The sequence below is a fragment of the Microcoleus sp. FACHB-831 genome (genome assembly GCF_014695585.1).
Classification (GTDB): domain Bacteria; phylum Cyanobacteriota; class Cyanobacteriia; order Cyanobacteriales; family FACHB-T130; genus FACHB-831.
In genome coordinates this window covers 57,672-115,342 of the sequence record NZ_JACJON010000061.1, presented here as the reverse complement: position 1 = coordinate 115,342, position 57,671 = coordinate 57,672, and the positions used below count along the sequence as shown (strand labels likewise).

The following is a 57,671-nucleotide window of genomic DNA, read 5'->3' as shown; positions in this document are numbered from 1 at the left end:
GGAAATGCGGACTTCCTGCCCAATTTCCGGGCGCTCCGCCCGGTCTGCGAACTATATTAAAGCGACGCGGTATCCGCTTCAAGAGCATATAGTTAATAATTGGCTGGTCTGATGTTTTTTGTGAAAAATCAAAATATTCTGGATGAGATGCACATTCTGTAAACGTTTCGTATAAAGTCTCTTCGGATATCAAGTTTTTCTTAGAAGCCCAAAATCCACCGTTAAATATATCCTTTAGCTCGTCTGGGGTGAAAATTTTGTCTTGTATAACTTTTTGGCTAAATACGTTTTTTATGCCCCCTTTGTGTTGATAGTCGCAGCAAATAAAGTCATAATCGGTTAGATAATTAAGGTTATCGGCAATTTTCTCAAATACAACGATATCTGTATCTATATAAAGAAACTCATCAAAAGGGCCAAACCAGCAGGCTTGTTTGCGAAATTGGTTTGGTCTGGCGAAAAATTTTTCTCCAAAAGTTTGTTGTAACCGTTTAGAGAGGCGATCTATAAATTCTAAGTCTTCATAAACTTGTACGCCGTAGGAGTTGCCGATAACCGAAGCGATCGCGCTATATTTATCATCATAGGGAATCATCACAATCGGCGTATCTGAATCGTACAAGCGGATGCTATTGAGGAGAGCGATCGCTTGTTCCGTTACCTTGTCGTTGGCGGTGATATAAATCCCCCGATTCATAGCTATTTCCTCAACCTTGGCTCTTGTTTTAATTGTACAATTAAACTAACTTCTGTTTCTAGACTTTTATAAAGTACACTAAGAAACAACTTTATCTGTCGAAACCGTCACGATGCAATTTTAGGGTATCTGCATAGCCCTGACACCACAAATCTTTTATCTAAACTACCTGCCAAAGCTCATGAAACTAGGCATATATACTTTAGCAAATGACACTGTTTATGACCAGTTAGTAGCTTTTCTTAATAGCGTAGAGGCTAACTACAGTAAAGATATACCTATCTGCGTTATTCCCTTTAACGATAATACTGAGCTAGTGGAAAAAGAAGTAGCTAGACGCAAGAATGTCTATTTGTTTGCAGACCTTAATGCTATTCAAAAATGGGAGACATTTATTAGCAGTTTTAATAAATTGTATGAAGAATATCCGCTGGTAGGGGGAAATAAAAAAAAGACTGAAGTCTTGCCAATGCACAGAAAGTATTGTGCCTTTGACGGAGAGTTTGATAAATTTATCTTTTTTGATGTTGATACTTTAGTCTTACAACCTCTCGATCGAATTTTTTCTAAGTTGGATGAATATGAATTTGTCGTCCACGATTATCAGAGAAAAACTTCTATGAGGTTAGGGGAGGTTAACTATTATTTTGAGGCGTTTCAGGGAATGTATGAATCTATTGAGGTTCTAGCTAATCGCTTTCACTGTGGGGGATTTTGGGCATCTAAACGAGGTGTAATAGATGAAAAAGATTTGGAGTATTTTATAGAAGAACTTGCAAAGGGTGACATAAAGATTTTTAGAACTTGGTTGAGCGAACAAACGAAGCTAAACTACATGACTGTGAAGAAAAACCTAAAGCTGTATAACTTCACATTAGATGAAAATTCTGAATATCACACAGGCGTATGCGTAACATCTACACACTTTGAAGATAAAAATCATGTTTTATACGACAGAGGTAGAAGACTCACCTATTTACACTATATGGGGATCAAAAATGAACGTTTTCGCAGGTTATGTCAATGGCGAAAAATGAATTTGCCCAACAACAATATGCTAATGCGATTAACAGATAAGTTATTAAAGTGGCAAATTGGAAATATTCCTTACAAGGAGGTATTCCTCTATTACAGATTCATGGGCGATCGCTCAATAAATTAAGATAAGTTTGCTACAAAATTGTTGAGCCATTCTAGCAAATTGAGCTTGTGAAGAATAATTTGCCTTGCTTCTGCGATCGCATCTTTTGCCGCGTACCATGCATCAGGCGTCGCCGTCACTTCTTGTATATAGGCTATTCCCTTTTCATCTAAGCTAGGCAACCTGAGAAAACTACCAGGCGGCAATAATTTATCAGCAGCCGAACCACCATAATAGATTGGCAGACACCAAGCAAGCAGGGAATCCCATAACTTTTCACTCACATACCAATCATTATCAGCATAATTTTCAATCGCCAGATTGTAGTAATAAGGTGCCATGCTGTACCATTTATTGCTCAATTCTCCACCTGAATTAGCCCAGTCGGGTAGGTTTCGTCCATACAGATCGAAATTAACCTGACTCGATTGCAGCAGCTTTATAAACTGCAAGCGACGGCGATGGTTAGCAGTGCGGCTGACTCCAGACGTAATCCAGCTACAAGTGGATATCTTCTCTGGGGGTGGCATTTCCTTTAATTCCCGAAAAGAATTGGCATGATACCAAATAGCGGGCATATAATTGGGGATTGGTGCAGCATCATCCGGGCTGGAAATGTAAGCGCAATATCCTTTTGCCCACTCGTAACAAGTGCGATTCGTTTGCGTTACTTCCTCTAAGGGTGGTTCCCGCCATAGAAAGATAATGCGTTCTTTGGGTACCCCTCGAAGTAGCGATCGCATTTCTTCTTCAGGGTAATTAACTTCTTTGGGTTGCTGTTTAAAAATACCAAACTTCTTCTGAGATATTTTCCGCACTCCGGCAAAATTATATAGCAGCAAAAAATCTGGATTTTTAGCTTTAGACAGCATTTGAATATTGCCCCACACACCAAAAGGATGTGGAGTTTGTTGCCATAGCCAATCACATTGATTAACGCCAGGGTATCCCGTCAACATCCCGAAAGTTTTTCTTTCCATAATCAACAAATTAGTTGTGGACGCAGAGACTCTTCTACAAAACTTAGAATTTTTATTACGCGATTTTCGCAAGAAAACTGTTGCACAAAAACTGTGCTTTCTGAATATCCTTCTACTTTTCTAGGATAAGTTTCTAAAACGTGTTGCAGGCATTGGGCAAATACAGTCGGATTATCAGGTTCGCACCAACCAGCCACAGCCTTTGTAGATTTAAATTCCATTAACGGGGGAATCTCTGTAGAAACGATAGGAGTTCCAGAAGCCATATAATCAAATAGCTTAAGAGGAGATGTGAAACTCGCCGCTTTTCCAGAACAGTGAGGATGAGCTAAAGCATCGGCAGCTTGCAACAAACTTGCCAATTCATCTTGGAAAATGTGTCCTAAAAAAGTTACGTTGTTAACTTGTTTGTCGCGCGTTATCTGCTGATAAGCTTGTACTTGCGATTGTTCGCCGCCCGCGATCGCAAACTCAACTTGGGGCAATTGTTTTGCCACATCGATTAGTAAATCGACTCCTTTAAAAGGGTGGAGCGCACCTGAATAAACAACTAAATGTTGCTGTCCGCCTCGAAGAAGTTTTTCGCGCCACGATTCAGCCTTTTCCGGTTGTCTAACTAAGAATAAATTATTAAATCCGTTATGCAGCTTTATTATTTTTTCAGGCGGCATACCATTTTGAATCGTTGTTTCTCGAATGGTATCCGCTACGGTGATACAAATTTGAAATAGAGGGTTATTGACTATTTCTGGCTCAAATTTTTTGTCTTCGTGGTGGTGGTGTTCGTAAATAGCTGGAATGCCATTTTTTATGGCTGCTTTGACCAAATTCCAGTCTCGCGTATGGACAATTTTAGTATAAGGAAGGATATGAACTGGCAAGTAGTATTTTGATACGATAGTGCTGGAGTTAGTTAGTTTAGAACGCCAATAATCAATGGGCCAAGGGATTGGTAAAGGGGCAACTTTTAGCTTATCCCCAATATTGTAAAATTTGGCTAAGGTTGAATCTGGTTTGCGGGGGCGAAATGGGCGAATCAACGCGGCTGGATTCAAGGCTGCTAATCCTTTTTCCAGATAAGCTAAAACTGTTGAGTAGCCCAGGTTTGCAGCTGCATTTGCTGTATGAGCTACTTGAACTAAGTGAGCCTGGGGCTGCGGTAAGACATTTCTGGTAAAAAAGATATAGTGTTTGTTCATTTCTTGCTATTTTAGCCTAGAGCTTTCTTCGAGAAACTCCAAGGTTTTAAGGAGACGCATTGCTGACTGGTAGGCTTCCACAGTTAGTTCATTCATCTCTTCGGGGCTATCTGCCATATCGTCAACTACCAACTTAAGAAAACCAATCATGGGGTTAAGGCGAGTCCGGACTTCGTAAGAGGTTCTAATCAAAGCTTCATTAACTGCTGTTTTGATCGCATCTTGGTTGTCCTCGGCAAATTGCATTGAGTAAAGACGGGTATAGTAGCCGCCTTTTTTTAAAAGTTCTTCATGCGTGCCAAGTTCTACAACATGTCCTTTTTCTAGGACAGCAATTTGATGGGCATGCTGCACGGTAGAGAGGCGGTGAGCAATAATCAGCGTAGTGCGATCGCTACTTAAATTGTCTAAAGCCGACTGTACCAATCGTTCGGAAACTGTATCTAAAGCGCTAGTTGCTTCATCAAGAATTAATATTTCCGGATCTTGCAACAAAGCGCGAGCAATGGCAAGACGCTGGCGCTGTCCCCCAGATAAAAGCACCCCGCGATCGCCAATCATTGTATCGGGCGCTTGTGGTAGTTGCACAATAAACTCATAAGCATTCGCCCGCTTCACAGCCGCAAGAAGTTCTTTTTCTGTAGCATCCGGGCGTGCATAGGTAATATTATGGCGCACAGAGTCATTAAACATAAACGTCTCTTGGCTAACAATCCCCATCGCCCTTCTCAAGCTGTGGACATCAAACGATCGCAAGTCAATTCCGTCTATAGTAATGCTGCCGCTAATGGGGTCATAAAATCGCGGTAAAAGATCGGCTAAAGTTGATTTACCAGCCCCCGAACCTCCCACCAAAGCCAACGTAGTGCCGCGAGGTAGGTACAAATCAACATCCTTTAATACCAAATTATCGTTAGTGGGATAGGCAAAAGAAACCTTATTGAAATGAATTCCTTCTTGCAATTTTTTATAGGGCAAAGAACCGTTTTTCATAAACGGCTTGTTATCGCGCCGCAAAAATTCAGATACCATATCCACGCTAGGCATAGTATTGGCATATTGGCTTCTAGTGCTGTTTAACTGAGAAATAGTTGGTAGCAGCCGGAAAAGCACCAGCAAGTAGGTGAGTAGCACGGCTTGCAGGGACTCAATTTGGTTAGCAAAAAATGTGCGTCCCAGGATAACAATTAACATCAGCGCCAAAATGCTAGAAACCTCGCTAACAGGTGCAACAGCAGCCGAGTTAACCTGCGATTGGAAATCAGCCTGTTCGCGATCGCGTATTAGCTTTTGTATTCTTTCATATTCTCTTTTTTCATTCCCCGTTGCCTTAACCAGTCGAATTCCACTCAGCGTTTCTAGCACCCTTACAGAATATGCTCTCGACATTTCTGATAGCTGCTTGCCAAAATATTTGGCACGCCCAATCGAGTATTGATTAACTAACGCTACTAAACTCAACAAACCAGTTGAAGCCACTGTCAGCTGCCAAGAAATCCCCAGTAGCAAACCTACGAATACTAAAACAGTTATAGCGATTATTATCATTCTCACGGCGGTAATAATCGCACCTGAAGCCCGACCGATTTCCCCACCCAAACTGTTGATCAAATCGCCCACATTCGTCTGAGAGTAAAAATCTATATCGACTTCTAGCAACAAATCTAGGCCCTCAAAACGCATATCAGACGTTATTTTTCGCGTTAGGGAACTCGACACTAAAGTACCCGAATAACTAGAAAGGTTCTTCAAAATAATAGTCAGCACAATAGCGCTCGCCATCACCAACAGGCGATAGTCTCCCGGAACCTTATCAAACGGAGACATTATCGCCTGAATAATCGGTGGGACTCCTTTTAAAGCTACGCTTTGGCCTAAAAAATTTAACAATATTGGGACAATTAGCGTTGTACTAACACCATTAAATAATGCTCCTGCAAATCCCAAAATTATAGTCAGCAGAACCAACCCAGGATATCGCCGAAAATATTTTAGGATTAGCTTCTTTGAAGACATACAGCAATTATTGCTAGCTAAAAGTAATCGAGTATTAACAAAAGCCAATTAACTGCACTTTACAATCATAGCTATTGGATAACAATCACTGTAAAAATGCTTTTTAAGTCTGTTTATATTTTTATAGCAATCTACCAAGTGCCCTGTTGTTATAAACGTGCGATTATTTCTGAAAGTTTAGCTGCGATCGCCTCAATGCTATAGTAGGCTACACATCTTTCTCTGGCTTTTAAGCCAAGCTCGTTCGCTTCATCTAAATTTTGGAATATCCACTGAATTTTTTCAGCAATTTGCTCCGGCGAACTAGGATCGACCAGATAACCCGTTCCACCCAAAATTTCGGGAACATCTCCCACTCTTGTAGCTAAGACAGGTTTAGCCATTGCCATACCATCTGTTAGCTTTAGTGGAAACTGCGCTCTAGTGGCAGCCGTGTCACGCTGGGGAACAACCACAACGTCAGCAGCAGCTACAACATCAGGCATCACCTCAACAGGATAGCTGGGTAGCTTAATAATCCAACGTCCCCACTGTTCAATGAGTTTATCATCATAATTATCGTAAGGGTTGCCGCCAACAATAACCAATCTTAAGTCTGGCTGATTTAACATATCCAGCGCAACTAGAACATCTTCCAAACCCTTGTAAGGTCTTGGCGCACCAGGAAACATTAAAATTCGGTATTCAGACAAACCATACCGAATTTTGCTTTCAGAAGGGTTATATAAATTGGGATCGAATAACGAAATATCCTTACCATTGGGAACCGAAATACCACCAAAACGCTGCTGTAAAAAGTTGGTATGCACGGTTACAGCATCCGCTTGACTAATTAAATTTTCGAGCCATTTTAAGTACAAAGGATGATCAGGACGCCTCAAAGCACCGTTTTTTTTAAGCATATCCCTAGCTAACTGTTTGATACTAGGACGATATTGCCAATCATCGCCACCATGCCAGCTAAGTTCCCAATCATCAATGTCTAAAATCAGGGGACGACGTGCAGAAAGTTTTTTAACCAGTCCTATCCCAAAACTGGCAACTTGAGGCTTAATTGCATAAATTATATCTCCATCGATTTTATTAAAAAGGTCTTTCGCTGCTTTGAAAAAGCTGTTAAATTCATTGATGTCCGCAGATATAATCTTAATATTAGATGGAATTGCTCCATACAAATTGCCGCCAAAACTAAAACCTAATATTTCATATTTGCAGCCAAGCCGCGAAAGCGCTTTTCCCAGTATCGAGGCTCGAATTACTCCGTCATTTGTAGATAAATTCCAAACGAGCAATGATACTTTAGATTCTTTGTTTATTTCCATATAGTGTATTTACCCAATTGACGGTTACTTGATACGCCAAGGATTTTTAACCTGATTCGGTAAAAGAAATTTAGCCAATTGGTCAAAAATTCTTGTATAAATAGAACGTGTAATATTTTTAGCGTATTGTGGTCGATAAGGATAGGTACAGTGTAGAACCTTTACGGATTCGTTAATTTCATACAATTCTTTCCACTTACTGAGATAATTATAAGTAGGCGGCAGGATTTTCATGTTAGGTCTGACAACTTCAATAGCAGAAGCGATCGCTCCTTGATCCTTCAACAACAATACATCTTGATTTTTAACGATAACATCAAAGTATTTTTGAATATTATTAAACAAAGTTTCAGCAGTATCGCTCCTTTTAAAGCCAATAAATCCCCCATTATATTGAACGCTATCTTCCTTCAGCGGTAATCCTACAGATTGCAAAGTTTGCAGAACCTCTTGCTTTCCTCTTAGCAAATTTGTCGCCTGCGAGATAGAAGGCTGGACATCTTTAGTTATTAAAATATCCGCTTCATCTAAAAAATCAAAAACTTCATCTATATTTGCTAAAAGACAAATATCGCAATCCATATAAATGGTTTTATCAAACGGCGATTCCTGATATAGTACGAGTTTAGCCATCCGCGATGCTAAAACTGGATTCACATTAGAAGGTGCTTCCTTAAGCGTTACATTTCCGAATGCTTTAAGGAGAGGATGTAAAATTGTCGGAACTCCAGCTATCAAAATTACAATTGGTTCTTGATGAAATTTCCTTACCGACGCCAAAAAATGAATGCAGTCTTGAAAAGAATACATTCCTACCAATATTGTAATAATTCCTTTGGTTCCTGCTACCATCTTTTATTTTAGTGAGTCCATTCCCAGAAACTTTTACTCCAGTCCTCGGCGGCGTGGAAAATTCCTTTCCACTCATAGAAGCACACAAAGTCTTTAATGTGTATAATTTTATTGCAGTCTCTAATCATATAAAGCGGGCGATCGCCATAAAACGATGCCCACATAGTATAACTACTGGGAGGGCCAATAATATAGTCGCATTCAGCCAAAGAATACATATCCTCAATTATGTGATTGTTACCATAGGTGTAATTAAATTTATCAAACAAATGCTTGTCCTGTTCGACATTAGAGCAAATTAAAAACGTCACCTGTTTATCGGGGAATAGCTTTTGGGCTGATTCCATCACCTGCACGTATTCTGGAATTGTATAAAAATATCTTCCACCTTGATGCTGCTGATAATCACCATGTCTGATGTGAATTCCAATAACAATATCGGCGCTTTTGCGTATTGTTGATATTAAATTATTCACCTTTAACTGATAGTCTGTTAAAGGAGTAAAGTAAGCGCGAATCGCATCGCCATGTTTTTGCAATAAATCTGTATCGCTAACAAACCACCCATCTCTAAATAACCAGCCCTGAAAAAAATTAAGAGATTTTCTGTCTAATTGCTCTAAAACATTAAATTTTTTCCATGTGAATGGCTGCTCTCTGGTAAGGCTGATAGTTTTGAAAACACCTCGTTCCGCTAAGTAGCGATTAAAAGAGTAGTATTTATTTCTAAAATATTTATTACCTTTAATCTTTATACCGAGAACAGGATAAGAACACAGTAAATCTTGGGAAGTAGACTGGAAAAAATCTGCATATTCCTCAAACGCAGGGTTTAAAATTTTCAGGTTATGCTCAATTGCAAAGGCAATAAAATTTGCAAATAGCAAGAGCCTGTTGCCTAATTGTCCAGATTTAGCGGATATTACCAACATATCTAAAAAGATAATGGTTCTAATATTGCTACCAAGCTAGTAGCTTCACGCGCCCTGTCTGCACATCGTCAAATATACGATTAATTTGACGACGTTCTTCATCGGTGACATTGTAATCAGAGAGGATAGTAGTAGTCAGTTGAAGATACTCTTGACGGTTTAATTGACCCTTGACAAGGATCTGGTCTACCATTTGCTGAATATTCGGGGTTGATTGGCGATCGCGCGTCCATGCCATAGGCTGTTATGTAGATGTTCTCTTTAAGATTATCCTCTTTTCGCCAGTTGGCAGGGCACTAAAGTTCTTGTAAGAATAGTGTGAAGAAATAATACATTCCTGCCGTTTTAAGACAGGCGACTCCCGGAGGCATTGTCCAATGCAGGTTTACCGACTTCCCGCCCTTTCTGACAACTACATATTCTTGCTGCACGATGAAAAGCAGAAGGTTGCAGCCGTAGTAGATCCAGCTGAAGCACAGCCTGTGCTGCGGCGACTCGAAGAACTTGGTGCTGAGTTGGTGGCGATTTTTAATACTCACCATCACAACGATCATGTGGGGGGGAATCGGCAGCTAATGCAGCATTTCCCCAATGTTCGCGTGTATGGGGGTGCCGAGGATAAGGGAAGAATTCCGGGACAACAGGTGTTTTTGCAAGAGGGCGATCGCGTCGAATTTGCAGGTAAAATCGGCGAAGTCTTCTTCGTTCCCGGACATACCCGCGCCCACATCGCTTACTACTTCCCCCCAGATGTAGCTGGCGAAACTGGCGATTTATTTTGTGGCGATACCCTCTTTGCTGGAGGCTGCGGCAGGCTATTTGAAGGTACGCCCACGCAGATGGTAGAGTCTTTGGGCAAGCTGCGGGCTTTACCAGATAACACGCGAGTCTGGTGTGCCCACGAATATACCCTGAAAAATCTGGAATTTGCGTTAACTGTCGATGCCAACAACACAGATTTACAAACTCGCTTTGCTGATGTTAAGGCGGCACGCAGTCGGTCAGAGGCGACAGTACCATCGACGCTGGGGGTAGAAAAGCGCACCAATCCCTTTTTGCGTTGGGACGATACTGCCCTCAAATCGGCTACCAACAGTAAAGATGAGCTACAGACATTTGCCCGCCTGCGGGGAATGAAGGATCGATATTAGAAATATAAGCATTCCCAGTAGGGGATGGGTTGCGATCGCTCCCCTATATTTCGTAAGATAAAGAGTTCTGGCCTATAATCACTCGTTGTCGGATCTGCATCAGAAAAAAGACTATGGCTAAGCGCGTGCAATTAGTTTTGAATCAAGATGTTAGCAAACTGGGAAAAAATGGCGACTTAGTTGAAGTCGCTCCCGGTTATGCTCGCAATTATCTAATACCCCAAAAATTGGGAGTTCCTGCCACCCCTGGCCTTCTCAAGCAAGTAGAACGGCGTAAAGAGATAGAAAGGCAGCGTCAGCTGGAGTTGAAAGAGCAAGCTATTAAGGTTAAAGAGGCTATTGAAGCAGCTGGTAGCTTCAGTATCCGCAAACAAGTAGGTGAAGGAGACGCGATTTTTGGTAGCATCACCGATCCGGAAGTGGCAGAAGTAATTCAATCAGTTACAGGTCAGGAAATAGATCGGCGGACTATTTCTTTACCTGAAATTCGTAAGACTGGGGTTTACAGAGCTGAAATCAAGCTGCATCCTGAAGTGACGGCGACCGTGCAAATTCAGGTTGTACCAACGGCGTAGTTTCCACTTTTAAAATTTTGATGGTTCCTTTGAAACCCGTTTTCACCCGCGAAAACGGGTTTCTGATTGGAGACGCGAGATTATCGCCGTCTCTACAAGATGCTCCTCCTCTTCCTTTCTCTTATATGGCTGAAGAACTGAATTTTAACGTTTTGGCCGATCGCCTGCCGCCACAGAACATCGACGCTGAAGAGGCGATCTTGGGGGGGATTTTGCTTGACCCGGAAGCCATTGGGAGGGTGAGCGATCGCCTCATTCCAGAAGCTTTCTATATTACTGCCCATCGCGAGATATATCGCTGCGCCTTAACCCTCAACGCTCAAGGCAAGCCGACTGACTTGATGAGCGTTGCAGCCGGACTTTCTGACCAAGGCTTGCTGGAGAAGGTTGGCGGACAAAGCAAGTTAGCGCAATTGGTCGATCGCACCGTATCAGCCATCAATATTGACGCATTAGCCGCCCTGGTAATTGACAAATACCTGCGACGCAAGTTAATCCAAGTTGGCAACGAGATTATCCAGCTAGGTTACGACACAACCACAGCTTTGGAAACAGTCCTCGACCAAGCACAACAAAAGATTTTCAGTATCGGTCAGGCTCGTCCCCAGCGGGGTCTGGTGCCGATTTCTGATACGCTCGTCCATACTTTCCAGGATATAGAAAGCCAAAACCAAGGGACAGCTCTACCCGGCCTTGCCTGTGCTTTCTACGATCTCGATGCTATGACCAGCGGTTTTCAGCGTTCTGACCTGATTATCGTGGCTGGGAGACCGTCAATGGGCAAAACCAGTTTCGCTCTGAATATTGCTCAAAATATCGCCTCTGGGCTAAAGTTACCAGTTGCTGTTTTTAGCTTAGAAATGTCTAAAGAACAGTTAGTGCAGCGAATGCTGGCTAGCGAGGCGGAGATTGAAAGTAACCGTCTGCGGGCAGGGCGAATTGCTCAAAATGATTGGGAAAAGTTAATCCGCGCTATTACTTCTTTATCTGAAGTGCCCATATTTATTGACGATACCCCTAACATGACGGTCATGCAGATGCGAACAGAGGCTCGTCGTCTGCAAGCAGAACAAGGTGGAGAGTTGGGATTAATTCTCCTCGATTACTTGCAATTGATGGAAGGTGGCGGCGATAACCGCGTACAGGAATTGTCAAAAATTACGCGAAGTTTGAAAGGTTTAGCCCGCGAACTCAACGTTCCAATTATTGCTTTATCTCAGCTAAGTCGAGGCGTCGAAGCCCGCACCAACAAGCGCCCAATGATGTCCGATTTAAGAGAGAGCGGAAGTATTGAACAAGATTCGGATTTAATTATGATGTTGTATAGAGATAGTTATTACAATCCGGATTCTCCTGATAGAGATATTACCGAAATAATAATAGCAAAACATCGTAATGGCCCAACAGGAACGATTAAACTTTTGTTTAATCCGGAATTTACGCAGTTTAGGAATTTAGCTAAATAATAAATTCGCAAAAACCCGGTTTTTGGGAAAACCGGGTTTTTAAAGAGCTACTTAGCTAATTTTCAACAGTTCCACATCGAAAATTAGCGTTGCATTTCCAGGAATTACTCCACCAGCGCCTCTGGAGCCATAACCCAAGTCTGGGGGGATAATTAGCTGGCGACGACCGCCAACTTTCATCGTGCTGAGTCCTTCGTCCCAGCCTTTGATTACTTGTCCGACACCTAGTTTGAATGAGAAGGGCTGATTGCGATCGCGCGAACTATCGAACTTCGTGCCATTCTCCAGAGTCCCGGTGTAGTGAACTACAACAGTCTGACCCTTTTTAGGAATAGCTTCGTCTCCCAACTTTAAATCGACATACTTGAGTCCTGAAGGTGTTGTCATCAACACCTCTTTTACTCTTGGTTCTCCACTTTCCTGGAGCAGTACATATGCAGCTTGCCGTACCTGCTCAGATTCGTCCTTTAAAGCTTCAATCACCAAATCTAAACCTGCTTGCCCGTACTTTAGCGCCTCTGTTAGAGCAGCGATTCTTTCGTCAACAACAGTGCTAGCCAAGCGCATCTTGGCTCCTTGCAGCCCCCCTAAGACTGCGCCGCTAGCAGGGGATGGTGCTTTACCGCCAAGAACTGCATCGTAGTCTCTTGGATGATTGGAATTGTTTGTCATCGTAAAGTTAATAACCTCTGGCATTTGGAGGTAACTCCGCATACCAGAGTTGAGTTGTTTCTAACTAATTTTCAGCAATTCCACATCGAAAATTAGCGTTGCATTCGGAGGAATTACTCCACCAGCGCCACTGCGGCCATAACCCAAATCTGGGGGGATAATTAACTGGCGGCGTCCGCCAACTTTCATCGTGCTGAGTCCTTCGTCCCAGCCTTTGATTACTTTTCCGACACCTAGTTTAAAAGAGAAGGGCTCATTGCGATCGCGCGAACTATCGAACTTCGTGCCATTCTCCAGAGTCCCGGTGTAGTGAACTACAACAGTCTGACCCTTTTTAGGAGTCGCCCCAGTCCCTTCCTGTAACTCGACGTACTTCAGACCAGAGTCGGTAGTCTGCACGTTTTGACCATCAGCTTTGTTACTTTCTGAGTTGCTATCCATTGCGATAAGTGTGGTGTTTTCAGCAACAGTAGAGTTGCTAGTAATTTGTGCAACAACTGCGGGTTGATTTTTGCTAATCTCAGATGCGATCGCCGCTTTCTGAGGGTTGCTAAATTGAGCCGCAATAAATAGCACAAAAAAAGCCAGCATCACCCCTGCGCTGATTAAAATCTCTCTCAAAATCTATCCTCCATGACTCTTTGACATAAAAGTTTTTGATTTTAAATTTCGAGCAATCCAAAATCATCGGAGGCGGATAAAATTCCACCCCCGCCAAATCCTATCACCGCCAGAGCTTATTTTCCAGATCTCGCACCTGGCGCTCCAGCCTGTCAATGCGCCCCCGCAATTCATCAACCTCAGCCTGACGAGGAACTCCCAAATCCTGCAACATATTCCGCATCTGGCGTTGCATCTGCGCTTCCACGCTACCCTGATCCGTCTTAAGCTGCTGCATTAAGTCGTCTACCAGCCCCTTAGCCTGGTCGGGATTGATCTTCCCCTCTTTCACCCATTCATCGCTAACTTCTCTGATTTTGTCTGCTACCAATGATGTTGTACCCACACCCATCATCAATAGCTGCTTGAGCCAGTTGTTATTATCCATACTGCTTTCCTGTCATTTGCCGCTCTAGTGGGCGGCTGAACCTGTACCATAAGGCGATGTTGGAATCTTATCCAGATCGGCCTACAATTCTATTCTGTGATATTCTAGCCCTACCCTGCTGCCAAGCTGACTAGCTTTGATGATGGCACAATTATATTTATATGATTGAACCCCGCTCTACTGCCTCTCAAGCTAGCAAGCAACAGCGATTGAATCATGCTTATAGAATGGCTCAAAGTGCGAGTCTCCCCCGAACTCCGGGAAAAATATATTCGTACCGATGAAGAAATCTGGACAGCATTCCTCGCCACCTGTCCTGGCTTCCTGGGTAAAGAGGTTTGGATAAACCCCTATCGACCCTCAGAAATTATTATGGTGATTCGCTGGGCAAGTAGGGAAGAGTGGAAGTCGATTCCCCAAGATCGTCTGGAAGAGGTAGAGCGGAAATTTGACCAAACCTTCGGAGACGCAGTGCCAATTATTGAGTCAGGCGAATATCAAGTCCGAAAGTTTCCATCGACGCAGGCGAACTCTTAGGTGCTTCGCATATATAGGATAGGCTACAAGATAACCGTTGATTCACTTCTACCGAGCCATGCCTTGTTGTCCCAAATGCCATCAACTTGTAGATGCTCAGGCTACTAGCTGTCCTCATTGTCGAAATGTTCTGAAAGCTTACGGTCATCCCGGCATTACGTTACATCGCTCTAGTGGAGATGAGTCTCTGTGCAACAGCTGTACCTACCACGAAGACGATAGCTGTACCTTTCCCAAACGCCCCTATGCCAAAGAGTGTACTCTCTACTACGACAAATCTAAGCCTCAATTAGAGGCTAACCCTCTAGACAATGTATCGTGGCATCAACGGGTTAGGCTCTGGTGTCAGAGGAATCAAGGGTTGCTAATGTTACTAGGTCTTGCGATCGCAAGTTTGATGATAACTCTAAAAGCCACATCAAAATAAACTAGCGATCGCGTTCTTTATTTGTAGTCCCCTAGTTCAATCAAGCGGCTATAAAAAATAACACCTGCATAATATTATTTATTGGATGCTTTTGTAGCACCAATTTCAGCGCCCACCGGGCGAATCGGGATTTTAATAACAAACTCCGCACCTTGGCCTGGTGCTGAAATACACTTGAGTTGACCGCCGTGTTTTTCTACCACAATTTGATAGCTGATGGATAAACCCAAGCCAGTGCCTTTACCCACAGCTTTTGTAGTAAAAAATGGGTCAAATAGGCGCGAACATACTTCAGGCGTCATTCCAGGGCCATTATCGGCAATGCTAATCGTTATAGTATTTGATTTTAAAACTTCGGTACGAATCCGAATCTGGGGATTTTGTATTGGCGAATCACCGTTCGTTTTCTCTTGCTCTAGGGCATCAATGGCATTAGTTAACAAATTCATAAACACTTGGTTGAGCTGTCCAGGGTAACACTCAACCAGAGGTAATTTACCGTATTCTTTGATTGTCTGAATTCCAGGATTATCAGGTTTTGCTTTCAGACGATTTTGCAGAATTAACAGCGTGCTATCAATTCCATCGTGAATATCTACAGCCTTCATTTCGGCTTCATCCAGCCGCGAAAAGTTTCGCAAGCTAAGGACAATAGAGCGTATGCGGTCTGCTCCTATTTTCATCGAAGCCAAGATCTTGGGTAGATCTTCGATGAGGAAATCTAGTTCAATTGCTTCTGCCTCGTCCTGAATTTCCAAAGCTGGATTGGGATAGTATTGCTGGTAGAGTTTAATTAGGCGTAGCAGATCTTGAGTGTATTCATCGGCGTGGATGAGATTGCCGTAGATGAAATTAACGGGGTTGTTAATTTCGTGGGCGACACCTGCAACCAGTTGACCGAGACTAGACATTTTCTCGGTCTGAACCAGTTGTGCTTGAGTCTTTTGTAATTCGTGCAGAGTTTGTTTTAGCTGCTGCGCTTGCTGTCGCAACTGGGCTTCTGATTGGCGCAAGTCTTCTTCCGCCTGCTTGCGTTGCGTAGCCGCCGCCACGGCATCGCTAATGTCGTTGTTGATTTCTAACATTGCGACTATCTTACCCTCTTCATCCCTTTGCAAAGTCCAGCGACTCTCAACTACGATTTGAGTACCATCACGCTTGGTATGGATCAATTCACCCTCCCATCGCCCTTCACGCAGGAATTCTGCTAAAACTTCTTCCAGGGGCTTGGGAAAGATTGTTTCCAAAAAGGTATGGACGTATTTGCCCAAAACATCTGGTTTTTTCCAACCATATAGCCGTTCTGCACCTTGATTCCAATAGGCGATCGCGTCATTGAGATCGCGAATTATAATGGCGTCCGTCGCTAACTCAAGCATTTCTATGTTCTGCCGCAAGGCTTTTTCTGCTTGCTTGCGACTGGTGATATCTTCAATCGTGCCCAGTATGCCGATTACTTTTCCCTCGCGATCGTGGATTGGCACTCGGTTGATATCTAGCCATATTTCCTTACCGCTGGGCTGAATGCTGCGTTCTATATCATGCAGTTCCGGCGTATCTGTATCCATAACTCGCAGATCGTCACAGCGATATTGATCTGCCTTTGAAGCGTGCCACAAGTCGTAGTCTGTTTTTCCCAGAATCTTCTCTGGACGGCTCAAACCAATAATTTTGCACCAATTCTTGTTACAGCCCAGATAGACACCGTTTCTATCTTTCCAAAAGATGGCTTGGGGGATGTTGTCTAGTACCAGTTGCAGTAGTTCAGCACCTTGGCGAATTTCTTCAGCCCGAACGCGATCGCTCACATTGTTGCCAAAGCCAATCACTTCTACCAAGCTGCCGTTTTGATCGTATCGGTTCTGGTGGTTCCAGGCGATTGTCAGTTTTTCTCCATTTTGTGCCGTCAAAACCATCTCGCAGTCGCGGCATTTGCCCTCTTGAATATCGCGCCATAACTGCTCAAATTGCTTGTATTCGTCCCCAGGATAAAATATTTGCCACCAGTTTTTCCCGATCAATTCTTCTGCGCGATAGCCAGTCGCTTCCTCGACAGCAGGATTGATGAAATTAGTAATGCCGTCAGGCGTTATCCCCACAATCATTGCTGGTGTCTTCTGAATAACGAACGCTGTATAATCGCGTTCTTTGCCTAGTTCCTCCTGGGCGCGGTTGCGCTCCGCGAGATGCCCAGCTATCAGCGTGTATACCCAGAATAAAATACCAAAATTTAAGGAAATTCCGCCTGAAAAAGCGATAAAAGCATTTTGTGCTTCTTTTTTTGCCTCTTCTTGCTGCTGTGTTAATAACTGCTTCTGCTCAATCTCTAATTCATAAACTAGGCGGCGGATGTCATCCATCACCTTCTTACCTTGATTAGTCTTTACTATAGAAATCGCCGCTGCTATACCATTGTTTTTTCGCAGCTCAATCGTATGCTGGAGTTCAGCCAACTTACTGCCAATCAAAAACTCTAACTTGTGGATCTTTCGCTGTTGATTGGTATTATTTGCAGTTAATTCCCTGAGTATTCTAACTTGTTCCTTAACTACTCCAGCCCCAGCCCTATAAGGTTCTAGATAATCCTCGTTTTCGGTTAAGATGTAGCCACGTTGACCAGTTTCAGCATCCTTGACGTATGAGAGGACGGTATCAAGCTGTTTAATAATGGTAAAAGTATCTTTTGACCTCTCGTTAGTCTCAACCAACCGATTTATGCTGCGGTATGCGATCGCTGCAACGCCAACCAGCAGCACGGTTGCTAACCCCAACCCCCCTGCAACCTTCAGGAAAAATAACCTGCTTACTTTCCCCGTTTGGCTTTGATGAGGGGCTGTGGGCGCAGTGGCAGCTTTGCGAACGAGCAGTGGAGCTTTGATCATGTTCTGTTTAGCCTTGACGGATGTTTCGTGGTGAGCTATATAATTAGCTGCTACCAAACCCAATAATTTACCCTTAACAGCATTTATCAGACACTACTAAATAGCCCAAAGCGCCTTTCTTATATAGTTCCCTGTCTTGAGGGCGCTCTATCTGTAATATAAACTGTTTTAACGAAATATTATTTGGCGATCGCGCACTTATTATAATTTGCCCTATTTGGCATAACCCCAAAGTATAGCCACTAAGTTGTAAAAATAAATAAAGCAATATCATCACTAAAATGAAACTACTATATTTAATTATACATTTTAATTATTATTTAATTAAAAAAATGAATATTAAACCGCTACTACCTTTAATTTGCTGCCTAACTATTATATGTTCTTTATTTGGCTGTAACCTAATAAAAACAAAAAACAACATTTTAGAAATATCGGCAGGTATTAGTTTAATAGACGTAATGCCAGAAATAGAGTCAGATTACCTAAAACAAAAGCAAAACGTTACGCTTAGTTATAACTTTGCAGGTGCTGGTACTTTAGCCAAGCAAATTGAAGAGGGAGGTGCAGCAGATATTTTCATCTCCGCAGGTAGTAAAGAAATGGATAATCTACAAGACAAAAACTTAATAACTGAAAATACGCGGACGAATATACTGAGAAATAAAATAGCCTTAATTGCGACAAAGGATTCTTCAGCTATCTTTGAGATTAAGGATTTGGTCAGCAATAAAGTAAATAAAATCGCTTTATCGGACCCAGAGAAAGCACCAGATGGCAGATATTCTAGGGAAAGTTTAATTCATTTTGGAATTTTAGATCGAATTAAAAATAAAGTTATCTTTGGTAAAGATCCTCGTGAAGTAATCAATTTAGTAGCAAATAAAAAGGCGGATGCAGGTCTTGCTTATGTAACAGATGCTATACAGTCAGAGAAAGTAAGAGTTGTGAGTGTTGTTCCGGAAAATTCCCACTCTCCGATTGTCTATTGTGTAGCTGTCTTGCAACGTAGTAAGAATGTTGCATTAGCAAAAGATTTTGTAAAGTTTCTCACCAGCGATCGCGCCAAAGCTATATTTGTTAATTATGGGTTTACTATTTTTTCAGTGGAATAAGGTAAGTTTTGTTAAAAACCTATTTTAATACTCCAACACGCATCAATATTGTAAAAGTAAGCACAGCCCAGCGAAATCGCCTTATCGTCGGGTCTTAAAGTGGCACAGCAGCATTAGCCGATACTTCATATCAAGAACACAATCTGAGTATCCATCTACTAGGTGGTTGGTGATGCCATATTCGTTTGAAAGAATAATTGAAATTTCGGTTTCTTCAACCCATCCTCAGCTATTGGAAGGGCTGGATGTATGGTTGCGTTTGGGTTTGATATCTGATGCTAAGGTTAGACAGATATGCCAAGATTGCCTAAGTTGCCCCGTCTCGATAGTTGCACCCGCGACGACGCCTGCATTATCTCCTCAAATGACGGTATCCTCTGGGTCTAATTTCCCTCACAATTCGCTGGATTTCACCGAAGATTTTGTCACAGAATCTACTCCCCCTAAACCCCCCTTATTAAAAGAACCAAGGGGTAGCGGGATGTTGCAGTCGCTAATGGCAGAATTAAGCGTCAGGTGGCTGCTATTTTTGGGCGTCTTCATGGTAGTAGTGTCCTCTGGGGTGCTAGCTGCCAGTCAATGGGAGAGGTTTCCCGCAGCCGGACAGTATGGGGTTTTGTTGGGGTATACCTTAATTTTCTGGGCGGTAAGTTTCTGGGCTGGCAAACATCAGAATTTACGCTTAACAGCACAGACATTGCAAATCGCTACGTTGCTGTTAGTGCCCGTGAATTTTTGGGCGATGGATAGCTTTGGCTTGTGGCAGAATCCTTTGGATTGGATTGTAGTAGCGATCGCTTCAATTGCCCTCACAGCTATTACATTTTTGCTATTAAAAAATCAACCTCAAACCCAACAATCTCGGTCGCTACCAGTATTGCCCTTAGTAAATATTCTGGGACTCAGTTACCTACACTGGGGCTGGAAATTATCAGGATTTCCCCTAATTGCCGTTTATTTGGGAATGGTGGGAACGTCTCTAGTCACCTTCTATCAAACTCGTTATCTAAAAAAGCAACAAAAAGACGGCGAGATTGGAATAAATTCTCGCATTAACACTAAAGCATCTCAGCAAACGCCTCTCAATCTAACAGCAACTGTAACGCTCTATGCCTTGGCGATGCTACTGGTAAGAGCGATTTTTGTTATCCGTGTAGAAATTAGCCAGCTAGGGTTAGCCCTGGGAATTTGCGGCTGGTTGGTGGCTTGGCTAGCGCAGCAAGTTTCGCCCATAGGGGCTGGGGACAGGGAAGATAATATTACTAATCTTCCCAACTCTGCGATCGCGCAATCCTCCCCAATCCCCAATCGCGAATTTCCTTGGGAAACAATAGGCGGAATATTATTACTCTTAGGTTGGCTGGTTTCAGTAGAAACTGTTCCCTGGCAAGCGATCGCAGTTAGCGTTTTAGGGTTATGGTTTTTTGCCACTCGCTTGCAGCGGTTTTGGCTTAAAGCTGATTTAGCCGCACTTTTAGCCATTGGATTGCAGATAATTTGGCTGAGTTGGCGGTTAGTTCCGCCATCCGTACAACAGGGCGCGATCGCATTTATAACTCAACTCACTAATTCCCAAGATGCCCCTTGGACTTTGCTAAGTTTGGCTTTATTTCCCTACGCGATTGTAAGTCTGGCTTTAGCACAATGGTTTTATCGTTGCTCAAAGTTTGAATTAGCCTATTGTGCCGAACAATTAACACTTGGGTTTGGGGTTGTGCTTACTTTCATCAGCTTGGCAAATCCCACAGTGCGATCGCTCAATCTAATATTTTCTACCCTAACTTTGGCGATCGTTACTCAACGCCGCACTCCCACTAGGGTTAGCCTGGTGTATCTAACTCACGTTATGGCGTTGCTAACTCTTGCTTCTGTCATTAACCGCTTCTTACCAAATCTGACTCTAGAAATTTGGGCAAGCATTTCCTTAGCTGTCATGGTGGCAGAATGGGGATTTATGTTAATACGCGAGAAACTCGTTACCCCAACAGCAACGCGAAGCACTGTTGAGTTACAAAGCGAAAGTGAGGAGTTAAATGCGGAATCTTCAACGCAACATTCAGACGCGATTCATCGCGTTTCTACTCAGCACTTCTGGCGGCGCAGTGCATGGCACATTGGTTTAGGACTAGCTGCGCTGAGTTATTCATTTTTAGCTCAGAATGTTTCCTTATCTACCAGTCAAAATTGGGGAATTATCTGGCTAATTACACCCTTGGCTTTAACTGTAGTTGCCAGTCAAAGTGGTGTAAAGCGTAGAAAACTGGCTAGCTGGCTGAGTGTCGCAGCTTTACTGATGGCACAACTGCTGACACTAACGCTACCGGGAATTAGATTAATCGGTTTAGGCGTTGCAACTGGCTTGATGTTGCTGAATACACGCTACTTGCGGAACTTGGCAGCAGCGATAATTACAGTAGGTTTTGGCTTAAGTTTCCTCGCCATACTTTTGTGGGATGGCGTGCCAGGATTGCCGCGATTGTCATTAGCTGGGTGGTTGTTGGCGGGGGCGATCGCTATCCTGACTTTATGGTTAGCTAGAAGTTTGCTAATTCGGCGCAATGGTACTTTAGCGGCAATTTACGCCTCTGCAAATGACGGGTGGGCGATCGCGCTGTGTAGTTTTGAGTTATCGATGCTGACTCTGCACTCGCTTTATGTGTACCAGGGGTTGGCTTCCCCAAGTTGGTTAACTTCGATCGCCACTGCTTTGACAATGGGCGCGATCGCTTATCGCAGTTGGCAAAAACCCAATAATTGGGCATTTTACGGGCTGGGTTTGGGGTTGGAAGTGCTGAGTGCCTTGTTGTTGGGCTTTTTTGGGCGATCGCTTATTAATTTAGCGATCGCCAACATTGCTTTAGGGTTAATGACTCAGCTTTTAGGAGAAGTTTGGCGACGAAGACATCGATTAGAAACAGAAACCATTCCCAGCAGTTGGCACGTTCTGCCGCTACTATACGGCGTGTTGGGTGGCTTGCTGCGCTGGGGGACGTTTACAAGTTGGACGGGATTGAGTTTGCTGGCGATCGCTTTAATTGTCATTGGCGTAGGGCGACGGCAGCAAGAATTTAAACCTCTAGTCTATTTAGGGCTGTTTGGAGTATCGATTTCTGCCTACGAACTACTGTTCTACCAACTAGCACAAGCATCGGGAGGAGCATATGGCGATGCATTGGTTGCTATGTCCGCGTTGGGCACTGGGATTATGTATGTATATCGCATACTATCGCCTTGGCTGATAAGCTACTTACGCCTAAGCGCCGCAGAACTTAGAGCAGTTTCTCACATTCACTGGGCTTGGAGCAGTGCTTTGTTGATGGGTGCAATATTCGCTCCCTTGGAAGCCAGCCGCCTTGTGGGATTGGCAACTGGTGTATTTTTAATCCGATATGCCATATTTCAGGGAAAGCGATCGCCGCAACATCGGGCAGAAGATAGCGCCCAACCCCCCTTAGCAAATGAGCCACATTCAGAATCTTCGTTTTTAAGGAAAGCAGGAATATCCACCGCCGAAATCTGGGTTTACCTTGGGTTGTTGGAAGTCGGTGGGATGAGGATTTATTGGCTCAATACGGCAATAGGAAAAATCTTAGCTGCCGATTTTTTGATTCCTTGGAAAGCGCCGCTTGCTTGCGTAGGAGCTTATATTCTCTACATCCTACCTTGGGAGACTTGGGGCTGGCCTAAACGACCTTGGCAGCAAGCCGCATACATTCTGCCACTGGTATTTCTATGGGAAACCAGAGAAGTTATTCCCGCGTATAGCTTGCTGATTACAGCGGGGTTCTATGCATTGCTTGCGCGTTTAGCAAGCCAAATCCGTTTTACCTATATGAGTGTGGCGCTGGTGGATTGGGCGCTCCTCCGCTGGCTTTTGGCTCTGCATATAACAGATCCTATGTGGTACATCGTGCCGCTTGGGTTATCTCTGTTATATGTTGCCCAATTCGATCCTAGTCTGAAACTAGCTAGTCAAAAGCAAACTCGCCACTACTGGCGATCGCTGGCGATGGGAGTAATTTGCGTGTCAGCATTCTTGTTCCATCAAGATACGGGAATAGAAGCAGGAGTATTTAGCCTGATAGCGATTTTTGCTGGCTTGGCTATGCGAGTGCGTGCTTTTCTTTATGTGGGCACGGCAACCTTTTTACTGAATGCCTTTTATCACCTAGTCGTGCTAATCCTCAAGCAATCCTTTTTCAAATGGGTTGTTGGTTTGTTAGTGGGCAGCTTTTTAATCTGGATTGCGGCTAACTTTGAAACACGCCGCGAACAACTTACTGCCCTGATGCGAAACTGGATCGGTGAATTACAAGAATGGGATTAATGCTTGTATCAATTGCTAATGTGGCTTTAGCAAAAACCAACCAACAACTAGGGCGTGGCATAATTAATTGCATTTGCTTTTTTGCGGAAAGCTTTAAACTTGAGGTTTATGGGTTCTTTGGTTAATGAGGACGGGTAGCTTGATTAAGCTTAGCGATCGCAAGGAGGACTGCTGGGAGGCAATGCTACAAAAAAATACATTCTTCAGGAGTACAAGGCTAAGGTGAAAGTTTTAGTTGTTGGCAACGGGGGACGCGAACACGCCCTCGCATGGAAACTGTTGCAATCTCCACAGGTTAAGCAGGTAGTATGTGTTCCGGGCAATGGTGGCACGGCTGTATTGGATCGTTGCCGGAACCACCCTTTAAGGTTGGATGATTTCTCAGGCATTGAAAAATTTACCCTCGTTCACGGCTTCAATCTAGTAGTCGTGGGGCCAGAAATGCCGCTTTCTTTAGGCATTACCGATTACCTTAAGGGCAAAAATATCAAAGTATTTGGCCCTACGAAAGCGGGAGCGCAAATTGAGTCGAGCAAGTCGTGGGCGAAGGCGTTGATGCACGAAGCTGGAATACCAACAGCACGTTCGGCAGTATTTTCAGATCCAGAGTCGGCGAAAGCGTTTGTTGTCAGTCGCGGCGCACCGATTGTTGTTAAAGCAGATGGCTTGGCATCTGGCAAGGGCGTGACGGTGGCGACAACGGTTGAAGAAGCTCAAGCTGCCATTGAATCTCTATTCCACAGCGACGTTAAGACGGTAGTGGTTGAGGAATTTTTGGCAGGGCAAGAATTATCGGTTTTAGCACTGACCGATGGCGTGACAATTTTGCCATTGCTACCTGCACAGGATCACAAGCGTATTGGTGACGGCGATACGGGAGCAAACACGGGTGGAATGGGAGCTTATGCGCCTGCGCCGATTGGTACGCCCGAGTTGATGGAGCGCATACAGCGAGAAATTTTACAGCCGACGATCGCGGCTTTAAAAGCTAAAGGTATAGACTACCGAGGCGTCCTCTACGCTGGGTTGATGATTACACCCCAAGGCGAACCCAAAGTTCTGGAATTTAACTGTAGGTTTGGAGATCCAGAAACTCAAGCTATTCTGCCTTTACTAGAAACACCTTTGGAAGACCTGCTAGTTGCTTGTACCCAGCAGAAATTAGCAGAAATGCCACCAATACGGTGGAAAGCGGGGGCATGCGTAAGTGTTGTTCTGGCATCTGGTGGATATCCGGAGAAATTTGAAAAGGGGCAAATTATCAGCGGTATCGAAGAAGCTGAAGCCTTGGATGTCCAGGTATTTCGTGCTGGGACAAAGATTAAGGAAGAACAGCTAGTGACTGACGGCGGTCGCGTTTTAGGCGTTACAGCAGTAGCGGATAATTTTGAGAGCGCGATCGCGAAAGCCTATGCAGCATGCGATCGCATTCAGTTTGAGGGTGTTTACTACAGACGGGATATTGGTTCTCGCGTCTGCGGCTCGCGCTCGACTGGAGGCTAAGGTAAAAGTAGAAAACCAAAAATAAAAAGCCAAAAGAAAGGATAAAGTATAAAGGATGGAGTCGAAGCTGAAGGAAAAATCCCCCAAGCCAAAATTACAGACTTCATACTTTTACCTTTTTACTTTTTAGTTTTTACTTTTTATCCCCTCGCCCTCCCTTGCTGGCTTTCCTAAAAAATACCCGAGAAGTTATTGCCCACTGGTGGAGTGAGTTTACCCTCCAGACCAAGCTAATGGCCGCTGCCACCCTCGTGGTTTCTTTGATTATGAGCGGCCTGACATTTTGGGCTGTGAATACGATTCAGCAGGATGCCCGACTGAATGACACTCGCTTCGGTCGCGATCTGGGTCTTCTGCTAGCGGCCAATGTCACTCCTCTAATTGCCGAGAACAAACTCAGCGAAGTCGCACGCTTTTCCCACCGCTTCTACAGCAGCACTAGCAGCGTCCGCTATATGATCTATGCGGATGCTTCTGGCAAAATTTTCTTCGGTATTCCTTTTTCTCAATCCGAGGTGCAAAACTCGCTGACGATTGAGCGGCGGATTCAGCTACCAGAGAATTACGCAGACAATTCGGAATTGCTGATGGTGCGACAGCATCTAACTCCCGATGGGGAAGTTACTGATGTTTTTGTTCCCCTGAGCCACGAGGGCAAATATCTGGGCGTGTTAGCGATTGGCATTAACGCCAATCCTACAGTTGTAGCCTCATCGAATTTGACGCGGGATGTCACTATAGCGGTTTTCATTTCGATTTGGGTGATGGTGATCTTAGGAGCAGTTTTTAACGCACTCCAAGTCACCCAACCGATTAAAGAATTGCTAGTCGGCGTCAAAAACATTGCTGCGGGAAACTTCAAGCAGCGAATCAATTTGCCCCTTGGGGGAGAATTAGGCGAACTCATCTCTAGCTTCAACGAGATGGCGGAGCGGTTGGAGAGTTATGAGGAGCAAAATATCGAGGAGCTGACAGCGGAAAAAGCCAAGCTAGAAACGTTGGTTTCTACGATTGCTGATGGAGCTGTGCTGCTGGATACGAGTTTACAGGTAATTTTAGTTAATCCGACAGCGCGGCGAATTTTTGGTTGGGATGGCGGGGTTCCCGGAGCTACGTCTGCGCCAGTGGGAGAAAATGTGTTGCATTATCTTCCAGTGACGGTACAGATGGAACTAACGCGACCGCTGTATCAAATTGCATCAGGAGATAAAGAAGGCGGGGAGTTTAGAATTACGCTGAGTTCGGTGAGCGATCGCGCTACGTCTCGCTTGGAAAATCGCACTGTCCGCATCCTCCTCACAACTGTCTTAGATCAGTACCGGGAGACTATCAAAGGAATTGCTATGACAGTTCAGGATATCACTCGCGAAGTGGAACTGAATGAGGCAAAAAGCCAGTTCATCAGCAATGTCTCCCACGAATTGAGGACGCCTCTTTTCAACATCAAATCTTTTATAGAAACTTTGCACGAATTCGGCGAAGATCTCAGCGAATCTGAACGCCGGGAGTTTCTAGAAACTGCTAATCGCGAAACCGACCGCCTGACGCGCTTGGTTAATGACGTACTGGATCTATCGAAACTCGAATCTTGCAGGATTTATCACTTTGACGCGGTAGACATCGCTCAACCTGTTGAGCAAACGCTACGCACCTACCAGTTAAACGCCAAGGATAAAGGAATCGAACTTATTCAGGAGATAGACCCAGATTTGCCAGCCGTTGTAGGCAACTACGACTTGTTACTTCAGGTGTTAGCTAATTTGGTGGGTAATGCACTGAAGTTCACTAAATCTGGTGGATGCGTGGCAATTCGTGCTTATTTGCAAGAACCAGCTCCCAACGGTCGCAACAAGACAGAGCAGGTGCGGATCGAAATTTCTGATACTGGAATTGGCATAGATCCAGAAGACCAAAAGGCAATTTTTGACCGATTCTTCCGTGTAGAAAATCGGGTTCATACTTTAGAAGGGACGGGATTGGGCCTTTCTATTGTCAGAAATATTATGGAGAAGCATCACACTAGCATCCACTTAGTCAGCGAAGTAGGCGTAGGGACGACTTTCTGGTTCGATTTGGTGGTTTTTAAAGAAGAAGGGCTACAAATTGAGCAATTGCCGCGTGTTGATGGAGCGATCGCAGGGGCAAGCAGTTCGGTAGGCGCTAGTTTGTTTTAGTTTAGATGGAGAGAGCGATCGCGTTCGATGAACTTAGTTGCGAGCGCCCCTTGCTAATTAGGTTTATCTGACAATTTTAGAGCGATCGCTAAAATTAGCGTTGTTAGTATCCTACAAAGTTTCTAACCCTTCTTTTTGCTGTTGATAGCGTTCTTTAAACAAACGTTGTTGCTTGTTGTGATCCACAATTGGGGCGGGATAACCGCAGCGATCGCGCTTATCAGATGGTATATTTCCTGTTAGCAAAGATTTTGTATCCACCGACCTCAATTCTGGAACCCAGTGGCGTATATATTCCCCCTCTGGATCGAATTTCTGCGCTTGACTTGCGGGGTTAAAAATCCTCACGGGCTTGGGGTCCATCCCACTAGAAGCACTCCACTGCCATCCGCCGTTGTTGGCTGAAAGATCCCAATCATAGAGTTTCTTAGTAAAGACTACCTCTCCCAACTTAGGATTAAGCAGCAAATCTTTAGTAAGAAAACTGGCAACAATCATGCGACAGCGGTTGTGCATCCAGGCAGTTTCATTCATCTGCCGCATCGCAGCATCCACTATAGGATATCCAGTTTTACCCTCACACCACGCTTGGAAATGTACTTCGTTTTCGTCGTAAGGAAAATTTTTGAAAGGTTCGCGGTATGCTCCCTCTGCTAATGCCGGGTAGTGATACATTGCATGTTGATAAAACTCTCGCCACGCAAGTTCTTGTTGCCAACTTCTGATGCTGAATTCTGCTTCATCGCTGCGGCTTTGTTCCATTGCCGCAATAGTAGCAGCCCAAACTTTGCGAACGCCAATCGCGCCAAATTTGAGGGCTGCGCTTAGTTGCGATGTACCATGAATTGCTGGGAAATTTCGCTGTTCTGCATATTCATTAATGGACGAAGAATAAAATTCCTCTAGCTTTTCTTGTGCGGCTTTTTCCCCTGGCGATGTCACCAATTCATTATCCCAAATGAATCCTAAATCTTTAGCTGTGGGCAATTTTCCAGCACCAGCAATTCTTGCAGCTTCTTGTTCTGCTTCATTCAAATTTTCCGCATTTTGCAGTGTTTCAGCAGGAGTTGCTTTGGGTTGACTGCTCCAATTTCTCCAAAAAGGGGAATAAACTGTGTAAGGCGCTTTAGAACCACTGCGAATTTCGTTTGGCGAATGTAATAGTTGATCCCAAAAGTTTTGGACGACAATACCTTTTTCTTTAAGGGCGGAAATGACAGAGCGATCGCGTTCTTTTGAGTAAGGCTCCACATCCCAATTCCAAAATACAGCCTTAGCGCTTAGTGCGCCTGCAAGATTTGGTATTGCTTGAACCGGATTAGCTTGCAAAATCAATAATTGACTGCCAGCTTCTGCATAGCTTTGTTGTAATTCTTGCAAGCAGCCAATCATATAAGTGATTCGTGCTGGTGCGACATCATCCCGCTCTAAAATATTAGGATCGAGGCAGAATACACCCACTACTTTGGGACTCCGGAGCCGTGCAGCAGCGAGTCCTAAGTTATCAGAGATTCGCAAATCGCGGCGATGCCAAAACAGAATTAAGTCAGACATTTAGTTAAAATTTTGGTATTTGGCTCCTTATGCCAGAATAAAACCTGGCATAAGGCTAACTAACAAGACTGTGAAGATTTTCTATCTTAGGACTTACGCAATCACCCCCTAATAGGGCAAAATTTCAGGAATCACTAGCTCCAGTAGAGATGGTTTATCTCACTATAATCTCGAACAGGCCTATACTTAGGGCTGATTTTTTACCCTATTTCCTGGACTAGACTAATACAAACGCAAGGAAGTATTGAGGATAAAAGCTAATGACTCAGAAATTCATGTTTAATCAAGTGGCTGTCTCCAAGCAAACCTCTGGTCAAGCTCAAGAAACCTCTAACAACTCCAGCCACACAGGTAGCGGGGATGCATTCTTTGATGCTGAAATAGACTATATGCTTTACCAGGCATCAAGTCTAAAAGAGTGTCGCGTTCATGAAATCAACACTCGTAGAAAATCGTCGGCTGATAGCTGGCGGCATGGTAATTAAGAATTTGTATTGATAGCTACATTCTAGACAGAACTCGAATGTATTAACAAGGGTGTTAATGCGTTGGCTGATGTAGAACACCCTCCATCTGCTTATATAAGGAAAAATATTAATGTTCCCTATTTATAGAGGGGAGCGCTGTTGTATTAGCTACACCAAAGCCATTAGCTTGTTGTCTAATTCGATAATATAATCTCTGCCATACTCACCATTTTCTAAAGTTTTGGTGAGATGCAAGGGAAGATCTTGGGCAATTTCATCGCTACAAGAGGCAGCAGCAAGAGCGATCGCCGCTACAGTATCTACATCGCCAGTATATTTGATGCAATCTTTTAGCAGTTGGCTCATAGAATTGTTGCGTTCAATAGCAGTAATTGCTGCCCTCACGCTCATCCAGCCTTTTGATTTTACTTTGCCCTGCCAAGGTTTAGACCATTCACCCGATACATGGGATTCGAGGAATTTCCCTAAGTCTCTTTTTCGTCCTAGCTGGTAAATGAAATAATGGGACATTAACGCAGCTGCGATCGCAGCATTAATTCCATCTGGCGTATTGTGCGTAATCGCCGCCTGAATTCTTGCCGCCTCGATAACTTTTTCCACAGTAGAAAACACGCCCATCGGTGCAGCACGCATAGCCGCGCCACTTTTATCGCTGGTGGGTATAATTTTTGCTAAAAAGTCATTTCCGTCGCGAATTTTTAGCAAAAAATAATAGAAACTACTGGCGTAACCTTCTCGCGGATCGCGTTTAAAAGCCGTGACGAAATTCTTAGCTAAAACTTCAGGCGTCCAGGGTTCTTGATTAACAATTGTTTCCGCGATCGCTAGACTCATTTGAGTATCATCCGTGTAGCAACCAGGCTTTATTTTATGACGGGGATGCTGCACGTATCCGCTTAAATCGTTGCTAGCGTTGATTAGCTGTGTACTAACATATTCAAAGCCAGCACCGTAAGCATCGCCAATAGCTAATTCCAGCAACATATACTTTTATTGTTTAAATACTTTTTTATTTAAACCCCGCAGATAGACGCAGATAATATCCAAGTTATGTGCGTTTATCTGCGGTTAAAAATCCAACCTTTCTGCATTAATTAAGAAAAGGGCGAGCTAGGAAAAAGCTAGAAATCGATTTAGCATCTACGGGTTCGCCAGCAAGAATTGCTTGCTCTAATTCCTGGGGAGTCATCAAAATTGTCTCAATGTCTTCATCAGCATCTTGATTGGGAGGAGTTTCCAACAACTCTAAATCTTGAGCTAAGAAAGCATAGATGAATTCATCAGAATAACCAGGAGCTAGGGCAAATTCGCCTAATTTTTGCCAACGATGAGCGCGATAGCCTGTTTCTTCTTCAATTTCGCGCTTAATTGTCTCGGCTGGATCTTCATTTGGCTCAATCGTCCCAGCGGGGAACTCCAAAAGACGCCCCTGAACTGCAAAGCGGTACTGCCTCAATAGTATCAGCTTGCCTTCTGGGGTGACGGGCACAGCTAGTGCGCCGCCTGGGTGACGGATGCATTCCCAATCGCCTTCAGCTTTGTTGGGGAGGCGGAGACGGGTGACTTCAAAGTTAAATTTGCGCCCTGCGTAGAATAGGCGTTGTTTGAGGACTTCTGGTGGTTCTTTACCTAGTGGCATGGGAAACTATAAGCGGCGGACTCCTGAACAGTCTACCGCTTGGACGAGTTGCGCGATCGCTTTCTTTGAAACTGGCTCTACCCAATCTGGCGCAATTTCAGCCAGCGGTACGAGTACAAAACCTCTTTCTGTCATGCGGGGATGAGGCAATTGAAGTACTGGGGTATCCAAAATTACATCATCAAACAGCAATATATCGATGTCCAACGTTCGCGATCCCCAGCGTTCGTGACGAACTCTACCAAATTCTGCTTCGATATTGAGTATATTTTCTAACAATTCTTGGGGCGTCAGTTCAACTTGCACTAACGCACAGGCATTAAGGTAATCGGGTTGAGGTGGCCCCACTGGTGCAGTTTGATACCAACTGGAAGTAGTTTGTAAGGTGATGCCTGGGGTGTTGTCCAGGGTTTTGAGGGCGGCTTCTAGGATGGCGCGGGAGTCGCCAAGATTACTGCCGAGAGCAAGTGCGCTTCGCGCACGTTTAGCTGACACGCAGGGTGTAGATTGCATAAGTTTCAAGCCTAATTTCAATCCCTAATAGGGATTCCTACAGCCCAACCGGGCCACGATAGACACAATACCACAATCATTGCATTTTACTGGACATTTAAAATGTTTTAGAGTTTGTGCATCAGCAATATTTCATCAACGGTGATATAAGCTATCAAATTTAACCAGAGGCAACAAAATGCCACAATACTTTTAATAGATTTTGGAGTGCTAAAATAATTTAGCCCGACAGCAGATAAGGCCTAATTACAGACTAAAGTAACAGTTGTTATTCTTCTGAATAACTATAGAGACTAAAGGGAAAAATCAGTGATGATCCAAAATTTATAGCGATATTTATGCTGGGGGTAATGATTGGCATTAAAGCTGAAAGGGCGTAGACCTTAATCACCTACAAAAAAATTAAAAATAAACGATATTTTCTGGAGTAATCAAGAACAATCCAGCTATAATTTAGCCAATATTAAAGAAATTGGTGGAAGTATCATTACAGCGATCGCTACAAAATAGTGGCAGAAATTTTATAATCACTCAACATAACACCCCGCCGCAAAAGCTAAAACCACTAGAAAAACACTATTTATAACCGTTTAGGCTTAATTAATTGCCTTACCTTCAGCCCCGCTGGGAAGACCCTGATCAGTTCTAGTATGGATGACAACACGCTCAAGATTTGGCTCACGCGATCGCGCCTGGGTTCTGGGCTAACCCTACACCAAAGACTACGCATCCGCGATATCCTACTATAGCTAGCTACTAAGTAGGCCAGCTCCCAGCCCTTACCCACCAAATAACAGCTTTTATATTTGCCAGCGTTAAACTATCAAAAGTAACATAATCTCAGGTCTGACTCTCCGCCTTTGGATCGGGCATTCAGCAGCGGCAGCTTTGCCGAGTTTGGCTGTTACATCGGTAGATACAACCACATTTGTTGTACCAGTTTCATGTCTATGCTGCGCGGGCGACCGATACGAGTTACCAAAATCAATCATACTACAAACAAAGAGTTGTTCGAGATTTATCCCCTCTGTGCCCCTCGCAGGGCAAAGGGCGGAAGAAACTAAAACTGCCACTGCATCAATGTCATGCTAGGAAAAACGCTTGGTGGTCGCTACCAAATTGTCAAACACTTGGGAGGCGGAGGCTTTGGTCAAACTTATCTTGCCTCGGATAAGCAGCTACCAGGCAACCCCCTGTGTGTCGTCAAGCTACTCTTGCCCAAGGGTACAGATGCCACGACTTTAGAGGTAGCAAGGCGCTTATTTGATAGAGAAGCGCGAACGTTGTACCAGCTAGGAAGCCACGATCAGATTCCTAGACTTTTGGCTCATTTTGAAGAAGAGCAAGAGTTCTATTTAGTTCAGGAATTTATCGAAGGTGATGAACTAAAGCTGGAATTATCTGCTGGCAATGGCTTGAGTCAGACGAAGGTAATTGACCTGTTGATGGAAATTTTAAAAATTTTAGAATTTGTACATCAGCAAGATGTCATTCACCGAGATATTAAGCCATCAAATTTAATTAGGCGTAAGCAAGACGGCAAGTTAGTTTTGATTGACTTTGGGGCAGTTAAACAAGTCAGCACGCAGACAATTAATACTGAAGGACAGACAAGTTTTACGGTTTGTATTGGGTCTCCAGGCTATATGCCCAACGAGCAACTAGGAGGCAAACCGCGATTCTGTAGTGATATTTATGCTGTGGGGATGCTGGGTATTCAAGCCCTTACTGGATTATCTCCTAACGGGCTGCCAGAAGACCCCAAAACTAGCGAAATTATATGGCGCGATCGCTTGCCTGCGGAGGCTGTTTATGCGCCGTCGCTACTAGATGTTTTAGACAAAATGGTGCGGTATGACTATCGACAACGCTACCAAACAGCGGCAGAGGCTATTGCTGCCCTTCAGTTAGTCGATGCCGAGCTGCCAACGCAAACTTTTACTATCTCAAAGGATAATATTCCTGCTCGCGCATCCGCCTCTCCTGTTTCACAAACAACCGATAAACTGCGGTCTGAAACGCTGACATTTAAGCAGCAGGCAACCGAGGCTTTTGGAGAAAATTCATCGAGACCTCAAGGAGAATTGCGGCCTGAGAACGCGCTATCTGACCAACAGACAATGTTGGAAAATGGGAATAATATACGGGAGGCGCATTCAGATTTACGCGATCGCAAGCCTAGTATTTTTAAGTTTTTCACCAAACCTCGTCGCGCGATCGCAGCGGGAGCAAGTATCGCCACTGCTTTAGCATTGGCAAGCGGAATTTATTATTTTCAAACGCTAAATCGTCCTTGGGATCGAGTAGAAAATATTTCTTTAGCCAACACCCTATCCGGGCATTTAGGTCAGGTTTATTCTCTCGCCATCAGCCCGGATGGATATACCCTCGCCAGCGGTAGTCTAGACAACACCATCAAACTTTGGAATTTGCCCAATGGCGCACCGCAGCGCACCCTAATGGGGCATTCAGATTGGGTTTATTCAGTTGCATTCAGCCCCGATGGTAAGACCCTTGCTAGTAGCAGTGCGGACGGAACCATCAAACTCTGGAATCCTAGCAGCGCAAAAGTGAGAACTACACTTGAGGGACATTCAGACTGGGTTTTTTCAGTTGCCTTTAGTCCTGATGGTAGGACTCTTGCCAGCGGTGGTAAAGACAAGACAATTAAACTGTGGGATATACGGACGGGACAACTAAAAAACACCCTGAAAGGGCATACTGACTTTGTTTCATCTGTCGCCATTACTCCAGATAGCCAGAGTCTTGTCAGCGGTAGCAAAGACAAGACAATCAAACTGTGGAATCTGGCTAGGGGACAATTGCTGCTTAGCTTGTCCGACCCCTCAAACTATCCCGTTTCCTCTGTTGCTATTAGCCCGGATGGGAATACCCTAGTTAGCAGCAGTTTCAACACAATTAGCATATGGAATTTGCGAAATTTAGTCGCAAACTGTAAGGGCGCACAAGCCTGTTTGCCTGTACGCACTCTCTCCGGTCATGTAGATGAGATTCGATCCATCACCATCAGTCCGGATGGTCATACTATAGCCAGCGGTAGTTTGGACGGGACACTTAAGCTGTGGAATCTGCAAACCGGAGAATTGAAAAGCACCATATCTAACCAGTTAGGCTTTGTTGATGCTGTCACCTTTAGCCCTGATGGTCAACTTCTCGTCAGCGCCAGTAAAGCAGATAACACGATTAAGATTTGGCGATCGCAGTAACCCAGTAAAGCAGCGATCGCTTAGTCACGCTAAAGCAATTTCTGCCTAATGCCGCTTGACAAGGCTAGACTAGCGGATAAATACACTGTATTAACGTCATGCTGGGAAAAACGCTCGGTGGTCGCTATCACATCGTCAAACACTTGGGAGGTGGAGGCTTTGGTCAAACTTACCTTGCCTCAGATCGTCAGCTACCAGGCAACCCGTTGTGCGTTGTCAAGTTACTATTGCCCCAAGCTACAGATGCGGATACTTTAGCGATCGCCCGACGTTTATTCGATCGCGAAGCACAAGTATTGTATCGCTTAGGCAAACACGAGCAAATTCCCAATCTTTTGGCTCATTTTGAGGAAGATAAAGAATTTTATCTAGTTCAAGAATTTATTGAAGGTAATGAACTTAAAGCAGAATTACCATTAGGTAAACAACTAAGCGAAGCAAAAGTTATTGCCATTTTGCTGGACATTTTAAAAGTCTTAGAGTTTGTGCATAAGCAAGATGTCATTCACCGCGATATTAAGCCATCAAATTTAATCAGACGCCAGCAAGACCGTAAAATATTTTTAATAGATTTTGGAGCCGTAAAAGAAGTTAGCGCAAGGGAAGCTAAATCTCTCGGACAAACAACTTTAACAGTTGCTATTGGTTCGCCTGGTTATATGCCCAACGAACAACTTAGCGGCAATCCCAAATTTTGTAGCGACATTTATGCAGTGGGAATGATTGGCATACAAGCGCTTACGGGGATACCTGCTAACGGGCTGCCATTCGACTCCGAAACCAGCGAATTAATGTGGCGCGATCGCGCGAATGTCAGCCAGCAGCTAGCAGATGTTTTAGACAAAATGGTGCGCTATGACTATCGTCAGCGGTATCAAACCGTAACACATACTTTGCAGGCGCTTGAGTTAGTCAATTCGCAACAGTCAACCCAGGCTTATAGTACACCCACTCATAAACTAACGCCGCCTCTAGATGACCTGACCAAACCACTATCGCCTTCTACACAGCCGCTTCAAACATCGCCATCTGTAGAACAGACAATCAGAGATATTGCTGGTTCGCAACAGCAGTACGATACCTCCGCAGCTGAGTTAATACCGTCTAATTTAACTCAACCATCCGCGAACTCTAAATTACCTGCTGAAACCGCACTATCCCACCCAACAAGCCCTAATTTTGCTGAGTCCTCTCTACCCAAGACAGGTATCGAGATTAACAACGCCGAAGGTGTTGCTAATTCTCGCAAAAAGTTACGGCGTTTGTCTGTAATTGGAACGGGTATTGCTACTGCTTTAGTTGCGATATTTGGAATTTACTACTTGCCCAAACTAAATAGTCAATCGTCGCTAACTAACTCAAATAATACATCCCAGTCATTAGGTGGGTCAAATAGTTCTTGGAATCGTGGAGAAAATATTTCTTTAGCCAAAACTTTGAGCGGTCATTCAAAGGAAGTTAATGCGATCGCTATCAGTCCTGATGGGCAGAACCTCGCTAGCGGTAGTAATGACAACACTATTAATGTTTGGAATCTCAGCACGGGACAACGGCTATTTACCCTTAAAGGGCATTCAGACTATATTTATTCCGTCGCCTTCAGCCCGGATGGACAGAAGATAGCCAGTGCCAGCGGTGATGGAACAGTTAAAATTTGGAATCTCCAAACTGGCCAACTGTTGCAAACCCTGCAATCTAATTCTGAAAACCGCGTTTTTTCTGTTGCTTTCACTCCCGATGGACAGACTCTTGTTAGTGGTAATAAGGACAAAACAATTAAGCTTTGGAATCCCAGCACGGGACAACTAAAAAATACTCTCAAAGGGCATTCAGAATTTGTTTTAACTGTTGCTGTCAGTCCTGATGGAAAGACTCTTGCCAGTAGCGGTTACGATAAGACGATCAAGGTTTGGAATTTACCCGCAGGGACGCTCATTAGTAGCGTTGCTGAACCTACAGGCAATACCATTCCTTCGCTTGCCATAAGTCCGGATGGACAGACTCTCGCTAGCAGCGATATTTATAACAAAGTTCATCTGTGGAATCTAGGGCAAATTTTGAGCGGTTGTAAAGGGGCGCAGCCGTGCAGTCCTACGCATAGTATCTCTGCCCATAAAGACTATGTTAATTTTGTTGCCTTCAGCCCAGATGGTAAGACGCTAGCTAGCGGTAGTCGGGACGAAACTATTAAGCTGTGGAAAGTGCAGACGGGAGAACTAGAAAGCAGCATTTCTAATCGTTCAGGCAATGTTAATGCTGTTACTTTCAGCCCGGATGGTAAAACCATAGTTAGTAATGGTGAGGATGGGAAAATTGAGGTGTGGCGATCGCGCTAAAAGCGATTGAGAAAAGGAGCGATCGCATATTATTAGGCTGGGTTATTCTACTTCACAAAAAATTTTTGCAACTGCGCCAGTATCAATCATCTTACTCAAATACAGGCGGCCACAGTTCAGAAATTGAGATTTCCCACCCTGGAAACAAATCAGGAATAGTAAGCTTGTCATCCGATGCCAGCGCTTCCAGTTCACCAGTGGGACGATAAACACTTACAGTTAGCTTATCTGGATCGATTAGTATGCCAACCCGCGCTTTTTCTTTCAAGAATAATTTTACTTTTTTTTTCAATGTAGAGATGCGATCGCTTTAAGATTTAATTTCCACCACCAAATCTGGAACCAGCGAGGCAAAGTAGCGCTGGCTTCGCTTTAGTCTATCTGCTGAGACAAATGAAACATCTGGTGCCCGCAAGTCTGTATTCGGCAGGATAAACCCACCGCTAGAATCAAACACCCGTCCGAGACGCCGAGGCTTAACCCAGTTACCTAGAAGTCTGATCAATTCTGCCCCAATTTCGCTCGATTCGATATCTGATGGCCCCATGACTACAATTTTTCCCTCCCGCAGTTCCAGTTGGTAGTCACGCTTATCTTCTTGCAGCTTCTCTTGCAGTCTTTCTAAATCCTGAATGCTCATAGTCATAATCCCCGTCTCCTGGCGCTTCTGAGCCTATCGTTATCGTATCTTTAATTGCTAAACCTACAATTTTGCAAGAATGGTAGGTGTAACCGCAGAGGAAAAATTGACTAACCGACCCATCTATCTCGACAACCACGCGACAACACCCCTCGACGAACGGGTGCTAGCCGCTATGCTGCCCTATTTCACAGAACATTTCGGCAACCCTGCCAGCATTAGCCACCTCTACGGCTGGGAAGCGGAGGCTGCTGTTAAGCAAGCGCGGCAGACTTTGGCAGATGCTATTAACGCCACGCCAGAGGAAATTGTCTTCACTAGCGGCGCTACTGAGGCAAACAATTTAGCTATTAAAGGTGTTGCCGAAGCCTATTTCAGCAAGGGGCGTCACATCATCACCGTGCAAACCGAGCATAACGCGGTTCTCGACCCCTGCGAGTATTTGCAGACTTTGGGCTTTGAAGTCACTTTCCTACCAGTCCAAAGTGATGGACTGATCGATTTATCTCAACTAGAGAAAGCTTTACGTGCCGATACGATTTTAGTCTCGGTGATGGCGGCTAATAACGAAATTGGGGTAATACAGCCACTAGCTGAAATTGGGGCAATGTGTCGTCAGCGTCAAGTTTTATTCCACACTGACGCCGCTCAAGCTATTGGTAAAATTCATCTGGATGTGGATGCGATGAAAATTGATCTGATGTCGCTGACTGGCCACAAAGTATATGGCCCCAAAGGCATCGGCGCACTCTACGTCCGACGGCGCAATCCTAGAGTACAGCTATCACCGCAACTGCATGGCGGTGGACACGAGCGGGGGATGCGTTCTGGTACTCTGTATCCTCCCCAAATTGTCGGCTTTGCCAAGGCGGTGGAACTAGCACTGGCTGAACGAGAATCAGAGGCTCAACGTCTGACTCAGCTAAGGCAAGAATTGTGGGAAGCTTTGAGCTGTATTGAGGGAATTCATCTCAACGGTCATCCCACACAGCGATTGCCAGGAAACCTCAATATTAGCGTTGAGGGTGTGGATGGAGCGGCGCTGTCATTGGGATTGCAGCCGATAGTCGCAGTTTCTTCCGGAGCCGCTTGCAGTTCTACCAAAACTGCTCCCTCTCACGTCCTGATGGCGCTGGGACGCTCGGAAAAGCTGGCTTATGCCTCGGTGCGGTTTGGAATCGGTAGGTACACCACGCAAGAAGAAATTAGTCAAGTAGCAAATACAGCGATCGCTACTATCCAAAGTCTCCGTCCGCAGGCTACAAACTAGAGGATTGCTATTGTGCGTTCAAGATCGCTAGTATCATGTTCGAGGCGATCGGGCAAAGGGGCGATCGCAAATTCGTCTACGAGAGTTGCATCGCCAAAATTAAATTGAACCATGTTCTTCACAAGATGTTATAGCAACCTCGATAAGCTATAAGCTTTGCTTAAAACATCTAGATGACGCTGACCGGAGCAGATGGAAATAGAATAACTGTCCTGGAAGGCTTTGTGTACTAACCCTTGAGGTTCCTGCTTAGGTTCTCGGACCTTAAAAGTGAATGCCCTATGCTTTTTAACGCTAACGCAACCCCCGCGGACTAGAGTAGGATCTGACTAAAGGCGCGATATAATACATCACAAGAGAAGCGGTTGCGGATTGAGGCTTCATCCGGTTGCCGCCCTTGTGAACCAGCCATGAATGCTGGACGCAACTGGCTTCTAAGAGACTTTCTGTTGATTCTTGGCAAAATCCAGTACACAGCCTTTTCGGAAAGGCATGGTACTGGCCACCAGTTGATTCCCGATCCCTTTACTCAGAAGGCTGTCACTGTAATCAGTCGCTCTGGGTGAATCACCCGTTTGCTTCTCTCTAAGTAGGGGCGGGTTAAAAATCTATCCTTGCTGTCATGCAAACACAAGGTAAAAACAAACCCGTCCGTACAGAGTTTCACGCTCATACCCTTATTTCTTTTAGCAAAAGTGATAGGCACACAGAATAAGAAAAAGTAAAAAGGCAAAAGTAAAAAGAAAAGATTCTTTATATTGCCTTATTGCCTTTTACCTTTTGCCTTCTCTAGCGCTGCCAATTTTTGAGGAAATTGAATGCCAAAGCAAATTATTATCGCAGAACAGCATCGGATTGCTGCCGTATTTTGGGAAGATCAAATTCAAGAACTCGTCGTTGCCACCGGGAACCATCAGGTAGGAGACATTTATCACGGCATTGTTGAAAACGTATTACCAGGGATAGATGCCGCTTTTGTTAACATTGGCGATGCCGAGCGCAATGGCTTTATTCACGTAACTGACCTCGGCCCATTGCGGCTAAAACGTACAGCTGGTGCTATTACAGAATTGCTAGTGCCCCAGCAGAAAGTTCTTGTGCAAGTTATGAAAGAGCCTACGGGGAACAAAGGCCCCAGGCTGACTGGGAACATCACCTTGCCGGGACGCTATCTGGTTTTGATGCCTTTCGGGCGGGGTGTGAACCTCTCAACGCGAATCAAAAATGAAAATGAGCGCAACCGCCTGAGAGCGCTGGCGGTTCTGATTAAACCCTCTGGTATGGGCTTATTGGTACGAACTGAAGCAGAAGGTCGAGCCGAAGAAGCGATCATCGAAGATTTGGAAGCTTTGCAAAAACAGTGGGAGTCCATCCAGCAAGAAGCTACCTCTACTCGTGCCCCAGCTTTGCTTAATCGCGACGATGATTTTATTCAGCGGGTACTGCGGGATATGTACAGTGCGGATGTAAATCGCATTGTTGTAGATTCGCACACAGGAGTAAAAAGAGTTAAGCAATACTTACTCAGCTGGAGCGGTGGCAAGTCGCCAGAAGGCTTGTTAATCGATCATTACCGACCTAGCGAAGCACCAGCCAAAGATGGTCGCAACTCGATTCTAGATTACTTCCGCGTCAATGCTGCAATTCGAGAAGCCCTCAAGCCAAGAGTAGACCTTCCCTCGGGTGGCTACATCATCATCGAGCCTACCGAAGCGCTGACAGTCATCGATGTCAACTCTGGTTCCTTTACCCGCTCCGCCACAGCGCGAGAAACAGTCTTGTGGACTAACAGCGAGGCAGCAACAGAAATCGCCCGCCAACTGCGCCTGCGGAATATTGCGGGTGTAATTATTGTTGACTTTATTGACATGGACTCGCGTCGCGACCAGCTACAACTGCTCGAACAATTCAACAAATCGCTGAAAGCAGATAAAGCTCGTCCGCAAATTGCACAACTTTCCGAGCTTGGTTTAGTAGAACTAACTCGGAAACGCCAAGGCAAAAATATCTACGAATTGTTTGGCAATCCCTGCCCCGCTTGTGGTGGCTTGGGGCACGTCGTCCATCTACCAGGTGCAACCCAACTAAATGGAGGGGAAATGCCGGAACCTGTGGTGGCAAGGGAAGTACGGGCGTTGCGCGAACCCCCCCAAGCTGACACATGGGAACCACGCAGCGAAAGCTTAGATTTAGACTCAGGTAATGACGATCAGTCAATGGACCTGATGAATCATCCCAGCTACCAGGGCGGTGGAAATAACAACCGAAACCGTCGTCGCCGCGGCAGCACTCGCCCCCCGCGTGGTAGTGAATCTCCCGTGAGGGAGGAAGCCGCTCAGAGTCGGCTGCGGATGTCATCTCCTACTTCTACAGGGAATCCTTTGATGCCTCGTCAGATAGCCGAACCTGAGAGACTTCAAGAGGAGCCAGCAGATTGGATGCCGGAGGTAGCTCAACCCCTACCTACCCTACCTACTGTCGAGGAAGTTCGCCGAGGGCCGAAATTAGAACGTCCTAAGCCGAACAGACAAGAAATCGAGCCTCCAGAGATTGTTTACATCGAAATGACGCCCAAACAACAGGATCTTTTTGCTGAGGCGGGGATTCCTCCTTGGGTGCTGGCAAATGTGGAGGTGAAAAATCCTAAATCTGCGATTATCAACATTACTGCACCTGGGGAAGCACCTATAGTCGCACCACCACAAGAACGTCCTAGAGAAGAACGTCCTAGAGAAATATTAGCGGCAGAAAGCTTTGCGCCGAACTTTGTCGGCAACCGCCCCTACGATGCTCCTGCTCCCACAGAGGATTATTCGGTTGATGAGACTACAACGGAAACCCCTTTAGATAGCGGGTATACAATGTCTTTGGAGCAGGAAGAACCTCAAGTTGAACTTCAGCCTGAGCCAGATGCTGCAACGACGCCCAGCGAATCAGATGGCAGCACGCCCGTCAACCGTCGTACTCGAAAAAGATCCAGGTCTTCTACCACACCGACAGAATGAGTCTAGAGTGGTGATTGGCTCTAGTCAGAGTTTGTTAGCGGGATGATTTTGGATAGGGAATAGGAAATAAGAAATTGCTAATTGGGCAAAAGCCTGCGTCCCATTTACCAGTTTTGTCTAAATAGCAATTTTCTTATTTGATGCAGTCGGTAGCTGGTATTCCCATCAAATGCAGGATAATCAGTTGATATGTATTAACCAGCGAGCCAAAATCCAAAATCGAAATGCGATCGCCCCGACCCCATTTCAATCTAGAAGATTTGCCAGAGTTGTCCTGCTCTTTTGAACTTGTGGCTGGTGTAGATGAGGTGGGTCGGGGTTGCTTGTTTGGCCCTGTGGTTGCGGCTGCGGTGATTTTACCCAAGCCTGCTGTAGAGAAACTCTTACCAGCCGGAGTAAGAGACAGTAAAAAGCTGTCGCGATCGCGTCGCGAACAATTAGCGATACAAATTAAAGAGGCAGCGCTTGATTGGCAAATTGGCGCTGCCTCTAATGATGAAATTGATAATATTAATATCTTCCATGCCTCTTTACTGGCAATGAAGCGGGCTGTTCTTAGTCTGAAGGTTCAGCCGCAACTTTGTCTTGTCGATGGCAAGTGGAAGATGCCAGATATGCCTTTTGAGCAACAAACTATAGTCAAGGGTGATGAAAAATCTTTGGTTATTGCTGCTGCTAGCATCATCGCTAAGGTGTGGCGCGACGAATTGGTGATGGGTTTGGAAGCATTGTATCCAGAGTACGATCTGGCTAAAAATAAAGGTTACGGCACGGCGCAGCATCTTTTGGCACTGCAACAACATGGCCCCACCCCTTTGCATCGAAGATCGTTTGCTCCCTGTCAAGGCATTTTTAGATTCTAGATTTAGTCCAAAATCTAAAATTATTTATGCGGTTGGGCTATTAGCTGGTAAAACTGGACTTTTAGCAGAGGGCGCGATCGCCGTGTCTGCGATCGCCCATCGCTTATAATCCAAAAGCAGTTGATGCATCAATCTTTGTTTAACTGTCAGCAGCACGCTCTTTAACAGCCCGTTGCCAGTCGCTTCTAAAAATGCCTTTGGCGTCATCCAAAACGGAGGTGGCAACTCGACGTTAACTTCTAAATCTGCTTTTCCTTTCAGATAAGTTGTCCCGTTGACTTGGCAGGGATATAGTTTACCTACTAATTTGAGTGCAAAGCGTTGGTTGATGTACTCAATACCCCGTATCTCGCAGCGGGTTGACTTTAAATGCACCGTGCCATCCGACTCTGCCCAGACTTTCATATCTACAATCGGTTGAATGCTTAACATCAGGAAGCTAAGCGGACGCATTTTCAGCCGAAAGATTTCATCACTTACTTGCTCGATTCTAGTAGGATCGACAAGCGCTTGCACTAGACGCTGGGGCTGGCGCAAATAATGCTGAATCGGTACTGGTTGTTCCGGAACAGCAATTTCGACAGATTGGGACGCAACAAATTGAGTTTGCATGGGAGGATGGTAACAGAATGTTATTCTGTACGTTTGTTAAGTTAATTTTAATTTACATTTCTTAAAAAACTGCCTGAGTATTTTTACTTTAGAGCCTGCCTTACAGCTCTAGAAGCTAGAGTTATCAGCCAATTTAATCTTCTTCGATCATAAAGATTTATGTATTCAGTATCCCTCTTTCTCAGGCAATAAGCAACAAACAGCCTTTAAGGGTTTAATTAGCTCCACTTGAATATTCCCCAAGATGAAATTATGAGTTGACAGCTTGTTACAGATAAAGGTTAAAAAGTGGTGAGAATGACTGTGAAAGGAAGTTGAGGGCTTTACTTGATGAATTTATCTGTTGCACACTTGGGACCACCAGGCACTTACGCAGAAGCGGCGGCGCTAGCTTATGTAAATTGGCTGACGCGGGAAACAGGACAGCAATCATTATTATGCCCCTATCCGAGTATTGCTCAGACAATCAAGGCGGCGGCACAGGCACAGGCGCATCTAGCAGTTGTGCCGATGGAAAATTCTGTTGAGGGCAGTGTAACTATGACAATGGATACTCTGTGGCAGTTGAGCGGGCTGCAAATTCAACAGGCGTTGGTAATGCCAATTTCCCATGCTTTGCTGTCAAAAGCCACGAAAATCGGAGATATTAGGACAGTTTATTCGCATCCGCAGGCTTTAGCTCAGTGCCAGGGGTGGCTGGAGAAGTTTATGCCATCCGTGCAGCTTGTTCCAATGAACGCAACTACCGAAGCGCTACATTATTTGGAGGAGGACTATAAAGCTGCTGCGATCGCTTCGTCTAGAGCCGCACAACTTTACAACTTGCCTATCCTCGCCTGTCCTATAAATGACTATCCCGATAACTACACGCGATTTTGGGTACTGAGTTTGGAACCCTCCCCCGGAGGAAGTCACACATCGCTAGCATTTAGCGTTCCAGCCAACGTTCCAGGTGCCCTTGTAAAACCGTTACAGTTGTTTGCCAGTAGGGGGATGAATCTCAGCCGGATTGAATCTCGACCAACAAAGCGATCGCTCGGCGACTATTTATTCTTCATTGATATAGAAGCTGATGCAAGGCAACCATCTGTGCAATCTGCAATAACCGAATTAACAAAATACACAGAAACGCTCAAGATTTTTGGTAGCTATAGCGTTGTATCAGTTTAGCCTCCATTCGTCTTCTGTGTGAGGTAATTATAAACCCACAGGGTTAAAATTCTTAGTTTATTGTAAAGTAAACTTAAGGTTTAGGAGGCTGGCGATATGGACGCTGATGAACTCCTGGAGAAATATGCAGCCGGAATAAGAGACTTTCGCGAGATTGAGCTTAGGGAAGCTTACTTAAAAGGCGCTTCTCTGAGGTGTATAAACTTAGCCTGTGCAATCTTGAAAGAGGCAAACTTAATCGGGGCTTCCCTGATAGAGGCAAACCTCAACGGAGCCAATCTTAAATATGCATGTTTGGTTATGGCCAACTTGAGTTGGTCAAGATTTGAGGGGGCAAATCTAACTGGAGCGAAGCTAACTGGGGTAGATCTAATTGATGCAAACCTGACAAAAGCAAGCTTGGATGACGCCAAACTAATTGGTGCAAACTTAAACCGAGCAGTTTTGCATCAGGTAAACTTACATGAGGCTAACCTGGTAGGAGCAAATCTCAGCTATGCAGATCTTAGCGAAGCAGATCTTACTGAAGCAAAATTACATGGTGCCAGTTTAAGAAATGCTAATTTGAGTCGCGCATATTTGGGGTCAGCAAATCTGGAGGGCGCAGATTTGAGCGGCGCTAACCTTAGTGGAACTAACCTGAGTAGGGCGTTTTTATGCGGAGCCAATCTAAAAGGGGCAAATTTAGATGGGGCGAATCTAAGTGGCGCAGTCCATTTTTGTATTAGACAAGTCTCTGACTAAAATCAAATAAACCCTGCATTGAGCTTTAGGAAACTATAGTTTGTACGCTGTAGTCTTTAAAAATCAAACTTAAAGACGAAAATTTAGAGCGTCTGTACAAAATATGTTTCAAGCAGCCCAAGGTATTCCAGGCTTGCCAGATTTGACGCATCCAAATGAGTTGATGCAATTTGCGTCTCAGGTAGTCAAAGCATCGCTGGTATTGGCTTTGCTAGTTGCAGTCTTAGGGATAGCGATCGCCCTAGTGAGTTTTTCCCTCAAAAGAGATGAACCAGAACAAGCGATTTTCATCGGCGACTGGGTAGTTCGCTACTCTCTCTTGCTGCGAGGTTTACAACATTTAGCCCTAGTATTAATTCTCTTAGTGGGAGGATTTTTTCTTTGTTCTACTTTGGGCAATCGTTATCACCACTGGGAACAAGCACGAGTAGCTCAAGTTGCTCAAAGTGTGGCGGGAGAGCGATTGGAGCAATCAGCACCGCAAGTGCGCTACGTCATCCAAGAACCGTACACATATGATAAATATGTGGATGGCAAAACAGTTAGGGTACGCGAAAATCGAGATATTAGCCGACAACTAACGCTAACTGGTTCGCAAGTTCAAGTTGGTATCGATCAAATCTCCGACCCACAGCAAAAGGGTCGATCAATTTATCGTGTAGATTTTAGCGGTGACTACCAAGTTACTAACAAGCTGAACGAGACACAGCAATTTTTCTTTGAAGTACCGCCGCCTAACGGCTACTCGCTACTGCAAAGTTTCAAGGTAGAACGAGACGGAACTAGGCTACAGCAGAAAAATCCGGGTGACTATGGTTTTCCTTTCCGCCTACAACCAGGGGAAGAGACTAAATTCCGAGTTACCTATAAAGCTACTGGAGGCCCGCGTTGGGTTTATAACGCTAATGGTCAGTTACTTTCAAACTTCCGCTTGTCGGCGCTGGCTAATTTTCCTGGGGCTGATTTTGCTAGCGGTATTGTACCAACTGAAGGGCCAAAAGCTGAGGGCCAAGGAACGCGGTTTACGTGGGTTTTTGATGACAATGTTTCTGTTCTAAATCCTTTCGGCGTGTTTACCGCGACTGAGACTATTACGAATACAGGCATTATTCCCCGTTTGCTATTGTTAGCACCGGGAGTATTTTTGTGGTGGGTGTTGTTGCTGTACTTATCGTTACCGATGAGTATGAAAAATGTAGCGATCGCTGGTGGCGTTTTCTTTGCTTCTCTACTCGCTCTTACTTATATGAGTCGCATAATGAACGCGCCTCTATCTTGGACTTTACTTTCGATTGTCCTGCTAACATTAGCGTGGGGTTTGGGAGCAAGCAAGCGTGCATCTTTAGCAGCAGTAATTTGCACTATCGCTGGCGCAGTTATGCCAATTTTGGGATTATTAGTACCCATCACTGGACTTACCCTCAGCCTAGCAGGATTGCTCTGTGCTGTCTGGCTAGCGGTGCGTAACTGGTACGGTTTTTTTAACTTAAACCAAGACACCAGATAGATAGTTTTGAGTAGCCCGGCATTACCAACCCATTATTTTGCCCCATGCGATCGCTCTTATTAAATTACACTTGAGAGCGATCGCTCCTCCCTTTACATCCTCTGCTGCTCTGGGGTTCCTCGAATTTACTCCAGCGCATCCTTAAGGACTGTTCTAGCAGCCAGGTGATTGCGAGTAGAAGTAAGAATCTCGGCTTCGCGCTCCAGTCTACCAGCAGTATCCTGCATTTCCAATAGAGCCTGCTGTTCGGTTGCTACACCATACAGATTGCTAGCTACCCAATAAGACAATTCTCTGGGAAGAGTAGGCAAGTCGTCTGGTAGCTCCATTTCCCGTTCGGTCAACTTTGCCGATAGGCGAACCACATCTCGCAGGAGTTGTTCAACTTCTGTACCCAATGCGCGGAGGTCTTTTTCTGGCGGCTGATCTTCAATCCATTCCACCAACCCTACACGATAGGGTTTTTCGCGGACGTACTCCAATACTCGAAATCGTTGCTGCCCTAATGTTAATATCTTCATACGATCGTCAGGGAGACGTTGGAAGTGGATGATTTCAGCGCAACATCCCACCGACGCTACTTGACCGTTAACGGGGTTAAACATTAAAACACCAAAGCGGCGATCGCTCTCCAGAATCGTATTCATCATGATTCTGTAGCGAAATTCAAATATGTGCAGGGGTAACGGTCTCCCTGGAAATAGCACCACTTCTGGCAGTGGAAACAACGGGAGTTCTCGAACTGCAATTGAGGAAGAGGATGCCATTGTCCTATTTTTATCTTTAAGTGCGATTCTTTACTTACTTTAACTTATCTGGTTCCATAGGTGGGCGTCGCCCATCTATGAAACCTGAAGCATTAATAGACGTAAGGACTGAGAATAAAATTCTTCTCAGTCCTCAATTATGATGCAGCACCCGATGGCGCGGCTTCTACTGCGATGATTCGGTTACAGTTTGACTTCAATATCAACGCCAGCAGGCAAATCAAGTTTCATCAGCGCGTCAATTGTTTTAGAGGAAGGCTGATAGATATCAATAATGCGGCGGTGGGTACGAGTTTCAAAATGTTCCCGCGAATCCTTATCAACGTGGGGCGAGCGCAATAAACAATATATCTTTTTGCGGGTTGGTAAGGGAATGGGGCCTATAGCTGTAGCTTGCGTGCGATTTGCCGTATCCACAATCTTCTCGCAAGATGTGTCAAGCAGACGGCGGTCAAAAGCTTTGAGACGAATGCGAATTTTTTGTTGTTGAACAGTTGCCATTTTTAGTTTTCCAGGTTCGGAATATTTATTAGTTGTTATTTGTTAGTTGTTAGCAATAGGGCCTTTTAAACCACATGCATACCAAACTAACTATTGACCAAAGTTGCCAAAAATTTCAGACAAGAGAGGAGCAGAAAATTATTAAACTTTCTGCTCCTCTTTTGTTTAGAACGAAACCTACTTCAAGATCTTGGCGACGACGCCTGCACCAATGGTGCGACCGCCTTCACGGATAGCGAAGCGCATTCCCTGCTCAATAGCGATCGCGTTAATTAACTCAACAGTCATTTTAACGCGGTCTCCCGGCATAACCATTTCGGCGGCGCTGCCATCATCCGCAGTGAAAGCTGTAATCGTACCAGTTACATCAGTTGTCCGCACGTAGAACTGGGGACGATAGCCTGGGAAGAATGGTGTTTTCCGGCCACCTTCTTTTTCCTGAAGGACATACACCTCAGCTTCAAACAGAGTGTGAGGCGTGATTGAACCGGGCTTGGCAATCACCATACCCCGTTCCACATCTGTCTTTTGGATACCCCGGAGCAGAACCCCGACGTTATCACCAGCTAGTCCTTCCTCCAGGACCTTCTGGAACATTTCCACGCCTGTTACTGTAGTGCTGCGAGTAGCTCTGATACCCACTAGCTCAACAGTTTCACCCACCTTAACTTTGCCGCGTTCAATCCGGCCAGTAGCAACAGTACCCCGACCAGTGATGGTGAACACGTCTTCTACTGCCATCAGGAAGGGCTTGTCAATTTCGCGCTCTGGTGTGGGGATGTAGGAATCTACAGCATCCATCAATTCATAGATCTTATCGACCCACTCATTCTCACCGCGCTGAGTTTTCGGATTACCAGCCATGGTTTCCAGAGCCAACAATGCTGAACCAGCAACAATGGGAATGTTGTCACCATCGAATTCATAAGAACTCAAAAGTTCCCGAACTTCCAGTTCTACGAGTTCGAGTAGTTCATCGTCATCTACCATGTCTTTCTTATTCAAGAAGACAACTAGCTGGGGAACACCTACCTGCTTTGCCAACAGGATATGCTCGCGTGTTTGAGGCATCGGCCCATCCGCCGCCGACACCACCAGGATTCCTCCGTCCATTTGAGCAGCACCTGTGATCATGTTCTTCACATAGTCAGCGTGCCCCGGACAGTCTACGTGAGCATAGTGCCGAGTTTCAGTTTCATACTCAACGTGGGCAGTGTTAATCGTGATACCCCGTGCTTTTTCTTCAGGAGCAGCATCGATATCAGCGTATTTCCTGGCTTTTGCCCGACCCATTGCTGCCAGAGTTGTTGTAATGGCAGCAGTAAGTGTAGTTTTGCCGTGGTCTACGTGACCAACTGTGCCGATGTTGACGTGGGGTTTATTCCGTTCAAACTTTGCGCGTGCCATGAATTATCTGTTCCTCTTATCCTCGTTACTCAGCCTCTACAGGATTCAGTAATAGTTTTAAGTTTGTAGAGACGGCGATAATATCGTTCTTGAGTTTTGAGCTAAATAATGGGGTTGCTTGTTTATTTAGGAGTTGAAAACTCTTCAATTGACAATTCACAACTCCCATTTAAAGCTCAAAACTCAAAACTCTTTACCCGTTTCCTTTGCTCTTAGCGATGATGGTTTCAGCTACGCTGCGAGGCACTTCTTCATAATGGCTGAACTCCATTGTGAAGATACCCCGGCCTTGGGTCATAGACCGGATAGCGGTAGCATATCCAAACATTTCTGCCAATGGGACTTTAGTGGTCACTTTGGCAAGTCCCTGTTCAACTCCTTGAGCTTCAATCTGACCGCGACGGGAAATCAAATTCCCCATTACGGAGCCAAGGTAGTCTTCAGGAACTTCAACCTCAACCTTCATCATAGGTTCTAAAAGCACTGGTGAAGCTTTCATCACTGCTTCTTTGATAGCCATAGAGCCTGCGATCTTAAAGGCCATTTCTGAAGAGTCTACGTCGTGGTAAGACCCATCTACCATCGTTGCCTTCAAATCAATTACCGGATATCCAGCCAGAATACCGGATTCGCAGGCTTCTTTCATGCCTTGCTCTGCTGGCCCGATGTACTCTTTAGGTACAATACCGCCAACAATTTTGGAGACAAACTCAAAGCCAGTTCCTGGTTCTGCGGGTGTTAATTCAATCACCACATGACCGTACTGACCTTTACCACCACTTTGGCGGATAAATTTGCCTTCAGCTCGGACAGCTTTGCGAATGGTTTCTCGGTAAGCCACCTGCGGCGCACCGACGTTTGCTTCCACTTTGAACTCCCGCAACATCCGGTCTACGAGAATTTCTAGGTGTAGTTCCCCCATCCCGGCAATTACGGTTTGGTTGGTTTCTGGGTCAATGCTAACTCTGAAAGTGGGGTCTTCTTCAGACAGGGATTGCAGAGCCTTGGACAGCTTCTCCATATCCTGCTTGGTTTTTGGTTCCACTGCTACAGAGATAACTGGCTCTGGAATAAACAAAGATTCCAGAATTACAGGTCCGCTTTCATCGCAGATTGTATCGCCAGTAAAGGTGTCTTTTAGACCCAATGCAGCCCCCAAGTCGCCAGCTCTGAGTTCATCTACCTCAATCCTGTCGTCTGCTTTGAGTACTATCAGGCGGGAGATTCTTTCCTTTTTCCCTTTTGTAGAGTTGAGGACGTAGCTACCCTTTTTGATGACGCCAGAGTAAACGCGGATGAACGTCAGACGTCCATAAGGATCTGCCATGATCTTGAATGCCAAGGCTGCTGCTGGCTGATTGTCATCAGCCGTGCGTACTACCTGGCTACCGTCTGGCAATTGTCCTTGAATTGGGGGAACGTCAATTGGAGATGGTAGGTACTCTACCACTGCATCCAACAACGCTTGAACGCCTTTATTTTTGAAGGCTGAACCGCAGAGCAGGGGTACAATCGTGCCTGCAATCGTACCTTTGCGTAGAGCCGTGCTGATTTCCTCTTCGGTTAATTCTTCACCTTCGAGGTACTTCTCCATCAGGATGTCATCTGTCTCTGCTACAGATTCCACCAGTTTGACGCGAAACTCATCGGCTTTGGCACGAAGATCTTCGGGAATGTCTCTATCTTCGATTTCTTTGCCTTGATCGTCTTTAGCGAACATGGCTCGCATCCGCACCAAGTCTACAATCCCTTGGAAGTCGTTTTCGCTTCCTATGGGTATCTGAATTGGGACGGCATTTGCTCTCATGCGATCGCGAATCTGAGCGTAAACTTTGTAAAAGTTTGCGCCAGTTCTATCCATCTTGTTGACAAAGGCGATGCGCGGCACGTTATACCGATCTGCCTGCCGCCATACTGTCTCTGATTGAGGCTGTACGCCCCCCACAGAGCAGAATACGGCTATTACCCCATCTAAAACCCGCATTGAACGTTCGACTTCAATAGTGAAGTCAACGTGACCCGGAGTGTCGATAATATTGATTTGGTGATCGCGCCAGCTTGTGCTGATTGCGGCAGCTGTAATTGTAATGCCGCGCTCTCGCTCCTGATCCATCCAGTCAGTTACTGTGGTTCCTTCATGGACTTCACCAATCTTGTGAACCATACCTGAGTAGAACAGGATACGTTCTGTTGTTGTTGTCTTGCCTGCATCAATGTGGGCGGCAATCCCTATATTACGTGTTCTCTCAATCGGTACGGTACGTGCCACGGCTACCTCCTTCGTGTGTGCCGCAGAAAAACTTATGCGTTACCCTTTTTATAAGGTAACTATTTGGTTGTAGATCTTGATAAAGCATTTAGCTGCTATCAAAGTCTTTAGGCTAGCATCAGTTTTGCTATTTACTAGCTATTAATGGATGCAACACCACATCCATAATTTATGCTGGGATTTTCACGGCTGCTCTATCGTCTGTAGCTGTAGACTTTGGCGGCTTTGCTTATGCAATCAGGTTTCCCCTTTGCTGTTTTGCCGCTTTTGTGCCGACTTTACCAGATTTGACTGAGCATTCCCTTCGTTTTAGCTCTCTGCTTGTAGAGTCGGGTTTATTTCGTCTCTGCAAGTTTTAGCCTTACCCTACTGCCTTTATTTTACCTAGATTTACCACAGGTTTTATACCATTACTCTTAAGAGCATGGCTAAGCGAGGTTTTCTAGGAAATGTCTTTTGATACATTTCTTATCTTATCATCAACTTTGTTTACATTTATATTTACCTACCCGGTTTACCTCACCTTTTTTTGTGTAATATCCCCTAAAAAGGGGGGATGCTGGGGAACCCCCAGCAAAATTATTTTGAGCCTAGTACCGATAATGAGCAAACGCTTTATTTGCTTCAGCCATCCGGTGGGTTTCTTCCCGCTTGCGAATAGCATTACCAGTCTCATTAGCCGCGTCCATCAATTCATTGGCTAGCTTACCCGCCATTGTGCGACCGGGTCTAGACCTTGAAAATTGGATCAGCCAACGCAACGCTAAGGCTGTACCCCTTTCAGGACGAACTTCCATAGGCACTTGGTAGGTAGCACCGCCCACCCGCCTTGCTTTGACTTCCACCAAAGGTGTTACGTTGCGAACCGCTCTCTCAAACGTTTCTAGCGGTTCTCCTCCTGTCCGTTCCTCAATTGTTTTCATGGCATCATAAATAATGCCATAAGCAATAGATTTTTTGCCATGCCGCATAATCCGCCGCACCATCATACTGACAAGGCGGCTGTTGTATACGGAATCTGGAGGAACCGGACGCTTTTTAATAGCAGTGCGACGAGACATAATAAGCCTTTAAAAACAAAAACGCTTCAAATGCTGGACTATTAGTGAAGACTTTGCACTCCTACTTTTGGACTTTGACAATCTAAAGTTCTTGGAGCCAATCCCGTGAATCTGCTGCGCGATCGCCGCCACCCGAGATCCCAGCACAAGTCTTTTTGAAAAATTGACCTTTTGGGACGCTCGCCGTACCCAAATAAAGGAACCGATTTAAGCCTTAGGTTTGGGGCGTTTTGTCCCATACTTGGAACGACCTTGACGGCGATCCTTGACTCCCGCCGTATCTAGGGTTCCTCGGATAATGTGATACCGGACTCCGGGCAAATCCTTAACCCGGCCACCCCGAATCATCACAACAGAGTGTTCTTGGAGATTATGACCTATACCTGGGATATAAGCCGTCACTTCAAAGCCAGAAGTCAGGCGGACTCTGGCCACCTTACGAAGGGCTGAGTTGGGTTTTTTAGGAGTGGTCGTATAGACCCTAGTACAAACTCCTCTACGCTGGGGGCATTCCTTCAGCGCTGGTGACTTTGTTTTCTTCTGTGTTTGCTGGCGTTCGTTACGAATCAGCTGCTGAATAGTGGGCATGAGTTACAGCTTGGACATTTCCCAATTGTTTGAAGTGTTGACAAATTCCGAGTATACCGAATTTATAGTACTTATGTCAATTTATTAGTAGCCGAGGAACGAAACTAATGGGTATTCCTGCCCTAAACTAAGGTTAGCGCTTCACCTACGCGATCGCCCATCATACCTCTACAGCAAACGAGTTACCACAGCCGCAGCTTTGCACCGCATTGGGGTTGTGGAAGCGAAAACCACCACCCATCAAGTCTTCTGAGTAATCTATAGTTAGACCATTTATGAATTTTAGATCTTCGGCAGCCACTAGCACGATAATCCCACCACAATCATAGACATTATCCTCACTGCCTTCCATTCGTTCAAACTCAATACTATATGAAAACCCAGAACAACCGCCTTGCTTAACAGCTAGACGCAAGCATAGATCTTGATTTTGACGCTTGGAACGTAAACGTAAGATTTCACCTTTAGCGGCTTTACTTATATTAATCATCGCATTTAAAAATATAGGAGCCAGAATTTAGAATACCGTAGAAAATAGAATTCTGACTCCCGCCAGTGGGAAGCGCCCACAATAATTTAAACACTCTAGCCTGTGGGTCTACTACCTATTTAGCGGCTGACTGACTGCGTGAATAGTCGTCTTGAAACCGAACGATGTCATCCTCTCCCAAGTACTCCCCATTCTGAACCTCAATTAAAACCAACGGTATTACGCCTGGATTTTCTAGCCTATGAGTTGTGCATTGGGGAACATAGGTAGATTGATTGCTACCAAGTATAAGTTCTTGATCTCCACAAGTCACCTTAGCTGTGCCTGACACTACAATCCAATGTTCGCTGCGGTGGTAATGCATTTGCAGGCTGAGACGATGTCCAGGCTTTACCTCAATTCGCTTAATTTTGTACCCGCGAACTTCTTCCAGAATTGTGAAAGAACCCCAAGGCCGCAATTCTGTTGCGGCAACGCCATTCGGCGTCAGGGAAATTGGTAGTGTTAGTGCAGGAACTTGTGAAACTTCTTGTGACTGCGCCATTATTTTTTCTCCGGAAAACGGGTGCAAAATTTATAGTCGGAAGACCAATATCCAATACAGGCGATCTAGAAATTATTTCGGGCTGGAAGGACACCGTTAAAAGATGGACAAATGTTGAATTTAGGAAGCAGCTAGATAATGCCCGCTTTATTATATCTCAACATTTAATCGTCGGCCTTAAACTGCCATCCTTACAATAGTTTGTAAGATAACCCCTTAGCCAAACATAACAGATGCTTTAGCGTGGCTGCGAGCAAATTAAGGTTATTAAGGTAAATTTATATCAATTCTTTAATTCAAAAGAGTTTAACTTTAACCAAGCTTTAATTAATAACCATTGAGGTTGAGCAGTTAAAAATTACAAAGCCTTTCAGTTATGGGTAAGGTAAGCAGCAATTGGCACTACTTATCTATCTGCGAAGGAGGCTGGAGAAAGATACCAAGAGCGTTATGAACGCGGGCGGCTGTTGCAGGAGAGCGATTGATTAGTTGCCCGCCCAGATATAGACTTGTGGAACTGCCGCCATCGAGGTTGAGGGAGTCAACAGCTCCCATAAGCTGCATCAACTGGGCAGTTTCCGTTAACGTAGGCCCTGCGCCGCCAGCACGGTTATGAACCGCAGCGATAATTAACGTACCAGATGCGGTTGTACCGATCGCGCTGCGGACTGCTGTTTGCTTACTAAAAGCGTCATTAAATTTTTCAGCTTTGGCATCTAGAACAATTTGACCGTTTTCCACTAAAAGTGGCCCAGCACCCAAAATGTTAGGATAGCGGCTAAAGTCGGCTGGGACGGTAAAGCTCTCGATACTCAGCTTTGTACCTACTGCCAGCACACTAGCTAACTCTGGATTGGTTCGTATACTCAGTAAATAACCGTCAAGAGGAATTTGGATAGGGGTTTTACCAACTGAGGCTCCACCAGGTATTTGCCTTGTTAGCTGGTTATTTTGCACTACCAATACAATTTCGTTATCAGTTAGGGGAGTATAGGTTCGACCCCACGATGGAGTGTATCGGGCAATTCCGGCTTGGACGTAGCCACTATTTAGATAAAGAACGGGTAAACGATCGCCCCCTTGAGTAATTAAAGTTTCCTCAACGCTAAGACGACCCATCTTAATTTCACCACGATCGTTCCAAGCGATCGCTCCCCGGTTGAGAATCGGACTCGACAACCATCTACCCTCTCGGCGAATCGCCCCCAACGGTAGCTGTGAGTTCCGATTAAAAAAGCCAGCGTTTATTGCCGCCGCAGCCTGCCATAAAGGGGCGCTTTTTACTAAAGGCGCGATTCCCACTAAGCTCGGTGGCGTACCCAGTATTGGCCTAAAAGTTATTCCAGGCTGGCGCAGATTGATTTCCAGCCATGTAGTAGCAAAACGAGAAGTTCCTAAATTGAGGTACTTCTGTCGCCACCGTACTCCCGGTGCCCAAAGAATATCTCGCTCCACCATAGCATCCGGGGCAATATCAAGAACTAAGCGAGTTGAAGGGGTAGAGAGGCTCGAAACTTTGGGACGCCACCCAGGTGGAATCTTGACTTTTATAGTTGTTTTGTTCCCCATGCCTTCAACAATCAGGGGAGGCGGTTGTGGGGTGGGCGCAACTGAAGGTTGGTTGGGTGGTTGTGGGATTGCTGCTTCGTCGTCCGGCTGGCTTGGTACTCCTAATTGGGGTTGTGGTGGCTGGGCTGGGAGTGGCTTAAAGCGTTCTAACAGCGCTGGAGCAGCAGCGGCGTCTATTGTAATAACAGCTTCTTGAGTTTGGTGACTGACTTGCCAGACAGTAGGGCGGTCTAGATCTACTACAATGCGCTGTGGTAAACCTGTTAATGCATCGCTTGTGCCCGACCCCTGAAGCTCTGGTCTTATATCGGCTACTTGCGCTGGGGGAGTTGAAATTTGCAGGGTGCTTCCATTAACTTTCAGTTGCCAACCAAATGCCCGCGCCAAGCTGGTAATATCCAGATACCGATATGGACCCCTCGCGATCGCCGGAAGGTATTCTGTGGTTGTTCTAGAACGGGAAAACCACTGAATCGGCTGTCGAGCTACATTTGTGGTGTTTAAAAGCTCTACACCAAAGGTTTGCATTAAGCCAGTGTCGCTAATGCCAATATAAGACTTTCCCGCCTGCGACCACTTGCTCCAAGCGACTGGAAAAGTCCGACCATTTAAAGATAATTGAGTGCCTTGCTGAATTTGCGACTTGTTTGCTTTTGAGGAAGGCTCCTGGGGTTTTAGCCGAACCTCTGACTCCAAAGCAATAAATCTCCCCTCTTCGGGATAGCTCCGCGGCGCGGTTTTATCGATGGGCACTATCGGCTGGCTGCTGCTAATCTGGTTTGACGTTAGTTCTAGAGAGCTGATAATGAAAGCAGTTAGCCAGAGAGTTTTCACAAAAAAATTTTGATTTCTAAGATTTGTTTGAATAAACGCTATTCTAATAGCTATGACTCCTGAGAGGCTGACAAGGGAATCCTCAAGTTACTCTCAATTGGTTGGAAACAGCCGTGGTTGATGTGAGATAACTTATACATGGAAGTGATGCACAATTTGCATCAAGTTAAATATTAACTTAGGGATTGCGATCGCTATGTATTTCCTATAATATGGCTAGTCCATTACCATAATCAGGACATAGGTATATAATCCGGAGTTTTAAGATAGTTTCTTGAAAGCGATCGCTCACTTGAGAACAATTGCACCCAAGAACAAAACCGCCGAGCGTTACATTTTGATTAGTATGGAGACCCCTAAAGTAGCAGCTGGTAAGTGAGGTAAGCGATACAATTGCGGAATCCTCAACAACCGAAACCTTACCCGTTCCTAAAACCAGGCTTAAGCATACAGTGCATCAGCGCCTTGCTCGAAGAGCAACACTGCTCCTCAAGTAAGTTAAAACCTACGAAGGCGATGAAATCATTGTACATATTAGGTCACTGTTTGCTAACTTTATATTTCGGAAAATGGCCGGAACAGCAGGTGCCGCAGGTTTAAGCACCGCCCATTGAGTAAAGCCCTATCACTAAAGGAAAAACGTGGATCGTCGCATGGAAATCAGGAGTGTGAATAACAACCAAGAAGGTCATCTGTTGAATGAGGGCGATGCCCCATACCCAGGTCAACGCTGGTTGGTCGAGGAACGGGATGCTTGTGGCGTCGGCTTTATTGCTTCTCAGAGAAGAGAAGCCAGCCATTTGTTGGTTGAGCAAGCATTGTCTGCCCTGACTTGTCTAGAACACCGGGGCGGTTGTAGTGCTGATAAGGATTCGGGGGATGGAGCTGGGTTGATGACCGCTATCCCTTGGGAACTGCTTACTCAGTCATTTGCCGAACAAGGCGTTCATTTGCCGACGGCAGTACGGGTAGGGGTGGGTATGATGTTTTTACCCCAAGATGCCCAAGCAGCGATCGCAGCCCGCCAAGTTGTTGAAAAAATACTCACCGAAGAGAA

48 protein-coding genes and 1 pseudogene (2 of these 49 cut by a window edge) are annotated in these 57,671 nt (G+C 45.0%); 22 read left to right on the top strand and 27 right to left on the bottom strand.

The annotated features are described in order from the left end of the window. Window positions 1-697: the 5' portion of an Npun_R2821/Npun_R2822 family protein gene (locus H6F77_RS17585; RefSeq protein ID WP_190489838.1), read on the bottom strand. 215 nt of this gene lie to the left of the window's left edge; 697 of the gene's 912 nt are visible here — the first part of the coding sequence; it begins with the start codon at window positions 695-697; the stop codon falls past the left edge of the window. Between the two features lie 181 nt (window positions 698-878). On the opposite strand from H6F77_RS17585, the gene H6F77_RS17580 reads away from it, so the two are divergent. Continuing rightward, window positions 879-1,859: an Npun_R2821/Npun_R2822 family protein gene (locus tag H6F77_RS17580; protein WP_190489837.1), complete on the top strand. Its 981-nt coding sequence runs from the start codon at window positions 879-881 to the stop codon at window positions 1,857-1,859. On the opposite strand, the gene H6F77_RS17575 is transcribed toward H6F77_RS17580, so the two are convergent. The 7 genes from H6F77_RS17575 to H6F77_RS17545 all read right to left on the bottom strand — a co-directional run bounded on the left by H6F77_RS17575 (window position 1,856) and on the right by H6F77_RS17545 (window position 9,377). Continuing rightward, the gene (locus H6F77_RS17575) at window positions 1,856-2,818 is read right to left on the bottom strand and encodes a glycosyltransferase family 10 domain-containing protein (protein WP_190489836.1); all 963 of its coding nucleotides are present in this window, start codon (window positions 2,816-2,818) and stop codon (window positions 1,856-1,858) included. The two genes, H6F77_RS17580 and H6F77_RS17575, sit on opposite strands and share 4 nt — an antisense overlap. 2 nt (window positions 2,819-2,820) lie before the next feature. Beyond that, window positions 2,821-4,017, bottom strand: coding sequence for a glycosyltransferase family 4 protein (locus tag H6F77_RS17570; protein ID WP_190489835.1), 1,197 nt, complete (start codon window positions 4,015-4,017; stop codon window positions 2,821-2,823). Between the two features lie 6 nt (window positions 4,018-4,023). Beyond that, the gene (locus H6F77_RS17565; protein WP_190489834.1) at window positions 4,024-6,033 is read right to left on the bottom strand and encodes an ABC transporter ATP-binding protein; all 2,010 of its coding nucleotides are present in this window, start codon (window positions 6,031-6,033) and stop codon (window positions 4,024-4,026) included. Window positions 6,034-6,182: 149 nt separating this feature from the next. Further along, window positions 6,183-7,355, bottom strand: coding sequence for a glycosyltransferase family 4 protein (locus H6F77_RS17560; RefSeq protein ID WP_190489833.1), 1,173 nt, complete (start codon window positions 7,353-7,355; stop codon window positions 6,183-6,185). Window positions 7,356-7,379: 24 nt separating this feature from the next. Continuing rightward, a complete protein-coding gene (locus H6F77_RS17555) occupies window positions 7,380-8,207 on the bottom strand; it encodes a glycosyltransferase family protein (RefSeq protein ID WP_190489832.1) in 828 nt (275 codons plus the stop codon). Window positions 8,208-8,215: 8 nt separating this feature from the next. Continuing rightward, window positions 8,216-9,094: an alpha-1,2-fucosyltransferase gene (locus H6F77_RS17550; RefSeq protein WP_242022243.1), complete on the bottom strand. Its 879-nt coding sequence runs from the start codon at window positions 9,092-9,094 to the stop codon at window positions 8,216-8,218. Window positions 9,095-9,167: 73 nt separating this feature from the next. Then, window positions 9,168-9,377 (bottom strand): hypothetical protein, encoded by a 210-nt coding sequence (locus tag H6F77_RS17545; RefSeq protein WP_190489830.1) that lies wholly within the window; start codon window positions 9,375-9,377, stop codon window positions 9,168-9,170. A 139-nt stretch (window positions 9,378-9,516) separates the two neighbouring features. On the opposite strand from H6F77_RS17545, the gene gloB reads away from it, so the two are divergent. The 3 genes from gloB (at window position 9,517) to dnaB (ending at window position 12,331) form a co-directional block, all read left to right on the top strand. Next, complete coding sequence (gene gloB / locus H6F77_RS17540; protein WP_190489829.1) at window positions 9,517-10,290, top strand: hydroxyacylglutathione hydrolase; 774 nt, start codon at window positions 9,517-9,519, stop codon at window positions 10,288-10,290. Window positions 10,291-10,403: 113 nt separating this feature from the next. After that, window positions 10,404-10,865: a 50S ribosomal protein L9 gene (rplI, locus tag H6F77_RS17535; protein WP_190489828.1), complete on the top strand. Its 462-nt coding sequence runs from the start codon at window positions 10,404-10,406 to the stop codon at window positions 10,863-10,865. Between the two features lie 125 nt (window positions 10,866-10,990). After that, window positions 10,991-12,331 (top strand): replicative DNA helicase, encoded by a 1,341-nt coding sequence (gene dnaB / locus H6F77_RS17530; protein ID WP_190489911.1) that lies wholly within the window; start codon window positions 10,991-10,993, stop codon window positions 12,329-12,331. A 51-nt stretch (window positions 12,332-12,382) separates the two neighbouring features. Here dnaB and H6F77_RS27990 read toward each other — a convergent pair whose 3' ends face one another. The 3 genes from H6F77_RS27990 to H6F77_RS17515 form a co-directional block, all read right to left on the bottom strand. Continuing rightward, a complete protein-coding gene (locus H6F77_RS27990; protein ID WP_242022241.1) occupies window positions 12,383-13,045 on the bottom strand; it encodes an FKBP-type peptidyl-prolyl cis-trans isomerase in 663 nt (220 codons plus the stop codon). A gap of 18 nt (window positions 13,046-13,063) precedes the next feature. Next, complete coding sequence (locus H6F77_RS17520; RefSeq protein ID WP_190489827.1) at window positions 13,064-13,624, bottom strand: FKBP-type peptidyl-prolyl cis-trans isomerase; 561 nt, start codon at window positions 13,622-13,624, stop codon at window positions 13,064-13,066. A 103-nt stretch (window positions 13,625-13,727) separates the two neighbouring features. After that, entirely contained in the window at window positions 13,728-14,051 is a 324-nt protein-coding gene (locus H6F77_RS17515; RefSeq protein ID WP_190489826.1) for a phasin family protein, read from the bottom strand. A 216-nt stretch (window positions 14,052-14,267) separates the two neighbouring features. Between H6F77_RS17515 and H6F77_RS17510 the strand changes: the two genes are divergently transcribed. Continuing rightward, window positions 14,268-14,588 carry a TIGR03792 family protein gene (locus H6F77_RS17510; RefSeq protein WP_190489825.1) on the top strand — a complete coding sequence of 107 codons (321 nt, stop codon included), beginning with the start codon at window positions 14,268-14,270 and terminating at the stop codon, window positions 14,586-14,588. A gap of 37 nt (window positions 14,589-14,625) precedes the next feature. Next, the gene (locus H6F77_RS17505; RefSeq protein ID WP_309228870.1) at window positions 14,626-15,015 is read left to right on the top strand and encodes a hypothetical protein; all 390 of its coding nucleotides are present in this window, start codon (window positions 14,626-14,628) and stop codon (window positions 15,013-15,015) included. Between the two features lie 74 nt (window positions 15,016-15,089). Here the strand turns inward: H6F77_RS17505 and H6F77_RS17500 are convergent, their stop codons facing one another. Beyond that, window positions 15,090-17,897 carry a PAS domain S-box protein gene (locus H6F77_RS17500; protein WP_190489824.1) on the bottom strand — a complete coding sequence of 936 codons (2,808 nt, stop codon included), beginning with the start codon at window positions 17,895-17,897 and terminating at the stop codon, window positions 15,090-15,092. Window positions 17,898-18,229: 332 nt separating this feature from the next. On the opposite strand from H6F77_RS17500, the gene modA reads away from it, so the two are divergent. From modA to nblS, 4 genes are all read left to right on the top strand, one after another. Next, complete coding sequence (gene modA, locus H6F77_RS17495) at window positions 18,230-19,012, top strand: molybdate ABC transporter substrate-binding protein (RefSeq protein ID WP_190489823.1); 783 nt, start codon at window positions 18,230-18,232, stop codon at window positions 19,010-19,012. Window positions 19,013-19,184: 172 nt separating this feature from the next. Then, window positions 19,185-23,339, top strand: coding sequence for a DUF2157 domain-containing protein (locus H6F77_RS17490; RefSeq protein WP_190489822.1), 4,155 nt, complete (start codon window positions 19,185-19,187; stop codon window positions 23,337-23,339). A 222-nt stretch (window positions 23,340-23,561) separates the two neighbouring features. Further along, complete coding sequence (gene purD, locus H6F77_RS17485; protein ID WP_190489821.1) at window positions 23,562-24,842, top strand: phosphoribosylamine--glycine ligase; 1,281 nt, start codon at window positions 23,562-23,564, stop codon at window positions 24,840-24,842. Window positions 24,843-25,000: 158 nt separating this feature from the next. Then, entirely contained in the window at window positions 25,001-27,016 is a 2,016-nt protein-coding gene (nblS, locus tag H6F77_RS17480; RefSeq protein WP_190489820.1) for a two-component system sensor histidine kinase NblS, read from the top strand. A gap of 111 nt (window positions 27,017-27,127) precedes the next feature. Here nblS and H6F77_RS17475 read toward each other — a convergent pair whose 3' ends face one another. Continuing rightward, window positions 27,128-28,570 (bottom strand): cryptochrome/photolyase family protein, encoded by a 1,443-nt coding sequence (locus H6F77_RS17475; protein ID WP_190489819.1) that lies wholly within the window; start codon window positions 28,568-28,570, stop codon window positions 27,128-27,130. A 260-nt stretch (window positions 28,571-28,830) separates the two neighbouring features. On the opposite strand from H6F77_RS17475, the gene H6F77_RS17470 reads away from it, so the two are divergent. After that, the gene (locus H6F77_RS17470) at window positions 28,831-29,055 is read left to right on the top strand and encodes a hypothetical protein (protein ID WP_190489818.1); all 225 of its coding nucleotides are present in this window, start codon (window positions 28,831-28,833) and stop codon (window positions 29,053-29,055) included. 150 nt (window positions 29,056-29,205) lie between these two features. On the opposite strand, the gene H6F77_RS17465 is transcribed toward H6F77_RS17470, so the two are convergent. The 3 genes from H6F77_RS17465 to folK form a co-directional block, all read right to left on the bottom strand. Continuing rightward, the gene (locus H6F77_RS17465; RefSeq protein WP_190489817.1) at window positions 29,206-30,042 is read right to left on the bottom strand and encodes an ADP-ribosylglycohydrolase family protein; all 837 of its coding nucleotides are present in this window, start codon (window positions 30,040-30,042) and stop codon (window positions 29,206-29,208) included. A 106-nt stretch (window positions 30,043-30,148) separates the two neighbouring features. Continuing rightward, on the bottom strand, window positions 30,149-30,697 hold the full coding sequence (locus tag H6F77_RS17460) for an NUDIX hydrolase (protein ID WP_190489816.1): 549 nt from the start codon (window positions 30,695-30,697) through the stop codon (window positions 30,149-30,151). A 6-nt stretch (window positions 30,698-30,703) separates the two neighbouring features. After that, the gene (gene folK, locus H6F77_RS17455; protein ID WP_190489815.1) at window positions 30,704-31,210 is read right to left on the bottom strand and encodes a 2-amino-4-hydroxy-6-hydroxymethyldihydropteridine diphosphokinase; all 507 of its coding nucleotides are present in this window, start codon (window positions 31,208-31,210) and stop codon (window positions 30,704-30,706) included. Between the two features lie 578 nt (window positions 31,211-31,788). On the opposite strand from folK, the gene H6F77_RS28935 reads away from it, so the two are divergent. The 3 genes from H6F77_RS28935 to H6F77_RS17445 all read left to right on the top strand — a co-directional run bounded on the left by H6F77_RS28935 (window position 31,789) and on the right by H6F77_RS17445 (window position 36,773). Beyond that, a complete protein-coding gene (locus H6F77_RS28935) occupies window positions 31,789-31,959 on the top strand; it encodes a hypothetical protein (RefSeq protein ID WP_375335950.1) in 171 nt (56 codons plus the stop codon). A gap of 336 nt (window positions 31,960-32,295) precedes the next feature. Continuing rightward, a complete protein-coding gene (locus H6F77_RS17450; protein ID WP_190489814.1) occupies window positions 32,296-34,437 on the top strand; it encodes a serine/threonine-protein kinase in 2,142 nt (713 codons plus the stop codon). A gap of 98 nt (window positions 34,438-34,535) precedes the next feature. Next, window positions 34,536-36,773: a serine/threonine-protein kinase gene (locus tag H6F77_RS17445; RefSeq protein WP_190489813.1), complete on the top strand. Its 2,238-nt coding sequence runs from the start codon at window positions 34,536-34,538 to the stop codon at window positions 36,771-36,773. Window positions 36,774-36,864: 91 nt separating this feature from the next. On the opposite strand, the pseudogene H6F77_RS17440 reads toward H6F77_RS17445, so the two are convergent. Then, window positions 36,865-37,419 (bottom strand): annotated as a pseudogene (locus H6F77_RS17440) (Uma2 family endonuclease). 100 nt (window positions 37,420-37,519) lie between these two features. On the opposite strand from H6F77_RS17440, the gene H6F77_RS17435 reads away from it, so the two are divergent. The 4 genes from H6F77_RS17435 to H6F77_RS17420 all read left to right on the top strand — a co-directional run bounded on the left by H6F77_RS17435 (window position 37,520) and on the right by H6F77_RS17420 (window position 42,551). Continuing rightward, complete coding sequence (locus tag H6F77_RS17435; RefSeq protein ID WP_190489908.1) at window positions 37,520-38,683, top strand: cysteine desulfurase family protein; 1,164 nt, start codon at window positions 37,520-37,522, stop codon at window positions 38,681-38,683. A 410-nt stretch (window positions 38,684-39,093) separates the two neighbouring features. Continuing rightward, window positions 39,094-39,249: a hypothetical protein gene (locus H6F77_RS17430; protein ID WP_190489812.1), complete on the top strand. Its 156-nt coding sequence runs from the start codon at window positions 39,094-39,096 to the stop codon at window positions 39,247-39,249. Window positions 39,250-39,501: 252 nt separating this feature from the next. Next, window positions 39,502-41,688 (top strand): ribonuclease E, encoded by a 2,187-nt coding sequence (gene rne, locus H6F77_RS17425; RefSeq protein ID WP_190489811.1) that lies wholly within the window; start codon window positions 39,502-39,504, stop codon window positions 41,686-41,688. A 224-nt stretch (window positions 41,689-41,912) separates the two neighbouring features. Then, entirely contained in the window at window positions 41,913-42,551 is a 639-nt protein-coding gene (locus H6F77_RS17420) for a ribonuclease HII (RefSeq protein WP_190489810.1), read from the top strand. Window positions 42,552-42,575: 24 nt separating this feature from the next. On the opposite strand, the gene H6F77_RS17415 is transcribed toward H6F77_RS17420, so the two are convergent. Then, a complete protein-coding gene (locus H6F77_RS17415) occupies window positions 42,576-43,163 on the bottom strand; it encodes a DUF1997 domain-containing protein (RefSeq protein WP_190489809.1) in 588 nt (195 codons plus the stop codon). A gap of 330 nt (window positions 43,164-43,493) precedes the next feature. Between H6F77_RS17415 and pheA the strand changes: the two genes are divergently transcribed. The 3 genes from pheA (at window position 43,494) to H6F77_RS17400 (ending at window position 46,584) form a co-directional block, all read left to right on the top strand. Then, window positions 43,494-44,333, top strand: a complete 840-nt coding sequence (gene pheA / locus H6F77_RS17410) for a prephenate dehydratase (protein ID WP_190489808.1) — start codon at window positions 43,494-43,496, stop codon at window positions 44,331-44,333. A 96-nt stretch (window positions 44,334-44,429) separates the two neighbouring features. Continuing rightward, window positions 44,430-45,077 carry a pentapeptide repeat-containing protein gene (locus tag H6F77_RS17405; RefSeq protein WP_190489807.1) on the top strand — a complete coding sequence of 216 codons (648 nt, stop codon included), beginning with the start codon at window positions 44,430-44,432 and terminating at the stop codon, window positions 45,075-45,077. Window positions 45,078-45,180: 103 nt separating this feature from the next. Then, on the top strand, window positions 45,181-46,584 hold the full coding sequence (locus tag H6F77_RS17400; RefSeq protein ID WP_190489806.1) for an FUSC family protein: 1,404 nt from the start codon (window positions 45,181-45,183) through the stop codon (window positions 46,582-46,584). A 125-nt stretch (window positions 46,585-46,709) separates the two neighbouring features. Here H6F77_RS17400 and H6F77_RS17395 read toward each other — a convergent pair whose 3' ends face one another. The 9 genes from H6F77_RS17395 to H6F77_RS17355 all read right to left on the bottom strand — a co-directional run bounded on the left by H6F77_RS17395 (window position 46,710) and on the right by H6F77_RS17355 (window position 56,614). Beyond that, entirely contained in the window at window positions 46,710-47,351 is a 642-nt protein-coding gene (locus tag H6F77_RS17395; RefSeq protein WP_190489805.1) for an LON peptidase substrate-binding domain-containing protein, read from the bottom strand. 183 nt (window positions 47,352-47,534) lie between these two features. Then, window positions 47,535-47,852 carry a 30S ribosomal protein S10 gene (gene rpsJ, locus H6F77_RS17390; protein ID WP_190489804.1) on the bottom strand — a complete coding sequence of 106 codons (318 nt, stop codon included), beginning with the start codon at window positions 47,850-47,852 and terminating at the stop codon, window positions 47,535-47,537. Between the two features lie 177 nt (window positions 47,853-48,029). Beyond that, window positions 48,030-49,259 carry an elongation factor Tu gene (gene tuf, locus H6F77_RS17385; protein WP_190489803.1) on the bottom strand — a complete coding sequence of 410 codons (1,230 nt, stop codon included), beginning with the start codon at window positions 49,257-49,259 and terminating at the stop codon, window positions 48,030-48,032. A 193-nt stretch (window positions 49,260-49,452) separates the two neighbouring features. Next, the gene (fusA, locus tag H6F77_RS17380) at window positions 49,453-51,528 is read right to left on the bottom strand and encodes an elongation factor G (RefSeq protein WP_190489802.1); all 2,076 of its coding nucleotides are present in this window, start codon (window positions 51,526-51,528) and stop codon (window positions 49,453-49,455) included. 590 nt (window positions 51,529-52,118) lie between these two features. Beyond that, window positions 52,119-52,589 (bottom strand): 30S ribosomal protein S7, encoded by a 471-nt coding sequence (gene rpsG, locus H6F77_RS17375; RefSeq protein WP_190489801.1) that lies wholly within the window; start codon window positions 52,587-52,589, stop codon window positions 52,119-52,121. A 207-nt stretch (window positions 52,590-52,796) separates the two neighbouring features. Continuing rightward, entirely contained in the window at window positions 52,797-53,177 is a 381-nt protein-coding gene (gene rpsL, locus H6F77_RS17370) for a 30S ribosomal protein S12 (RefSeq protein ID WP_190489800.1), read from the bottom strand. A gap of 160 nt (window positions 53,178-53,337) precedes the next feature. Then, window positions 53,338-53,667 carry a HesB/IscA family protein gene (locus H6F77_RS17365; RefSeq protein ID WP_190489799.1) on the bottom strand — a complete coding sequence of 110 codons (330 nt, stop codon included), beginning with the start codon at window positions 53,665-53,667 and terminating at the stop codon, window positions 53,338-53,340. A 115-nt stretch (window positions 53,668-53,782) separates the two neighbouring features. Next, on the bottom strand, window positions 53,783-54,211 hold the full coding sequence (locus H6F77_RS17360; RefSeq protein WP_190489798.1) for a phosphomannose isomerase type II C-terminal cupin domain: 429 nt from the start codon (window positions 54,209-54,211) through the stop codon (window positions 53,783-53,785). A 402-nt stretch (window positions 54,212-54,613) separates the two neighbouring features. After that, complete coding sequence (locus tag H6F77_RS17355; protein ID WP_190489797.1) at window positions 54,614-56,614, bottom strand: phosphodiester glycosidase family protein; 2,001 nt, start codon at window positions 56,612-56,614, stop codon at window positions 54,614-54,616. A gap of 653 nt (window positions 56,615-57,267) precedes the next feature. On the opposite strand from H6F77_RS17355, the gene gltB reads away from it, so the two are divergent. Next, window positions 57,268-57,671: the start of a glutamate synthase large subunit gene (gene gltB, locus H6F77_RS17350; RefSeq protein WP_190489796.1), read on the top strand. It continues 4,297 nt past the right edge of the window; only the first 404 of its 4,701 coding nucleotides appear in the window; it begins with the start codon at window positions 57,268-57,270; its stop codon lies off the right edge, out of view.

What these genes read in the sequence shown, in the direction of transcription:
- H6F77_RS17570 (WP_190489835.1), bottom strand. Translation starts at nt 4,017, where the DNA reads ATGAACAAACACTATATCTTTTTTACCAGAAATGTCTTACCGCAGCCC.
- H6F77_RS17415 (WP_190489809.1), bottom strand. Translation starts at nt 43,163, where the DNA reads ATGCAAACTCAATTTGTTGCGTCCCAATCTGTCGAAATTGCTGTTCCG.
- rpsG (WP_190489801.1), bottom strand. Translation starts at nt 52,589, where the DNA reads ATGTCTCGTCGCACTGCTATTAAAAAGCGTCCGGTTCCTCCAGATTCC.
- H6F77_RS17405 (WP_190489807.1), top strand. Translation starts at nt 44,430, where the DNA reads ATGGACGCTGATGAACTCCTGGAGAAATATGCAGCCGGAATAAGAGAC.
- H6F77_RS17470 (WP_190489818.1), top strand. Translation starts at nt 28,831, where the DNA reads ATGACTCAGAAATTCATGTTTAATCAAGTGGCTGTCTCCAAGCAAACC.
- rpsJ (WP_190489804.1), bottom strand. Translation starts at nt 47,852, where the DNA reads ATGGCAACTGTTCAACAACAAAAAATTCGCATTCGTCTCAAAGCTTTT.
- H6F77_RS17490 (WP_190489822.1), top strand. Translation starts at nt 19,185, where the DNA reads ATGCCATATTCGTTTGAAAGAATAATTGAAATTTCGGTTTCTTCAACC.
- H6F77_RS17555 (WP_190489832.1), bottom strand. Translation starts at nt 8,207, where the DNA reads ATGGTAGCAGGAACCAAAGGAATTATTACAATATTGGTAGGAATGTAT.
- H6F77_RS17475 (WP_190489819.1), bottom strand. Translation starts at nt 28,570, where the DNA reads ATGTCTGACTTAATTCTGTTTTGGCATCGCCGCGATTTGCGAATCTCT.
- H6F77_RS17545 (WP_190489830.1), bottom strand. Translation starts at nt 9,377, where the DNA reads ATGGCATGGACGCGCGATCGCCAATCAACCCCGAATATTCAGCAAATG.
- H6F77_RS17400 (WP_190489806.1), top strand. Translation starts at nt 45,181, where the DNA reads ATGTTTCAAGCAGCCCAAGGTATTCCAGGCTTGCCAGATTTGACGCAT.
- H6F77_RS17460 (WP_190489816.1), bottom strand. Translation starts at nt 30,697, where the DNA reads ATGCCACTAGGTAAAGAACCACCAGAAGTCCTCAAACAACGCCTATTC.
- H6F77_RS17430 (WP_190489812.1), top strand. Translation starts at nt 39,094, where the DNA reads ATGAATGCTGGACGCAACTGGCTTCTAAGAGACTTTCTGTTGATTCTT.
- H6F77_RS17515 (WP_190489826.1), bottom strand. Translation starts at nt 14,051, where the DNA reads ATGGATAATAACAACTGGCTCAAGCAGCTATTGATGATGGGTGTGGGT.
- H6F77_RS17395 (WP_190489805.1), bottom strand. Translation starts at nt 47,351, where the DNA reads ATGGCATCCTCTTCCTCAATTGCAGTTCGAGAACTCCCGTTGTTTCCA.
- rpsL (WP_190489800.1), bottom strand. Translation starts at nt 53,177, where the DNA reads ATGCCCACTATTCAGCAGCTGATTCGTAACGAACGCCAGCAAACACAG.
- folK (WP_190489815.1), bottom strand. Translation starts at nt 31,210, where the DNA reads ATGCAATCTACACCCTGCGTGTCAGCTAAACGTGCGCGAAGCGCACTT.
- tuf (WP_190489803.1), bottom strand. Translation starts at nt 49,259, where the DNA reads ATGGCACGCGCAAAGTTTGAACGGAATAAACCCCACGTCAACATCGGC.
- dnaB (WP_190489911.1), top strand. Translation starts at nt 10,991, where the DNA reads ATGGCTGAAGAACTGAATTTTAACGTTTTGGCCGATCGCCTGCCGCCA.
- H6F77_RS17560 (WP_190489833.1), bottom strand. Translation starts at nt 7,355, where the DNA reads ATGGAAATAAACAAAGAATCTAAAGTATCATTGCTCGTTTGGAATTTA.
- H6F77_RS17450 (WP_190489814.1), top strand. Translation starts at nt 32,296, where the DNA reads ATGCTAGGAAAAACGCTTGGTGGTCGCTACCAAATTGTCAAACACTTG.
- rplI (WP_190489828.1), top strand. Translation starts at nt 10,404, where the DNA reads ATGGCTAAGCGCGTGCAATTAGTTTTGAATCAAGATGTTAGCAAACTG.
- gloB (WP_190489829.1), top strand. Translation starts at nt 9,517, where the DNA reads ATGCAGGTTTACCGACTTCCCGCCCTTTCTGACAACTACATATTCTTG.
- H6F77_RS27990 (WP_242022241.1), bottom strand. Translation starts at nt 13,045, where the DNA reads ATGCGGAGTTACCTCCAAATGCCAGAGGTTATTAACTTTACGATGACA.
- H6F77_RS17575 (WP_190489836.1), bottom strand. Translation starts at nt 2,818, where the DNA reads ATGGAAAGAAAAACTTTCGGGATGTTGACGGGATACCCTGGCGTTAAT.
- rne (WP_190489811.1), top strand. Translation starts at nt 39,502, where the DNA reads ATGCCAAAGCAAATTATTATCGCAGAACAGCATCGGATTGCTGCCGTA.
- H6F77_RS17365 (WP_190489799.1), bottom strand. Translation starts at nt 53,667, where the DNA reads ATGATTAATATAAGTAAAGCCGCTAAAGGTGAAATCTTACGTTTACGT.
- H6F77_RS17445 (WP_190489813.1), top strand. Translation starts at nt 34,536, where the DNA reads ATGCTGGGAAAAACGCTCGGTGGTCGCTATCACATCGTCAAACACTTG.
- pheA (WP_190489808.1), top strand. Translation starts at nt 43,494, where the DNA reads ATGAATTTATCTGTTGCACACTTGGGACCACCAGGCACTTACGCAGAA.
- H6F77_RS17500 (WP_190489824.1), bottom strand. Translation starts at nt 17,897, where the DNA reads ATGATCAAAGCTCCACTGCTCGTTCGCAAAGCTGCCACTGCGCCCACA.
- H6F77_RS17580 (WP_190489837.1), top strand. Translation starts at nt 879, where the DNA reads ATGAAACTAGGCATATATACTTTAGCAAATGACACTGTTTATGACCAG.
- H6F77_RS17510 (WP_190489825.1), top strand. Translation starts at nt 14,268, where the DNA reads ATGCTTATAGAATGGCTCAAAGTGCGAGTCTCCCCCGAACTCCGGGAA.
- H6F77_RS17565 (WP_190489834.1), bottom strand. Translation starts at nt 6,033, where the DNA reads ATGTCTTCAAAGAAGCTAATCCTAAAATATTTTCGGCGATATCCTGGG.
- modA (WP_190489823.1), top strand. Translation starts at nt 18,230, where the DNA reads ATGAATATTAAACCGCTACTACCTTTAATTTGCTGCCTAACTATTATA.
- H6F77_RS17360 (WP_190489798.1), bottom strand. Translation starts at nt 54,211, where the DNA reads ATGGCGCAGTCACAAGAAGTTTCACAAGTTCCTGCACTAACACTACCA.
- H6F77_RS17465 (WP_190489817.1), bottom strand. Translation starts at nt 30,042, where the DNA reads ATGTTGCTGGAATTAGCTATTGGCGATGCTTACGGTGCTGGCTTTGAA.
- H6F77_RS17420 (WP_190489810.1), top strand. Translation starts at nt 41,913, where the DNA reads ATGCGATCGCCCCGACCCCATTTCAATCTAGAAGATTTGCCAGAGTTG.